The organism is Prosthecobacter dejongeii (assembly GCF_014203045.1).
In the GTDB taxonomy this organism is placed as follows: domain Bacteria; phylum Verrucomicrobiota; class Verrucomicrobiia; order Verrucomicrobiales; family Verrucomicrobiaceae; genus Prosthecobacter; species Prosthecobacter dejongeii.
This window is the reverse complement of sequence record NZ_JACHIF010000005.1, coordinates 1-57,671: the sequence shown is the minus strand read 5'-3', so window position 1 is coordinate 57,671 and position 57,671 is coordinate 1. Positions and strand designations below refer to the sequence as shown.

Genomic DNA, 57,671 nt, shown 5'->3' with positions numbered 1-57,671 from the left:
TCCGCTGGGGTTTGAAGTTTCTCAGCCTCGGCATGCTCCTCTGGCTTTTCGCTCAGGTCTTTTGGGTGGTCAGCTACGCACGCCTTCCGGCTCGTTGAGTCACTTCGCTTTGAGGCAAACTCTCACAATCACTCTTTTTGTTAGGCGATTCATATTAAATTTTCCTCAGCGATACAGCCACTCTTTTCCAGTGGGGCGAATATCTGTGTGCGCAGCCGGCGCCCAAGTAAACCTTGGCCCAGTGAACCCTGCCACCCCACCCCCTAACCAACAGTATTCCCATGAAAATCTTGATTCAATCCCTCGCCTTCGCCTGCCTCAGCCTTTGCGTCGTCAACAGCAGCTTCGGCGCAGACGAAAAAGAAAAAGACGTCAAAAAGGCCGAAAAGATGGCTGAGAAAAAAGCCGAACTGAACCACATCGCCATGAAGGAAGGCAAACTCTGGGTCATGAAAGACGGCAAGACCACCGAACTGACCGAAACCGCCACTCTCATGGACGGCACCAAGGTCATGGCCGACGGTTCCTACCTAGAAAAAGGTGAAGGCGAAAAGAAGATGCTCAAAGAAGGCGAAGCCATCACCTGGAAAGGCAAAGTCACCGACCATGACAAAGTCATGAAGGACATCGAAAAGCACAAAGAAAAGAAGGCTGAGAAAGCCGCCAAGGAAGCCGAAAAAGCTACCGAGAAGAAGTAACCTTCTTTCCTCTTCCCCGCCGCCTGTGAGCCGCGGGTGAAGCCCCCAACTCTCCAAGGGTGAAGATGCAGCCACCTGCCTGGTCCTCCAGTGCAGCACTCACTTCGCCCTTGGTTTTTTTATGGATCGCCACCACTCCCTGGATCACTCCAGCGGATGTTCCGCCGCAGGCCCACCACGTGGAAGTGGGCGTCCGAATCCTGGATGTAGCCCTGCGCATCCACTCGCATCCCTTCCGCCTCCAGCCGCTGCCTTTGCGTCATCGCTAGGCTGGCCTCCATCTTCGGGCTAACGCGTGCGTCCGCACTCACCACCCGGTGCCAGGGCAATGCCACTGACTCCTCCTTCGTCAGCCGACTCATCACGGAGGCCACATGCAGCGCGGCCACATTCATGTGCACGGCGATGGACCCATAGGTCGTGAACTTCCCCTCAGGGATCAGACTCACCAGTCGGATCACTTCCGCACGGATTCGCGTCGCCGCGATGGATTTAGGTTTCGGCATGGCGCAGGTGCACTATTTGCATCCCCTGCGCCCCATCGCCAAACCATTCTCAGGCATGGTCCTCACTTGGCCTGCAAAGTCACTGCCGAGGCCTCGCCGGCTTTGACACTGGCTTCTGCGGAGATGGTCTCTTTGCCCACCTTTGCCTCCAGGTAATACTCCCCAGCCGCGAGGGTGAAAGAGGGCGTCGTCCCCGCCGTGATGCGGGTGCGTTTGCCCTCCAGGTTCGTCTTCGCGCTGTAGATCGTCGTGTAGGCCTTCACCACCTCTCCGGCAGCGTCTTTCAGCATCACATTCAGCACCCCGCCCGGCACCAGCACCTGCGCCTCGGTGGCCTCTCCCGCCTTCACCTCAGCCTCCACCTCGCCGATCGCTTCTCCCCATTTCGCCCGGATGAGATACCGCCCGGCTGGGATCTGGTATTCTCCGCCCGATCCCGATGCGACCTGGCTGCGGCTGCCATCCAGCTTCGCCTTCCCGTCCAGGATGGTGTAATAGACCTTCAAAAGTTCCCCCCCAGCCACCGGAGACGCCGTCAGTTTCAGCACCCCCGCATTGGCCACCAGTTCCCCCTCAGTCACTTCCCCAGGTGTCACTTCAAAGATATCCTCCGCCCGCGACTGCCCCCACTTTGCCTCCACATGATACTCCCCAGCGGGCAGTTGAAATTCCTCTCCCGAGCCCGCCGTCACCCGGGGGCGATTCCCCTTCAGGTCCTTGCCTGCGCGGGAAATGGTGTAGTACGCCTTCACCTTCTCCCCGCCTTGGCTGGCCAGAGCCTGCAGCCGTAAAATACCCCCATTGTACACCAGGGTGAATTTCGACTCCGGCTCCGCAGGCACCGTCACCACCTCCGCAATCACCGCACTGCCCCAGGTCGCCTTCACCTGATACTTACCCGGAGCGAGCTTATAGCTCTCGCTCGAGCCCCGGGCCACGCTCTTGGCCTGTCCTTCGGGCGTGATTTCAAAGTAGCTCTTCACCGCCTCTCCCCCCTCAGCCAGCACCGTGATGAAGGTCACATTCGCGATCTCCACCTCAGCCTTTGGCGCAGGCATCGGGGGCACCGGCGCGGGCATCGGTGCAGGCTTCACTTCCGGCGCAGCCGCCTGCGGATCGGCCGTCTTCACCAGCGCCGTCGCCAGCGCATTCAGCAGCGTTGGCGCATCCCCCGCCGCCAGGAATTCACCCCCGCTCGTCTCAGCGATGCAGCGGATGGCATCCTGCTCATCGCTGCCCAGGTCAAATCCCACCACATGCGCCGTGAAATCGATGCCCAGACTTTCCAGCTCCTTCACCGCCAGGCAGGGGTCCTGCTCACAGGTCTCGATCCCGTCACTCACCAAAATCACCGTGGCCTTCTGCTCCGTATTTTTCAGCACCTGCGCCGCCTGGATCAAAGAACCCGTCAGCGGCGTGCGCCCACGGGGCACCAGGGCATTTACCTTTTTAATAAACGCCGCCTTATCCACCGGACCCGGCGGGATCAGCATCTCGATGTCCGCACAGTCCCCCCGCTTCCGGTGCCCATACACCATCAGGCCTAAATGCAGATTCTTGTCCAGCCCCTCGACGATCTGCGCGATCGCCTCCCTCGCGATCTCAATCTTCGCCTTCCCTTCGATCTTTCCCCACATGCTCCCAGACGCATCCAGGATCAAAATCGCCCGCGCAGGCGCAGCCCCCTCCTGGGCAGAGACAGCAGGCAGCAGAGAAAGCAAAACCAGACAGGCCAAAAAGAATCGGTGTTTCATAGAAAGCGGGATACCCAAAGAGATACCCCATCCCCACACCATCGTTTCAGTTTCCTCGCCTTCCCGGCCACGCCCTCTCTCAGCTCACACCTCCACCCGACGCCGCCGCAGCAGCAGCCCCACCACGCCCAGCCCCAGCAGCAGAGCTCGGCTCGGCTCCGGCGCGGCAAAGATCGCCTGCACATCCGCCTGCGTCATGCCCACATCAAACATCGCCAAGTAGTCCAGACTGCCATCGAAGGACTTCCGCTGATTGCTCGCGCCCAGCCCCGTTGATTCAGAGCCCACCGTCAGCGTCGTGCTCGGCGCCGCCGTCGTCACATCGCTGATGTAGATGCCCGTCACCGTCTGCATCTGCAGGCCCCCAGGACCATGCAGGTAAAAAGTCACCGAATTATCCACCAGCGTCGCCGCATTGCCATCCCCCATGTCCACCACCATCCCGATGTCATACCACACCCCCTTCGTGATCGCCAGAGTCGAGGTCAAACTACGCGTCCCACCAAAGCTCCCACCTGAACTTGTGTAATAAGCCAGCCGCGCCGTCTGCCCATCCGCATTGCCAAGCAGACCAAAGAGAAAGCCGATGCCATTCCCCCCCAGCCCATTGTTCAGCAGCCAGTAGTTCCCCGGCACATCATTGGCCGTCACGCCCGCCTCCCCCAGCACCGGCCCGTCCCACATCGCCCGCGTCAGCACAGAAAAGCTCCCAGACACCGCCCCATTCGCCACCTGGAAAGTCGCCGCCGCCGTCGTATCATCCGTCGTGCCCGCCCCCGCCACCGTCACATACGGGTCAAAGCTCAGCGCCCGCCCCAGCGTATCCTGTGGCGCACCACCCCCCGGGCTCACCGCCGGCACCGCCGTATTCCAGGACAGCCGCGTCGCATTGATCGCCGTGTGATTCCCCGTAAAATCCACGATCTGCGCATTGCTGGCCGCCCCACTCGCGCCCCCATCAAATTTCCAAAACGAATCCGCCTGCTGCAGCGTCACCGAGCCAAAGCCAGCCGTGCAGAAAGAACCCAACAAAAAAAGAAAACGCGCAAACATGGAAAGGGGGGAATCCAAAAAGGGGGGCAATCAGCATCGCCAAAACCTAGGTCATGTCCATATCAATATCGGTCGAACCCCCATGTAAGCCCCACCTTTAGCACCCCCTAAAAAAGAAAACCTCCGCCACCGATTGCTCCCGCCGCAGGTCCCGTGCAGACTACCTTACCTCGATGAAAATCCTCAGGACCCTCCTCCGTTGGCTCTGCTGGATGGCCTTCGCCGCCTGGACCTTCCTCTCATTCGTCAAAGGCATCTTCTGGTTAGCCTACCTCGTCACCGCCCCCTGGGGCCCGGCCATCGTCGTTACCTTCGCGCTGCTTGTCCAGGCTCTACCCTGGTTCCTATTCCTGTGGGTCAACCGCTCTCCTCAGCGACTCCTTCACGCATTCCCCAGCCTAGACCTCGCCCTCCTCGCACTGCTGATTTCAGAAAGCCTCCTCACAATCGCCGTTGGCACCAATTCATGGGATGTCATCCTATTTCAGGCCGCCCTACTCGCCGCCATGTTCACCCCCACCGCCTTCCACCAAAACGAATCCTTCGCCCTCGAATAACCCTCAAAGCAAAAACCCCGGACTCCGCATAACCAAAAGCATGTCAAACCCCCAGGCGTCCTGAAAGGACGCGAGAAAGTTCGCTCCCTCCCTCATCATGGCAGGGGCCACTCGCTCTTCAAACCAGGGCTCGTGCTCACAGGCCACCAGCCCTCCTCCAGCAGCGTCTTCAGGCGCTCCTCATCCGTGCGCTCTTTGGCTAGCTGGATCTTCACCCCCTCCGGCACGCCAATCCGCAACTTCACGTAAACCCCTCCTTCAAAAGAACCCTGCGCCCCGAACGCACACAGATGCAGCGTCTTCCGGCTCACCTTGGCCACCACGCCCATCTTTGGGCGATAGTCTACAATCGAAAAGGGCCGGTCCGTGTGACCCGCCGAGGACAAAATCTTCTTCACCTGCCCCCTGACCTCGCGACCCGGCACACGATAAACCACCGCCTCGGCCGGTAGAGAAACACGCTCCACCCCATCCGGCAGATCAAAGCGAAACTCCTCATAGCACTCCCCGTTGGTGATGTCCGGGTCCACCTTCCAATCGTAAAAGTGGATGCTCCTTTGATACGCCGTCTCCGGATAACTTTGCACCGGCGGTCGCCAAACCTGCGCCCCTTCGCGCGGCTTCGTTTCACAAGAAACCAACGCGCAGCCTAACCAAAAATAAGTCCACGAAAATCTTTTCATCACATCACTTCAGTCCTCGTCATTCACCTCTAACATGACCTCCAGATTCATATCCCACATCAGTTTGAAGAGTATCGAAACGGCAGCCCCATCCAGGTAGCCGCCTGCTGCGCATAATGGGCAGGCCAGGTCGAGATGCTCACCGGCCCCAAGGACACATGCGTGCCATCGTGCAGCTCCGCCACCACCGTGCTCCGGGGCGGTGACCCACCACAGCTCCGGGTCGAAAAACCGCGCACCCGCTCCATCGCCAGCCGCTGCCCTTGATAGCGGATCTCCCCCGCGATGCCGCTCGCGGGCTCGCCACGATCAAAAACCACCATCCACCGTCCCCGCCGCAGCGTCAGCCAGGGGATCCAGGCAAAGAAGCCCGCCACGAAAAGCATCAGCACGCCAAAGGCCTTTTCCCCCAGCGTATTCGGCGTTTCGGGAAAGAAGATCGACCAGCTCAAATAACCCGCCGTCCCCACAATCCCGAGCGTGACCACAGAAGCCGCCAGCATCGACCCACTGCTCTCCCGGATGTACAGACACCGACTGTCCGTCGCCACCTGAAACTCCCAGTCAGATTTCCAGGTCAGGTGGCTCAGGTCTGGGGCGGGCGTCGGGGGATTGTCAGCCATCGCGATCTCCCGGAAACCGGGCCTCCATTGCAACATCGTTGGTTATTCATCATTCCGCACACCCGTGCAGACACGGCACCCGATATGCCACAGAAGGAAAGCTTTTGGCAAGATCAAAGGATGAGCCGCGCTGCCCGTGGCCGCGATTCGGCATGTCCCTGGTAGGGCCGCGCTGCTTGTGGCCGTGATTTCGCCTGGGGTCTTGCAGCTCCATCATCCCTTCGACGACCTTCACCCGCCTGCCCTATCTCCCAAAATAAATCGAAAGAGGCGCAGCCGGACGATCCAGGAGAGGTTTTGAACAGCTTTCCACCACCCTTTGACAAGTCTCCTCTCTTCAGATCGTAAATCCAAAGGGCGTGCAAAACATCAAAAAGAGAAACACCGCAGCGAGAACGACAATAAAGTACCCGAGGGTTTTCATAGGATGGTCTCATTCAGGGTTTCGGGCTTTGCACCGCAATGACTTGATCCTTATCTTCAAAAAGGATCACACGTTCACCAGCGAACTCTACCTGCTTGATTTGTGTGGCCACGTTCTCTGACTCAAGCGGAAAACGCCGAGTAAAATCATAGACATCCTTGCCATCCCGCAGCCCCACAAATCTCCAGGTGATCTCAGAGACCTTGCCCACGATGCCGCAGATCAACTTACCACTCGTTCCCAATCCCATTCGGCAGTGACCGCCGGAGCCAGGCTTACCATTGTGACAAATGACCTGGGCACGGCGCGGTGTCACGTGGACGTCCGCCGTAAAGCCAAGATGAGGCGCAGCAAGCAGCAGGAGCGCAAGGAAGTGCAGTCGGGCAGGCATATCTTCGGGTTATTCTCGCTCACAGAGTAGTGATAGGCGGGAGCGCATTTCACGCATGACTTCATCGGCCCCGTGAAGGTTCATCTCGCCGCGCTCCACTGCATCAATGCGGTCTTCCATCTCCGGGTCCAGGCGTGCCTCCCAGGCAGCATCGCAGGAGCCCACAATGAGGTCGTCCAGCAGCGCCGCCTGCTATGATTCAGGCAACTGAAAAAAGGCTTGGCGAAGGGCAGCAGCGGACATGCCGATGAATGTAATGGCTCCGGCAGGGGAGGGCAAGTCTGGGGTGTGAGTAGTGCCATGCCCTCACGGCTCCACGGATTCACGTTTTGTCGTCTGGGGACACTTCTTGCAACGCCTGCGGCTTCCACCCGGAGCCTTTGCATTGCCTTGGACGATCTCCCAAGGCCCAGGTCACGGCGTCCAAGACCAGCATCAGGTCTAACTGGCAAAGAGTGCGGTAAAACAAGATCTTGGGCCTTTGGGGATGATCCGTCAGGAGGTTCAGGGTGTAGAGCACCCGCACCCTATTTTTCAGCAGACCTAGGGTGGCCCCGGTCACCATCGTCAGGCCTGCGATGGCAGGCACGGAGGGGGCATTCCAGACCACCGCCATCATCACCAGCGACCCTAAACAGCCCACCCACAGAAACGGGCTCAGGGACGTGACCACCAACTGAAAACCCGTGACTTCCCCCGCCTCCACCTCGCCACGCGGCACCGAAAGAGGACTCTCCACCCGGCCGCTTTCAAACCGCAGGTCAATGTTCCTGACAGGGCCATTTTCACCCATGCTTATGATTCGCCCTAGCATGGCTCCAGCCTGCGGGATCTCACCGCAAATGCAAGCCAACTGGCATCGAATCCTTCCACCCATCTCCCGCACATCTCCCGCCCCCAAAGACCGAACCTCCGGCCCGTAGGGCGGGTGTGTTCTGCGCAAACAACACCGAACCCACCCCCAGCCCCACCGCAGAATTACCCGCCTGGTTTTGGAAACCCCGCAAACATCTTCCACCCCCTCCATTTTCTAAGACTCCGCACACCACCGCCCCTCTTAACTCAACCCAACGACACCCCTCTAGCCACCTTCACCGAAAGGCGGGTAATCCGGCGACGACTCCAAAAACACTCCCCCCTCCCTCCGCCGGACACACCCGCCCTACGACTGCACTCTCCAAATCACGTTCACCTTGCCTCAAGGAGCACTCGATCCAAAGATCCCCACATGACTTGGCGTATCCCCGCGCACATTCCCTTGCCGGAAGACTTCCAGGGCTTTGATCCACACAGCCTCACACCCCAAGCCGAATTCCGAAGCTATGAGCGTCACTTGCCTCACTGGCGAAAGCCAGGCGCTTCCTACCTCACCACCTTTCGTCTCAATGACTCCATTCCCGCAGCCATCCTTCAGGAGATGCGAGATGAAATAAAAGGGTGGAAACACAGGCTGCTTGAGACGGCAGCGAAACATCAGGGCCAGTTACCCGCCGAGGAAAACTCAGCTTGGGTCGAGTTCCAACGAGGACATCTGCTCAAGCTCGAGTCATTGCTCGATGACGGTCACGGCGAATGCCTGCTTCGGAATCCAGGCCATCGCCACCTTGTCGAGCTCACCTTGCATCACTTCCACGGTCGGCGTTATGAGATGCTAGCCTTCGTCATCATGCCCAATCATGTGCATGCCCTGTGCCGCCCTTTCACAGGACAGATCGTGGAAAAACTCACCGGCTCCTGGAAACGTCATTCGAGTGAGTCTCTCAATCGCATGACCCGCCGCCGCGGCCGCATCTGGCAGCAAGAAACCTTTGATCGCATCATCCGGGACGCCGACCACTTCCGCCAGGCCGTGCGTTACATCGCCAAAAATCCTGTCCAAGCCAAGCTCCAGCCCGAAGAAGCCACCGTCTGGTTCAACGAGGCCATCATGAAAGCCAATGATTGGACCTCCCACCCGTAGGGCGGGTGTGTTCTGCGCAACCGAGACCGTATCCACCCCCCACCCCACCGCAGAATTACCCGCCTCGGTCTGGAACGCCCCGCATATCTCCTGTCCACTCCACCTCCACCGAAAGGCGGGTAATCCGGCAATCACCTCCAAAAACACTCCCCATCTTTCCGCCGGACACACCCGCCCTACAATCCCGCGCATGCCTTCAATCGTAGGGCGGGTGTGTTCTGCGCAAACGACACCGCACCCACCCCCGACCCCACCGCAGAATTACCCGCCTTGGTTTGGAACGCCCCGCAAACATCTCCTGCCCCCAAAGACCGAACCTCCCACCCGTAGGGCGGGTGTGTTCTGCGCAAACGAGACCGCATCCACCCCCGACCCCACCGCAGAATTACCCGCCTGGTTTGGAACGCCCCACAAACATCTCCTGCCCCCAAAGACCGAACCTCCCACCCGTAGGGCGGGTGTGTTCTGCGCAAACGACACCACATCCACCCTCTGACCCCACCGCAGAATTACCCGCCTGGTTTGGAACGCCCCGCAAACATCTCCTGCCCCCAAAGACCGAACCTCCCACCCGTAGGGCGGGTGTGTTCAGCGCAAACGAGACCGCATCCACCCTCTGACCCCACCGCAGAATGACCCGCCTGGTTTGGAACGCCCCGCATATCTCCTGTCCACACCACCTCCACCGAAAGGCGGGTAATCCGGCAATCACCTCCAAAAGCACTCTCCATCTCTCCGCCGGACACACCCGCCCTACAATCCCTCACATGCCATCAATCGTAGGGCGGGTGTGTTCTGCGGAAACGACACCGCATTCACCCCCAACCCCACCGCAGAATTACCCGCCTTGGTTTGGAACGCCCCGCACATCTCCTGCCCCCAACGATCGAACCTCCGGCCCGTAGGGCGGGTCGAGCCGGCGGAATGGAAAGGCACCATGAGGCCATCCACAGGAGCACGGAGATCTTGATTTCAAGTCGCAGTGGCCTGAGGATAGGCCCGTTGGTGTTCCTCAACCCAGCCAGCCCATCCCGGCCAGATGGCGTCCATGAAATGCGGCTCCCTGAGGCAGAGGTCAAAGGCCGCTGTCGCCACAGGATCGCAGTCCGCTGACGGACGGGGACCAGGGCGACCAGTCATCGCGCGGAACATGCCGCCCAGGGTCCGGTCAATGGCTGTGAGGCTTTGCTTTTCAGAGAGTTGAAAATCGGCAGCCACTTTCCGGACCATGGCATTGAGAGGCGGATCCTTCGCGCCCAGGCTCAGGATGAGACTCGCCAAGCCTTCATAGGTGCATTCAGCGGGAAGAGAGGGGCTGAACTCAAACACCGAATCATCCCCAACCTCCTCACAGGCAGCCGCCACCAGGGACACCCATGCCGAGACACGGCAGGTTCCTTCAGCCGAACCAGCGCCGCCAAAGGTATCACAGAAAGCCCGCTTCAGGGCCTTTGACCAAAAGGCCAGCCACCCTGGCTGCGGATGCGTGCCGTCTTTCGTGTCCAGCTTCATAGGACGAGTCTGGCATGGAGCGCCTGTTCGTCGCAACGCCATTATGTTCCTCCCTGCATTTCGTATCTGACAGCCTCCTCAGCGGGCATCTTATCTGTCATTATTAGCATCTTGTGAGACGAAATATTCAAAAGGAAGAGCCACTGGCGAAAGGAAATAGGAGATGCCATCTTCAAACTGTTTCACATGCCAGACAATGATTCCTTCGGGTTGTACACCTGAGCTGAACGGAAAAACAAAGGGAGGAAGCCACAACAGGGACAGCTTGCCCGTGCCTTCCCATCCGGCATCCTCGCGAAAGCGGCGGAGAACCCCCTCTTCCAGTTGGGTTCGTCGGGCCTCGTCTTCAATCAGCCGAGAGGGAGGCAGCATGAAATGCAGATTATCCACCCACTCCCAGGAGTACAAATGAAAGGCCCCAATGTCCTTGACCGAATAAGTGATCAGTTCGCTGAGGTCTTTGGTATAAGCATCAAATTCGGGGTGTCTCATATTTGGCTTTGTTGTTTCGCCCTTTTAAGGAGTTGTGGAAGGGAGGGCTGGAGATATTCTGCGCCAGAAAGCTTGGAATTTGCCCTTAATGTAGGCGTTGAATGCCAGATGTTTAAGCGGCTTTGTTTCCCATTTGCCTGGTGTCTAATTTTATCTGCATAACATTAATTGAAATGGAAATTTCTTAATTTCATCCAATACTCATATCTATGTCAGACAAGAAGTACAGCGTATTCATTAGCTCCACGTTTGAAGATTTGAAAGAGGAGCGCGAGGCAGTTTTGAGAGCTATCCTACAGCACGGCCATTTTCCATTAGGTATGGAATTGTGGGGAGCTGCGAATGACCAGCAATGGGAGATTATCAAACGTCAAATCGACGTTGCTGATTATTTGTCATAATCATTGCCCATCGGTACGGGACGATGAATAAAGGCCTTTCTTGGACTGAACGTGAGTATGACTACGCTGTAGAAAAGGGAGTTCCAGTTCTAGGATTCGTCTTAAAGGAGGGTTGTGCTTGGAAAGCTACGTATATTGATAAAGGACCAACAGTTAAGCATCTAAATAAATTCAAGAAAAAAATTCAATCGAAGCCTGTGAGCTTTTGGGAAAATTCCAGTAACCTTCAAACCGAAGTCATTTTGGCTCTAAGTAAGCAAATCCAATCAACTCCGCGTGACGGATGGATCCGCAGCTCTGAAGGTTTATCATCTCTAACTGCAAATGAGCTTGCTCGATTAAGTGAAGAGAATCGGGTGTTAAGGACGCAGATAGCTGATTTTGTGCAGCAAGCTGCTCCAGACATAGGAATAGAAGTCCATAAAGGATCTTGCAGCTTATACCCGAGAGAAGATGATCAATTCAATTTGACCTGGAGGATATCCATCGCGCTAGAATTGATTTGCACATTGCGAAGAGGAGTTGCCGTTGGCTTCAAAAATAATAATCTTAAAATAGCAATCCAATTAGGTAATTCCAACCCAATGGTTTTGAAAACTTATTTTTCTATGCCAGGAGGTGTGCAGAAATCCGAATTACGGATTGATGGACCTATGAGTTTTAACATGCATGGAGCACTAGAAAATGTGCCTCACAATTGGGATAACCATCAAGATGGGCTAGTAACTCTTTCCCTTTACCCAATCGGGTATGATGGTTGCTATCAACTCACTATCCCCATCGTGCCCGGAATATCCAAAGGTAATTCTTTAGAATGGGACGTAGTATGTGACAAAGTTACATCGATTGGTTTTGTTCCTAGCTTTAACACTAACGAGCAACCGTCTTAAGGAGCCATGGTTTTATTTAATTTAACCAAGCTTTTATTGAGAGCAATTTCTCCAAGTTTATTCCGCGCGCTCAATCTAAATTAGCCCCACCATGAGTTAATGCTCACAGTGGGGCCAAATAAGCTTTTCTTATTTTCTCTTCCGACGTTTCATTGTCTCAACGACATGAGTTTTTGGTTTACTCCGTGCAGTTTTGACCGTCGTGAATCGACCGGAACCAGCGTGGCGACCAATTTTTTGAGGCATAATCTTCAATCCTTTCTATTCAATTATGAAAGCCCAGGGGTTGACGCCGCGCGGTTATTTGTCCATGTTTCGTCTCGTAAAAGAACGTTACACAGCTCCGCTTAAAACGGTTCTGCTGCTGGGCTACGAGCATGTTCCAACCATCCGGCTCGCCAGTGTTAGCGCACTGGCGAGCCTTTATGTTGAAAAGTGTTTGGGTGGTGTGCATCTGCTGATGCGTGGTGTGCCAATTCAAAGAAGAGGAATCACTGACAAGCCTCACACGTCCCGCCATTCCGCATCGCCTCGATGGAACAAGCTTGGATCTGCTCCTCCGTATAAGCGGCGGCTTTGGAGGTGCCTTGGCCGATGACGCCGCGGAGTTCCTTGTCCACTTGGGCGGTGCTTTTCTCGATGTTCGAGGCGGAGCGGGTGCGCAGGTAGTAGGTGGTCTTGAGACCTTTTTTCCAGGCACCGCGATACATGTGGGAAAGGGTGCGCATGTCGCTCTCACCGCAGAAGAGGTTCACGGACTGGGACTGGTCAATCCACTTCTGGCGACGGGCGGCGGCATCGATGAGCCAGCTCCAGTCAATGCTGAAGGCGGTGGCGTAGCGGCGCTTGAGGTCGGTGGGGATCTCTTCGATGCCTTCGATCTCGCCGTCCATGTACTTGAGCTTTTCCTGAATGTCAGAAGTCCACAGGCCGCGCTTTTTGAGGTCGCGGATGAGGTAGGGGTTCAGCAGCATGAAGTCGCCAGAAAGGTTAGACTTCACCAGCATGTTGCTCATCAGCGGCTCGATACACGGGCTGGAGCCCATGATGTTCGAAATCGTGGCCGTGGGGGCGATGGCGAGGACGTTACTGTTGCGCATGCCGTGCTTGGCAATCTTGGCGCGCAGCGCGCTCCAGTCCATCTTGCCGCCGCGCGGGACGTCAATCTCCACCCCACGCTCCTGGGCCAGGAGGTCCACGGTATCCTGCGGGAGCAGACCGCGATCCCACTTGCTGCCTTTGTAGGTGGAGTAGGTGCCTTTTTCCGCAGCCACGTCACTGCTGGCCTCATAGGCGTAGTAGGCCACGGCTTCCATGAATTCATCGTTGAACTCCACGGCTTCCTTGGAAGCAAAGGGGATGCCTTTGCGGTAGAGGGCATACTGCAGGCCCATGACGCCCAGCCCGATGGGGCGATGCCGCTCGTTCGAGGTCTTGGCAGCGACGGTGGGGTAGAAGTTGATGTCAATGACGTTGTCCAGCATGCGCACGGCCGTGCGGATGGTCTCGCGCAGCTTCGTGTGGTCAATGTTGCCGGCGTCGTCCAGGTGATTGTCAATGAGGACGGAGCCCAGGTTACACACGGCGGTTTCATCCGCGCTGGTGTTCAGGGTGATCTCCGTGCACAGGTTGCTGCTGTGGATGACCCCCACGTGATCCTGCGGGCTGCGCACGTTGCACGGATCTTTAAAAGTGATCCACGGGTGACCAGTTTCAAAGATGGACTTCAGCATCTTCTTCCACAGGTCCAGCGCCTCGACCTCGCGGCCAAAGATCTTGCCGGCTTTGGCCTGGGCTTCGTAGTCGACGTAGCGTTTTTCAAAAGCGCTGCCGTACAGCTCGTGCAGGTCGGGCACCTCATTGGCGCGGAACAGCGTCCAGGTACCACGGGTCTCCATGCGTTTCATGAACAGATCCGGGATCCAGTTGGCCGTGTTCAGGTCATGCGTGCGGCGGCGTTCATCGCCGGTATTCACTCGCAGTTGCAGGAAGTCTTCCACATCATTATGCCACACTTCCAGGTAGGCACAGCCAGAGCCACGGCGCTTGCCGCCCTGGTTCACGGCGATGAGCTGGTCATTGTGCAGCTTCAGGAACGGGATGACGCCCTGGCTTTCACCATTGGTGCCTTTGATGTAACCACCCGTGCCGCGCACGCTCGTCCAGGAACCACCGAGACCGCCGGCCCACTTGGAAAGGAAAGCATTTTCCGCGATGCCGCGAATCATGATGGACTCGATGCTGTCATCCACCTTGTAGAGGTAGCAGGAGCTGAGCTGGCTGTGCAGCGTGCCGCTGTTAAAGAGAGTCGGCGTGCTGGAGCAGAAACGACGGCCTTTGTACAGCTTGTACAGGGCAATGATCTTGTCCTCAGGGTTTTCCTTTTCCTGAATGCAGAGGCCCATGGCCACGCGCATCCAGAAAAGCTGGGGAGCCTCAAGCCGCTTGTTAGGCTTGATCTTCTTATCCACGATGAGGTAGCGATCGTACAGGGTCTGGATGCCGAGGAAGTCGAAGTCCATGTCCGCCGTGGGCTCCAGAGCCTCCGCCAGTTTGTCCAGGTCGAACTCGAGCAGGCGCGGGCTGATGCGGTCAATCTCCACCCCACGGGCCAGATTCCGGCGGAAGGCACGGCGATGGAAGTCGCGCAGGGCCTCGATGCCGTCTTTCACGATGTCCCAGCCCAGGACTTCTTCATAAATGTAGCTCAGGCGGATACGCGCGGCGAACTTGGCAAAGTCCGCGTCCTTTTGCATCAGCGTCTTCGCATTCAGGATGACGGTCTGCTTCAGGTGATCCAGCGTGATGTCGGAATTCAGGGAGCGACGCAGCTCCATCTCGATCTCATTGCGGGTCAGGCAGAGATCCAGACCCAGCATGGCGAAATCAATGCGCTTTTTCAGGTCCTGGCCATCCCAGAAGAAAGTCTCCGTAGGGCTGGCGCGGACGACGATGAGCGCCTGCTGATCCTGATCTTCCTGGCTGGCGGCCACGGAGGCTTCCTCGTCATGCTCACGCATCTTCGAGCGCAGCGCCCGATACTGGATGTAAGCGCGGGCCACTTTGAAAAAGCCCTGCTTCATCAGCTCTTCTTCCACGATGTTCTGCACGTCTTCGATGTGCATGAACTGCTTGCCCTCTTCTGCCACGAAGCGGCTGGCCGCCTCCGCCACCTGCACGGCGGGGGAGGAATCCATCTCCATGGAGAGGAAGGCTTTGCGCACGGCGATCTCGATCTTGTTATGATTCCAAGGGACGAGCTGGCCGCTGCGGCGGATGACTTTGGTGCTCACGATCAGCGGCTGGGGCAGATTGTTATCGGCGAGGCTATCGTACTCTGTACGTTTGCGGCGCTCCGCCAGACTGCGGGCCACGTCATGCGCATTGTGCCGGACCAGGGCACGCTCGATGCAGTGGTAGATGTCCTTCCCGCTCAGGGCTCCCTGACTGTCGGCTCCCTCGACAATCTGGGCCGTGCGCTGGTGCAGCTCATCCGCAACCGCGCGGGCGATGGTCTGCACGAGCTGCTGGTTCTTCTCATTGTAAATGTCGCTCTCCTTCTGGCGGGCCATGAACAGATCCGCCAGGGCACTGCCCACGGTATCGGCGATTTCGCCCATGTCGAAGTCACGTTCATCCCCACCCACCTTCACCTTGATGGCGGAGGCAGATTCTGCCCCACCCACCGTCAGCGCGCTCCATTCGAAGCGCGGTTTCTGGTCTTTCGGGGTATGGGCGACTTTTTTGAGAGCTTTATCTTCGTGGAGAAGGTCCTGGATCATGGTGGGAGCGGGAGATGAGGTTGACGAGGGACGCCAAGGCAATGGGAAGGATAAGAAGTCCGCACGGGAGGACTCCAGCGAAAACTTCCTATCCCTCGGGAGAGTGTGAAGAGATTACAGATCGTCGTCCGAGCAGACGACCAGGGAGGAGGACTTTTGATAGTCCGTGACTTTGCCTTCGAAGAAGTTCTGCTCCTTGCGCACGTCCATCATCTCCGCCAGCCAAGGCAGCGGATTGGTGACGCCCGGATTCAGGGCAGGCAGGCCGCAACCTGCCAGGCGGCGGTCAGCGATGAAGTCGGTGTAAAGCTCAAACTCCGCCGCGCTCAGACCCACCGCATTCACGGGCAGGCAATCGCGGATGAATTCTTTTTCCAGGGCCACGGCTTCGCGCATGGTCTCCACCAGATCCTGGCGGAACTCAGCGGTCCAGATGTCTGGATTTTCCTCAATGAGGTCCATGAACAGGTTGCGGAAGACTTCGATGTGGTTCGACTCATCGCGCAGCGTGTAGCGGAACATCTGGCCGATGCCCGGGAACTTATTCTGGCGATACAGGCTGAGGATCATGCCGAAGAGGCCGTAGAACTGCGTGCCTTCCATGCACTGACCGAAGACAAAGATGTTCTTTGCCAGGAGCTGCTTGTTCTCCAGCTTCGTCAGGTCCAGGTCACGGCGCAGGTTGTTCGAGTGCTTCGTCACGAACTCGTTTTTCTTCACGATCGTGGGAATCTGCTCGAACATGGCCTCGCACTCATGCGGATTGATGCCCAGACTGGAAATCATGTACAGGAGGGAATCCGCGTGGATGTTTTCCTCATGCGCATGGCGGCCCAGCACCAGCTTCAACTCGGGCGCGGTGACCAGTTCACGCACGACGTGCTGCACATTGTCCCCCACGATGCCTTCCGCAGCACTGAAGTAACCGATGCCCATCATGATGATCCAGCGCTCGTTCTGGGAAACTTCATGGGAGCGCCACTGCTCCACATCTTTCTGCATCTGGATGTCTTCCGGCTCCCAGTGGTTGGCCTTCATGATGCGATAAAGATCATAAGCCCACTGATATTTGAGGGGCAGCAAATTGAAGGTCATGGTCTGCCGACCATTGATGACTTTCTTGGCGGCAAAGGCTTCTTCAGCCTTTTCTTCGTCTAGAAAAAACTCACGATTGCCAATTTTGTAGATTTTATCCATGAGATGTCAGAATCGGGTTGAAATGTGCGGAACGGTTGAGTTTAAGGGGCTTGGAACGGGAAAACAGGGAGAGAGGTAACTACCAGATGTTGCGCTGGCCGGGGTGGATTATGCACAACATCTTGTGTTCAGCCAAAGTGTTTTTGGAATAGAACGGGTCGGAGAATGTTTCACAACGCAGCGCCAAGCGTTCCACATCGATTAAATTTTTTGGGCGTTAAAATCGTAAATGAGACACTCATTGATGAGAGTTTTTCCAAATACGAATGAACTCCTTCAAAACCAACGCATTGTGAATAACTGCCTTTCGGGATCGTCACCTGCCGCTTTTTGAAACGATTTTGACGCCCTAATCGGAGACTCTGAGAGCGTCTTAAAAGCCTCCCCACCAGAAGGCGCTTGCCAAAAGACGCACATCCCCCATATTCGCGCCCCCTTATGGTCGACATTTTGATTGGCACCCTTACCGTGGTGGAGGTACTCGTTTGCTTCCTCCTCATTCTCATCGTCCTCATGCAGCGTCCGAAACAGGAAGGCCTGGGCGCTTCCTTTGGTGACGGCATGATGTCCCAGATCGCTGGCGCACAGACCACGAACGTCTTGCAAAAGTTCACCGTCTATCTGGCCGTCGCTTTGTTTGTCCTGACCCTGAGCCTGGCTCTGCTGGTTACCCGCAAGCAGTCCCAGAAAGCCAATGCGCGCATTTTCGATGCCCCACCACCCGCAGCAGCCCCGGCTGAAGCTCCGAAGGTGGAAGTCACCCCCGCTGCCCCTGGCGCCCCGGCTGCCACAACTCCAGCCACCCCAGCCCCAGCGACACCCGCTGCTGAAGCTCCAAAGCCAGCCACACCGGCCCCAGCCGCTGAAGCCCCAAAAGCTCCTGAGCCTGCCAAACCAGCCATGAAGGAGCCCGGTGAAGCCGCAGCCCCTGCGCCCGCCGCAGCCACCACCCCAGCCGTGGAAGCCCCTAAACCAGCCGCACCGGCAGCTCCAGCTCCTGCCGCTCCAGCTCCCGCTGCACCTTCTGCTCCGGCTACCCCAGCCCCAGCAGCCCCCAACCCTTAATCCAGGCTCGTCATTCCCGAGCACAAACCGACCTTTGCCCGCCCCATGATGAACGGCGGCTCAGCATTTTTCAGCAGCCCATCACGCCGTGTTTCATGGTGTGCTGGGCTGTTTGTCGCTCTAGGCTTACTTCTCAGCATTTCTGAACTCCAAGCCAACGGCTTCGTCCGCTGCCAGCTTGCCGATGGCTTCGATTTTCCCGTGGGCAAGCCCAACGGCGACAACTACTACAAATCCCGCGGCTACTGGCCCAACGGCCACCTCGGCGAGGACTGGAACGGCAAAGGCGGCGGCGACAGCGACCTCGGTGCCCCCATTTACGCCACCGCCCGCGGTGTGGTGATCATCTCCGAAAACGTCGGCGTCGGCTGGGGAAATTGCATCATCATCCGCCACGCCTACCGGGATGAAACGGGCAAAATCGCCATGGTGGACAGCCTTTCTGCCCACCTCCAGCAGCGACTGGTCAAAGTAGGACAAGCTGTGGAAAAAGGCCAGCTCGTCGGCACCATGGGCGGCAACAACGGCATGTACCTGGTGCACCTGCACTTTGAGATGCGAAAGAATCTGCGCATCGGCATGAACCGCAGCCAGTTCGCCCGCGACAATACCAACTACTACAGCCCCACAGACTTCATCAACAAGCACCGGGTGCTGCCCACCAGCTTTCAAAAATACCCCGTGCCGCTGGGCCTCTTCGCCCCGTATGGCCGCTCCCTGGCCGATGCCCGCAGCGATGGCGGTGACGAGACCGTCAAGGTTCCCACCCTGCCAACGATGCCCACGACCAGCCCTGCGAACCCAAATTTGCCTGAGTCTGGCCCCTCTGCCGATGACGAAGACTTCTGGTCAAAGCTGCGCACTCGCCTGAAACAAGGCAAGATGACGGAAGGCGTCGAGCCACCGAAGTAGGGTTGACCGGCCTTTAGAAAGCCACCTTCGCCCAGACGCCTTGCTTTTCCTCGCGGGCCTTGCGGGAGAGGCTCATCAGCTCTGCTAGGTAAGTGGGCAGATCTCGTGAATCCCCCGGCAGAGGTGTATCCACCCCATCCAGCCGGGCATAACCTTTGCGCAGCAACAGATCCATGAGGTACACCCGCTGGCCATCCTCCCGTAAAAAACGGATGAGCGCGTAGTAGCGCAGGGTATTCGGCACTCTTTCCCAGCGGGTGATGACCTCAAAAGGCCGGGTTTTTAGAAGCTCCGCCACGTAGGCCGCAGCCTCTGCCCCCGTGGAGGTGATGACTTTCTCATTCGTCCGGCCAAAGTAGCGCGCCTGCTCGGCCACCCGCTGGGGGTGGTTCATGCTGGCCTCCAGGGCATCAATGAAATATAGGACAAAAATGTGCTCCTCATTGCCGATACGGATACGCAAGGTATCCGCCTCATTGGCGCGGCTTTCCACCAAGGTCGCCCGTGGAAAGATGAGGAATTTATCCTCTTTGCCCTTTGGGCTGCCGCCTTCGTCCGGCAGGGTCTCCCCAGGCACACCTGCCACCCTGACAGGCACGGCTGGTGGGGGTGAAGGGCGGCTTTCCTTCAGCAGGATGCCTCCCAGCACGACCATCAGCACCAGCACCGCAGTGATGGCGAGATTGAGCAACGTGTCGCGTAGAGGCATGGGCAGCCGCTATTGTCTGTGCGATCCAGCCGCTTGCCAAGCCCTTAGACGCGTTTCCTCCACTCTCAGGCTGGCTTGCGGATCCAGCGCGTCCCCAGGGCCACGCTCCACTGATACTTGCGGGCGTGTTCCCGGATGAGAAACGGCAGGTCCTTTTCCTGTGCGAGGTCGAAATGCGCGGAAAGCTCCTGCTTCAGCCAGTCGCGGGTGGAGCCCGTAGGCCAATGGCCGCGGGGGGTGAACTCCTCCAGCCAAGTGCAGGGCGTGGTCAGCAAAAGCTGGCCGCCGGGCTTTACCAAGTCTGGCAACCGGGCGATGAGCAGAGCGGGATCCGTAAGGCGGCACAGCAAGTTGGCCGCATGAACGAGATCGAAACTGCCCAAATCAGCCCGCAAATCCATGGCATCGCCCTGCTCAAACCGTACACGGTCGCGTGGGCAATCCGCTGGCACCTGGGCCACTAGGGCCGTAGTGGCGGCAGCTTCATCCACCCGCTGGTAGGGCAGGTCCTGCTGGATCAACTGGGCCGCAGCTTCCACAAAGCTGTGGCTGTAGTCCATGCCCAGCACGGTGGAGGCGCGTTTCGCCAGCTCAAACGATGAACGGCCCACGGCACAGCCCAGGTCCAGGGCCGTTTCCAACGGCCGGGAAAAGTCCGCCAGCTCCGTCACCGTACGCACGGCAAAACCTAGTGCCGACTGCGGCCCGTCCGCCCAGGGCAGCACCTCGTGTGTGGCCCCGTAGTGAAAGAGCAGGTATTCATCGAGCAGGCAGCGGGTTTCGTAAATATTCATGGAGCCTGAGGCTACGCCTGGGCGGCAAGGGGTGGAAGCAACAGCTTCAGAAAAGTGGTCAGCCCACACAGGGCAGCATCATGGCATCCCGCATGCCGTGGAGGATCTTTTTATCTGCCGGGCACACTGTGGCCAGCACCCCACCCAGTCGCGTCTCCTCCGTACCCTGGGGGACAAAATAGTAGGGGCAAAGGCGAACGCGGGACTTCATCATCGCCGTTTCCTGCCGTTCCTCGTTCCAAGCGGGGTGATTCACCAACCGTGCACGATGGAAACGCTGCATCACAAAAGGGTTTGTGGGGAAACTGGCCAGGGCTTCATCCAGAGCGGCGGACCACTGCTCCTGGGATAGATCATGGCCAATGGAGACACTGCGCGAGCCCCAGCCGACCTCGGAAAAACCACTGATCTTCAGCACCAGTTCCCGCTGCTTGCCGCCAAATTTTTTCGCCTCCTGCCAGGATTGGATATTCAGGCCTGGATACACCGCAAAGGGCGGCAGAGGCGCAGGGTCCACCACCCAACCCTGGGGGATGCATTTTTGCAGCAGTTCATAGTCCGCCAGACCCAGGGCCTCGCGCCAGAAGTCCTGGAGCGGTGGCGACCAGAACAGCACAAGCCACAGCTTTTCCTCCAGGAAGGCCTTGAGCGGCGGGGAAAAATTCAGCTCCCCTTCCCGCGCCATCTTCAGCATCTCAGTGGCGAGGTCCACGTTATCGAGATCGAACAACTCAAAGAAACGGTACACGCTGGAGCCAGCGAGCTCGCGCGGCGTCAGGTTCCAGGGATTCATGACACTGCGGGGAAAACCGCTGCCTCGTTCATTGAGCTTGCCCACCAGCCACTCCATCTCCGGTTGGTAATCGCCCGACTCGCGGGAAATGAGGATGTCCTCGCCGGGAAAAGCGGCGGCAAATCCTTCCACCATGCCTGCGCCACCGCCCAGAACGGGCTGGCCCAGGGCGGCGTAGGTTTCATTCAGCCAGCCAGTGAGGCCGATGCCCCCTGGGAGGGAATCCAGCTCCGAAATACAGACACCATCCTCGGTCAGCACCAGGTCTGGCCGCAGCACGCCGGGTAAATCATCCCGCCAGCGGGCCTCCCGCCCCAGAGCGATGACATGGGCTGGCTTGCCCTGGTCTATCAACTCGGCGACCCAGGCGATCTCGGGTTTTTCCAAGCTTTCAAAATACAGCCGATTGCACGCGCGCTGAAAGGCCCGCAGAGCTGGGCCCAGTTTCTCGATCAACTCCACCGTCGCCGAATCCAGCGCGAAGGCTTCGGGGGAAAGCACCCACTCCTTGTCACGGAACATGCCCTCCCCAGGGAAGCTCTGGCGAATGTGGGAGATGCGTTCTGCGGGGGACATAACTGGAGAATCTAACGAGGCTCCCAGATCCATGGGATGATCTAGGGCCATCGAGGGGGAAGATTTTCAAAGGCTCGGCGTGCATACTTGCATCACCCCCAGCCTCGCTCAATGGGAAGCATCGGCAGAAATGCGCGGCCAGTCTGCGCCTACTTCAGCGTCAGCTCTTCCATCACCTCACGCAATTGATCATGCGTGCGGGCCACCATGCCCTGCGTGGGAGGACCGGTATTTTTATCGTTCCAGACTTTTTCCAGCTCTGTCAGCACCCCGATCACTGGCTGCACAAGGGTGGAGCGGCGGGTATTCTCACCGAGCGTTGAAAAATCCTGACGCAAGTCCGCCAGCAAAGCGGGGGAGCCGATGCACAAAGGGCGCTTGTCCACATCGGGGATCTCCACCACCAGCTTGGAGACGATCTCCAGAGAGCGCATCCAGGCCCCGATATCCACCAGCACGGCGAGGTCGTCATCCATCTGCTCGCGCAGAAGGCGGAGGAGTTCCTGGTGACCGTCCACAATCTCCTGGCGGAGGTCTTTCCACTCATCCATTTCCGCCATTTTGGCCTGCGCCATGAGGCGGGGTTTCATCTTTTCACCCAGGCCCAGCATGCGGCAGTAGGTGACGATGTCCTGGTTGTTATTGCGAAACTGCTGGGAATCTCCGGCCTCCCAAATGAGGAATGTTTCCCCGATCAAGCTGCCAAGTGTGAAAGCCGCCTTGTTACGGTCGGCCGTGGGGGAGGGAGGCTGCGGCCGATACATCGTTCGCCAGCGTGCTTTGGTGTGCTGCCCTGCCATCTCCAAAAAGTCCGCCGGCGTCTGGTCCTCCGTCCAAAAAATGACCCTCGCCACAAACTCCCCAGCACTGGCTGCGATGGAGTTTGGCGCCACCGTCTCCTGGCTCCAGACGTGGACCGGAAGCACGACGGCAAGCGCCGTGCTGAGGACAAACACGTTCAAGTTGGGTATCACGGTGGTTTTGGTCGAACTGGTTAAGATGCCTGAAGAGAACGAATTGTTCAAAATCGCGTTCTTTTTCCAACACCGAAATAATCCGCCCCCTCTGCTGTTCGCCAGTTTTCCGCCTTTGTCCACAGCACATCCGGATGTAAACCTGCGACTTCTAGAGAGGGAGATGAACCGACAAATGAGGTCGCTTTAGCCTACATTTCGGCTCATGGAGCGATGAAAGCGCGCCGCTGAGGCTGCGAAACACGCTTCATCCAGCCTTCGCCGTTTTAGGGTGAAACGATCTGGCTGCTGCTGCCATCGGTGAAAATGACGTTCATCAGGATGCGGCCATTGCTGTCCATGACGGGCTGCTCCCAGCGGCGATCCGTCTGCCCAGAGCCTGGGAAGTCGATCGCTTGGACGGTCTTAGCTCCCTGGGTGGTGGTGATGACATCGCCCGAGCGAAGCACCAGGGCCAAACCGCCGCCATTCGCAGCTTCTCTCCAAACGCCTTGGTTATTCGTGGTGGTGACACCCGGACCCGCGATGTTCCCCAGAAAAGCCGTCTGCTCCTGACCGCCGACGAGGGGCAAGTCAAAACCCGTGAAGGTCGCGCCGGCGACCCCTGGAGCTGCATCGCCCACTTTGACGATCAATTCCATGCTGCCTGAAGTGGTGGCGTAGATGCCGTGCACATCGGTCGGCGGGGCGCTGGTGCCATTGCCATCCATGTCCACCCAGCCTTTCCAGGCTCCCCGGTTGCCATTGCCCAGCCAACCGCCCCAGACATTGCCGACTTTCTGTGTCGCTGTGAGGCCCGTTACCGTGGCATTGGTATCCCCACGACGGAGGATGCAGGTGAAGCTGGCTGGATTGGCCGCATCCCCGAACCAGATGCCATCGTTACGCTGGCTGGTGCTGTTGTCGCCATTCGCATTCAACATGGCGCGGAAGGCGATGCGCCCATTGCTGCCGATGGAAGGGCGCTGGATCCTGCTGAAGGTAGCGCCACCAGTACCAGGGGCGGTGTCATCTGCCATCAGGACCTTGGTCAAGCTGCCGCCGACCGGCTGATACCAGAGGCCTTCCTTGTTGCCAGGCTTCGTCAGGGCAGCAAAGACAAGATTCCCCGCCGCATCCATACGGGCGGGGTCTGAGTAGCTGCCAGCGATGTTGCCAAACTGAAGGGCGGTGCCTGGAGCGAGGCTATTTTCACGAGCCACCACCTGAACGGCCACCGTCGCGCCGTTGACGCTAGCACGCAGGATGGCCGTATCCGTGCTGGCTCCTTTGAAGATGACGGAGAAAGCCGTTTCGCCCGTGGTCGCTCCGGTCGTGGCTGTGGCGTAAGCTCCTGAGGCCAGGCGACCCACCTGCACACCCGCTAGGCCAGGAACGGCATCCCCTTCACGAAGGACGAGGCTGAGACCGCCGCCCCCCACTTCACTCCAGATGCCCGTGTCGTCGTTGACAGTCACGGCACCGATGCCGATGCGCAGGCTGGCCAGGATAGTGATCTCTCCCGCATCGGTGATGGCGGGGACGATGGGCAGGTAATCAAACACTGCCCCTGAGATGTCTGGCACAGGGGTGCCCGTGCGGGCGATGAGGCGCAAACCGCTGCCAGTGCCCTTCCAGAGGCCTTGAGAATTGTCCAATGTCACGGCAGGCGACCCACTACCCACTGCCAGAGAACCCGGGAAGACCAGATCACTATTCTCCGCCAGGAAGGCCCCACGACGCAGGATGTCGAAGTTGCCAATGTTGGTCGTTCCATCCGCTCCAGGAGCACCATTACCCGTCACCGTATCTCCAAGCGACGAACTGACTGGCACCGTCACCGGTCCGGAACTCACTTCCGCTGCGATGTCCACTGTGGCAGAAGTCGGCGAACCAAGAGCCACTCCTGGGCTACCAGCAGTGACAGCGGTAAGCGTGACGATCACCGTTTCCAGAACTTCTGAGGCATTCGCATCGTTGAGCACCTCCACCGCGATGTCTGCCGTGAGCTGACCTGCCAAAAGGGTGACGCTGCCAGCGAGAGCGGTGTAATCCGTACCTGGAGTCGCCGTGCCAGCCACACTGTAGCTGAGGACGGTATCGCTAGAGCTGACCGCCGACTGGGTCACACGGAAGAGACCATCTTGCGGCACAGCCAGTTCGGCGCCGTCATTGATCTTCGCGATGCTGACGGTCGCCGTGTCGTCATTGGTGATGGTGGAGGTCGCCGTGCCAGTGGCGATGGTGTAAAGCGCGGCAGGATTGCTGAGGACGACATCAAAGGTTTCGTCGTTTTCCACGAGGGAATCATGGCTGACATTGATCACCGTGACGGGGGCCGAGATCTGCCCATCCGCAATCGTGACTGTTCCGCTGGGGAAAGTGCCGCCAAAGTCAGCCGCATTCGCCGGATTGAGGCCGGAACCGATGACGGTGTAGTCCACTGTGGTCACGCCCGCAGTGCTGCCCGTGCGGCTCACGGTGAAGTTGAACGCCGTGGTCGTGCCGCCCGTGCCCTCATCGGCAGTGACTGTATTCGCAAGGATGTGGAACTCGCGTTGTACTTCCAGGGCACCAATGTCCACAACACCCACAGCACGTAAAAAGCCGCTGCCGCGTTGATCAAAGGCAGGCAGTCCACCTTCCGCGAAGGTTGAAACCGTGACCGTGAGTCCGCCTACGGTGTTGCTAATCAGCTCAGGCTGGTTGGCAGCCGCCAGAATACCGGTGAAAGTGACCACATAACGTGTACCGATTTGTTGCACCACGACGTTGCCAAGGCCCACGGCGGGGAGAGCTTCAAGTGCAGCCTGGACGACCGCTGCTGTGGAGGTGCCAGACAACGAAGAAGTGGTCTGGCCATTAAAAGTCAGCGTGAAGGTGCCCCCTGAGTTGTTGCTCAAAAACACGCTCTGGGTCTCTGATGGGGTCGCGCCGACATTGATCGCTGGGCTACCCTGCAACAAAGCATGAGTCTGTGTGGGACCTCCATTGTCACTGAGCACGCCGACGAGTGGGTCCACAGGAACACCAGCAGTTCCAAGGATGTTCCCATTCGTCCCATTCGCAATGCCTGTGATATCGCTATCTGAGCCAATCAGGTTGTTGGAGCTCGCCCCAAGGATCGGGCCGCTAACATCAGAACGGGTCGTGCTAGGAAAACCACCAATATAGTTATCAGCCACCAAGCAGTTGTTCAGAAGCAAAGGAACACCCGAGGCCACATTGATTCCCCCGCCTGTCCCGGTAACGACCCGGTTATTGGTGATCGTACAATGGTTCAGCACCAGAATATTCCCGATACCCGTTTGAATCCGGATAGCACCACCACCAGCGGTTGCAGCGGTATTGCCTGAGAAGGTGCAGTTCGTGAAAAAACTGGCGACGCCTGCACCGGAATTGCGATAGGCAGCCCCGGATGTATCGGCGAGCTGGCCGCTGAAAGTCGTGTTCGAGATCCTGTTGGTCACGGCGGCTGATTCAATCCCGGCACCGCCAGTCGAGCTACTCGTGGCATTGGCAATGAACGACGATCTATCGATCGTTATTGTCCCTCCACCGCCCTGATGCAAGATCCCACCACCCGTGGCACCACTGACGTTGTTAGAAATCACACACTGGAAAAGGGTGAGATGGCAAGTCGAACCGACCAGTAGGCCCGCTCCACCATTGGCGGAGCCATTGCTCACCGTCGCATCCCGCAGAGTGAAGGAAACTCCTCCACTCACCACCCAAACACGGACTGAATTGTTGCCAGAAATCGTCACCAAGCCAGCACCAGGCCCCTGAACGGTCATGGAAGTGGTGACCGATAAGCTTGTGGCCAAAGTGATGACCTGAGGCGTGGCGAATGCTGCGGCATCAAAGGTGACGGTGGGATTGCCACCCGCAATGTTCGCATCAGCAATCGCCTGACGCAGTGATCCCACGCCACTGTCATTGGTGTTACTAACAACAAACGTGGGCACCTGCGAATGCAGCGAACCGACTGCTAGTAAAAAGACGAAGAGAAACCTGACAAGTTCGGGGGGGAGTAAACGAGACATACCCTCGCTTATAGCCTCAAACCGTCAGCACTGTGACACTCTTAGCAAAACAATCCGATTGGAATGATGTAAGTAAAATACAAGTATTGCGAGCAGCCAAAGAGATTTTAAGACTTCGCTGCCCACCAGGCATTACCAGTCTCAGCAGGACTAACGCTCCACATTCAGTTCTAGCTTATTTTCCCCAGGCTGGATTTCCAGCATCCACTCACCGCTGCCGGGCTTCTGCTCAAGAGTCGTCGCAGTGCCATCGGGGGTATCCAGACCTGGCACATCGGCAGCGCTGTAGCTGACGCGCAGTTTTACCTTGCCCACCACCGGACCGGTTTTTTCATCCAGCTTGAAATTGCCATGCATGACACGCGCACAGGCCACAGGTGCAGATGGATCATCCGAAGTAAAAACGATGCTGCCCCAACTCACCGGAGTGCCGTTCACCTTCAGCTTGCCACTCACGGCCGCCTTCGGTTTTGGGCTGAGGAAACCCTGATTGCGCAGCCAGTCACGCAGGTGGCCACTCCACGTACCCAGCACGGGATCTCCGAGGAAAAGGCCCACCCCATGGGGACCAGGGCGGTAGCTGTGCAGCTCCGCAGGCACGCTGTTTTTCCGGCAAGCCAGGTAAAAGCTCACGGCATTTTCAGCAGGCACCACCGTATCCTCATCCGTCTGAAAAAGGAAGGTAGGCGGGGTCTTCGGTGTCACTTGCAGGTTGGTGCTCACCTTGCGCGCCATTTCATCCGTATTGTTAGGCCCGAGCAGATTTTTTCGCGAACCTGAGTGTGCGAAGTCATCAATCATGGAGATGACTGCATACGTGGGCGCGGCCACATCGGGGCGGGCGCTCACTTGGTCCACGGCGTCATTCGTCATGCCCTCGGGCTTTTCATCAAAGAGGGTCGCAGCCATGGAGCTGAGATGTCCGCCGGCAGAAAAACCGATGATGCCGATGCGGTTCGGGTCAATGCCGTATTCCTTCGCATTCGCCCGCACATGGCGGATGGCGCGCTGCACATCCATGAGTTGGGTGGGGTAATGGTAACCCTGGCTGCCTAACCGATAATGCAACACAAAGGCCGAGACGCCGATGCCATTGAACCACTTGGCCACCTGCTTACCCTCATGATCCGCTGCTAGGCCTCCGTAGCCGCCGCCAGGGCAGACCACGAAGGCTGCGCCATTCGCCTTTTCCTTTGCCGCAGGCCACACATACACAAAGGGCTGGTCTTTATCCTCCTGCCCCTTGGCCCCGGGTGCGCCGTCGGGCCAGAGGCGCACCTTGGCAGGCTCTGCCGCGTGAGCAAAAGCGGTCGCGGCGAGAAGGGCGAGGCTGAGAAAACTGGAAAATCGAGACATGACAGACTTCTACGCAGAAGCTTCCTTGATCTTCACACGTCGTATCATTTTTGTCTTCGTAGATGAAGATAAGCGGAGAGAGGTTGCTGAAGTTTTAACCAATGGACGATACGGCTTAATAAGTGCCAGAGTGCTTTGCATACCCGCCTCAACAATCTGACGATCATACTGAGCTTGAAGATTCAACCAAACCTCGGCGGGCCATTCGAAGTACCGAGACAGCCGGAGTGCTGTGTCCGCTGTTAGCGCGCGTTGGCCCCTGATGATTTCATTTATCCGGCGCGGAGATACCACAATGTCACGTGCCAGGCGATATTCAGACAGGCCCAAAGGTCTGAGAAACTCCTCTTGAAGGATTTCTCCAGGGTGGATGGGGAGATGTGTTTTCATAGCATCAAAAAATTAATGATAATCGACGATTTCAACTTCATGAGGCCCGTCTGTTTCCCAACGAAAACAGATGCGCCATTGATCGTTGATACGGATGGAATGTTGACCTTTTCGGTTACCTTTGAGAGCTTCCAAGCGGTTTCCAGGGGGAACCCGCAAATGAGGCAATTCAGTCACGGCATGCAATAGGACGAGTTTACGAAGAGCAGTGCGTTGGATATCTGGTGGAAATGCCCTCACTTTTTCCAGTTCAAAAAGACGCTTTGTTTTGTCGCAAGCAAAAGAATGAATCATGCATATAGACCTACCTTCATATAATAACGCTTCGCGTTATTATAACAAATCAATTTTTTGGCTTTGAGCCCTCATCATCCTGCCGTTGCTTCCACATATAGGTTAAAAAGTGCCCCAACCCGCTGAACTTGTAGCCTGGGTCCACCCAGTGCTGGATCACATAAAAGGCGAAGTAATAGGCCCGGCAAAAACCCCATATGCACAGCCCTAGCAGCAAGGCCATGCGCCAGCTACCATGCTCGATCAGCAGAATCCCGCCTGACATCAGGCCGATGAGTAGAAACAAAACTCCCTTGAGCCACATGGCCAAAGTGCTTTGAAGGTCTTTCATGAGGAGTGAGAAGATTGAACCTCGAGGGCGCAACGGCGTTCACTCTTCATTCAAAAACCTCAAGAGGGATTCTGGGCCCCTGACTGAGGCACACCCTCACTCCACCCGAAGGTAATCCAGGGCAAACATCAACGCAGGCTTCGCCGCTGCATTTTTCCCATCGATCATCACCTCCAGCGTCTGCTCTCCGGGTTTGAATTCAAATTCACCGATGAGTTGTTCCGCTGTATTGACGACGCCAGGATTGTAGAGATCCACCGGACCGAGGGCGCTGGAGTTGCCATTCACCTTAAAGCTGACGATGGCGTAATCGGGCGCTTGGGTGAAGACGGCATGGACCTTCTTCTTGCCTGCTTCGGCCACCGGAAAGGTGATCTTCAGCGTGCTGCCCACCTTACCGCCCGTCCACCAGAGATGCTTGCCACCGCTCCATTGGCCACCTTTGAATGCACCCATGTTCTGCGCACGAGTGCTGCCGTCTGTGACTTCCACTTTCAGGTTTTCTCCCTCAAGGGCACCGGTAACCAAGGCTGTCTCTGAGCCGCCTTTGCTCGCTGCACTGGCCCCACTTTGCAGGTATTTCACCAGATCCAGCAGCATGTCCGCAGGAAGGGCATCGAAGAGCCCTTCCGGCATGGTGCTCATGGGGGAAAGCGTGCGCTTTTTGACCTCGGCCTTTTTCACGATCTGCTCGATGCCGCCTGGCAGCGTGACCCGGTAAGCGGCCGCTGTTTCTTCCTTGATCACACCGCTGGCAATGCGGCCATCATTGAGCTCAAAGACATTGAGCTGGTAGTCTTTGCCGATGACCGCATTGGGGTCCAGCACATTGTCCAGCAGGTAGTCCAAATCGGCACGATTGGAGCCCGTCAAATCCGGGCCCACGTCCTGTCCTTCGCCTAACAAACGATGGCAAGTGCCACAGGTGGCCGTGAAGATCATCTTGCCCTTGATGGCATCAGCCTTGGCCAAAGCCGCTGGCGACAGCGTGGTGCGGAACTTCACCTTGCGCTGTTCCAGGTCTGCCTTCGGGGCATTCAGATCACCCCAGACTTCTTTGATCAGCGCCTTTACCTGCTCATCCTTCAACGTATCCATCTGCCGGGCTAGGAAGGGCGAAAGCAGAGAGCGCGAGACTTTCCCATCCTTCACTGCGAGCAGCAGTCCCCGCGCCCCGGAGGGGGTGGTGGCCAGGGTGTTGATGGCATCGTTTTGAGCCGTAGCATCGAAGCTGGAAAACTTCGCCAGCAGCAACTCAGGCGTGCCCTCGTGGGGAAGTGTAGCCAGCGCTTGAATGGCCCGGCGTAGAATCGCTTTGTCGCCACTCTGGATCACCTGATGCAGGAGTGCCGCCGTCTGTGAATCCCGCACCTGCATCAAAATGCGCAGCGCTGCTTCCCGTTCCGTCAACGAGGCCTGCGAGGTGAGCTTTTGGCGATACACCGCCACACTCGCCTCCACTCCCATGAAAGCCTCCAGCTCTGCCACCAGAGAGGAATCACCTAACTTACTTTTCATCAACGCCCAGTCATTGGGCAGCATCACCTTGTTTCCAGCCCGTGCTGCTTCTACTACCGTGCGCAGCAGCGCCTCCCGCTGAGCTGAATCTTCCGACTCGGCGGCGATGAGTAGCAAAGTCGTGCGCCCGGCTTCTTCCACTCCTAGACGGCGATAGATGAACTCTGTCACCTTTGGCATTTTGGAAGCTTTCGCCAGTTTCAGCCCGGCCTTCGCATCGCCTCCAACTACGGGTTCGATGCCATACCAGATGAGCAACGGGATGTAGGGATCGTCTTTGTCTTCAGCATGCGTCAGAAGAGAGGTGGCGATCATAGCACGATCTGCTATGGGAAGCCTTTGAAGCAACGACGCCAGTTCTCGCCGGACGATGGGAGACTGATCTTTCTGAGCAAGATCTCTCAAAGCTTCATAATCTGGATCGTTAGCTGCTGCTCGCACCAACCAAACTCGGGTGTTCGGCGATTCATTATTGGGCTTCGGAGGAACAACATGACTAGGATCTAGACGTGTTTCAAAAAGGCTGATAACAAGCCAGGTACCACGCAGGCTTTCAGATTCTGAAGTGGTAGGCGTTGCTTCGAGAAGTCGCATGACCAGTTCAAGGTAATTCATATCTCGAGCGGTTCGTTCCATCAACACCCGCCGCGCTGCCCGCGAAAACCACTCGTTCTCCGTCTGCACGGCGAGCTTCACTAAAACCACGTCGTTTTCTTTGTTGAGGTCGAATGGTGTTTTCGGGAACTGGAACTCGCGTGCTGCGGCACTTAGCGGAGCACGGACAGGAGTGCCCACGCCGCCTTCGCCATAGCTGATTCGATAAATTCGCCCGTTGCTGCGATCCCACATCTCGATGGCGTTGCTGCCGCGATGGCACACCTGCTTGTCGCTCCAGTCGCTCACATACAGGGAACCATCGGGCCCGACTTTTTGTGTTACGGGGATGAAATGCATGTCGTTAGACCGCATGAAGTCGCTGCCGTGTCGGCCGATGTAGGTGGTGCCTTTGGGGTCCAGGTAGTTGTTCACCAGACGGTGCCCATGGAGATTCCCAAACAGGAGCTGATTGCGATAGATGGCAGGGAACTGGCTGCTCTGGTAAATAGCGAGACCACAATGGGCATGGCCACCGCCGGCCTGATTGGTGTCATCCGCCACAATGCCTCCGTCCTTGCGATCACCCCAGTGGGCGTTATCCCGAATACTGCCAGCAAAGTGAGCATGATCGGCGATGGTCTTGATATCCTCATACGTGTGGGGATTAAAATGCTGCCCACCCTGGCGATGGTAACGACCGCCGGGCACGATGTGATACAGGTGGGGAATCACACAGGCCGTGACGAAGAATTCGCCATGCTGGTCATAGTCCAGTCCCCAGGGATTGCTGGTGCCATGCGCAAACACTTCGAACTGATGCCGCACCGGGTGGTAACGCCACACTCCGGCATTCAGGGGCACGCGCTGCCCATCGGGCGTGCCCACCTTGCCTACCTTTGAGTGTGTAAAGACCCCGTGGCAGCCATACAACCAGCCGTCTGGACCCCAAATAAAACTGTTCAGTGTCTCATGCGTGTCCTGACTACCCCAGCCATCCAGCAAGGCGTAGGCGGTGAATTTGAGGCCGGGGACTTTGGGCGTCTGGCTGGCTTCATAGCTGGCATGTGAGGCATCCGGTTTATCATCACGATCCACATCCGGGATGAACATGAAGTAAGGGGCCGCACCTACCCAGACACCGCCGAAACCGATCTCGATGCCACTGGCGAGGCTGATGCCTTCTGCGAAGACGGTGCGCTTTTCAAAACTGCCGTTTCCATCTGCGTCCTCAAAGATCAAGATGCGGTCCTGGCCTGCGCCTAGCTCGCGTGGTTTTGGGTAGCTGTTGCCTTCGATCACCCACAGGCGACCGCGTTCATCCCAGGTCATGGCAATGGGTTGTACAACATCTGGTTCGGCGGCGATGAGTTCGGCTTTGAAGCCGGTGGGGAGTTGCAGATTTTTCAGCGCCTCAGCAGCGGGCTGGCCAGCTTTGTAATCCTTCTGAGGGACGAGGCCGGAGGGGCCATAAAGCTTTTTGGGCTGCATCTGTTGGGCGACTGGTGCGCTGACTTCGCGGCGCTCTTGCAGCAGCACATACACCCCGGCTTTGTTGCCCACCACGATGTCTGGCAGCTTATCTCCATTCACATCTCCCACCTGCACATCCGTGCCCACGCCGCTCTCGGCATCCACCAGATGCGGAATGAATTCCACGCCGCCTTTGCCATCGCGCTTGGTTTGGAACCAATAGACCACACGCGCTCCGTGCTCATCTGGGTCTCCCTTGCCATTGTGCGCCCAGTAGCGTTTGCCCGTGACCAGGTCCTTCACGCCATCACCATCCACATCCACCAGGGCCATGGCATGTGGCTGGCTGAAGACGATGCCGTAATCATTCTCCCAGGGCTGCTCGCCCACCAGCGTGCGCTTGTCCCACTGCGCCCCATCATTACCTGAGCGATTCATAAAAACCGCTACGCCATACCGATGAGCCGACAGGGCGGTGGCCACATCGTTGCGGCCATCACCATCGAAGTCATAGGCAAACATCTGGGCCCCGCCGCCCAAACCGGCGGCAAAATTGTGCTGTTTCCAGTTAGGCCCGTCGCCAGCCTCCCACCAGCGGCGGGCCTCCAGCAGATCCATGCGGCCATCGCCATTCACATCACCCACGCCCAGGCCATGGGTGAACTTGGCCACTTTCACATCTTCCGTCACGGCGACGAAAGACCACTTCTCGGTGGGATTGTCCCAATTTGGTGCGAACCAGCCAAAACGCCCGCTGGTGCTGCATACGATCTCCGGTTTGCCATCGCCCGTGATGTCCGTGAAAACGGGCGACTCATTGTCCACCACATCCGCCACGATGTGCATGGGCCATGGCGTGTCGGTTTTAAATTGGCCAGGGTTCAGATACAGCCGGGCCTCCTTGCCGGGAAAACCCAGGACCAAGATGTCCAACCAGCCGTCGCCATTGAAGTCATGCGGGTAACTGAAGAAGTTGTCAGAATAACCAACAATGTTGAAAACCTTCGGTTCGTAAAAAGCGTGCTTCTTTTTCCAATCTGGTCCTTCATACCAAAACGGGCCGCTGATGATGTCCGTGTGGCCGTCCTTATTGAGGTCCGCATGGCTGGCCCCTTCGGCATAAAATTGATCCGCCAACTGGACGCGCTTCCAGGAGATGAGGGTCTCTGCCTGGAGCAGGGAGGCGCTGGTGAGAGCGATAAGGAGCAGACTTTTCATGGCGGGTGGGGCGACAGTTCACACCAACGCTATCAGGAAGAGGGCTTCTCGGACAAGATTTAGGGCGGATCGGACATGCTTTCGCCCAGTTTGCCGCGCAATACCCGGTGGAAAAGTGGTTGTACATCTTGCACCCCTGGCGCTGCGGTTTAGAAAAGGCACATGCCGACTCCAGAGATCAACATCGCGCACATCGCCAAGCTTTCCCGCCTCGCCCTCACGCCGGAGGAGTCCACTGCTTACGCCGCCCAGCTTTCCCTGATCCTCGGGCACATTGACCAGCTCAGTAACTACCCCCTGGATGCTGAGCCCAGCGCCCATGCGATGCCCGTCTTTGACGTGGTGCGCCCGGATGTGGCCCGGCCTGGCTTTACCCAGGAGGAAGCCCTAGCCAATGCCCCGCAGCGTGCCATGGACCAGTTCCGCATCACCAAAGTGGTGGGTGAGGAATGATCTCCCCTGCCCTGTGCTGCCCGATGACCCTTTGATTCCCCTTTCCCGAATGTCCCTCGCCACCTCCACCATCGCCGCCCTGCGCCAGCGGCTCACCAGCAAAGAAATCAGTCCTCGCGACATCGTCCAAGATGTGGCATCCGCGATCCAAGCGCAAAACCCCAGCATGGGTGCCTACCTGTCCTGGGATTTGGATAAAGCGCTGACCGAAGCGGACAAGGCTGATCTTTCCCAGCCGCTCGGCGGCATCCCCATCGGCATCAAGGACAACATGAACGTCCTGGGCGAGCCCTGCACCTGCGCCTCCAAGATGCTGGCCAACTACCGTGCCCCCTACGATGCCGGGGCCATCCAAAAGCTGCGCGCTGGCGGGGGCATCCCCTTTGGTCGGCTGAACATGGACGAATTTGCCATGGGATCCTCCACCGAAAACTCGGCCCTCGGAACCACGCGCAATCCCCGGGACCTGGAGCGCATTCCTGGTGGCTCCAGTGGCGGCAGCGCCGCCGCTGTGGCTGGAAATCTGGCCATTGCTACCCTGGGCTCTGACACGGGCGGCTCCATCCGCCAGCCAGCGGCTCTTTGCGGCTGCGTGGGCATCAAACCAACCTATGGACGCATCTCGCGTTTTGGCTTGGTGGCTTTCGCTTCCTCTCTGGACCAGATCGGCCCCATCACCAAGACGGTGGAAGATGCCGCCCTGCTGCTGAACCACCTCTGCGGCAAGGACAGCCGCGACTCCACCTCCCTGGACGTGGAGGTGCCTGACTTCACTGCTGCCATCGGGCGCGACATCAAGGGCCTGCGGATCGGCCTGCCCAAGGAATACTTCATCAGCGGCATCCACGCCGGAGTTTCCGCCAGCGTGAACGCTGCCGTGAAGAAGCTGGAGTCTCTGGGAGCCATCCCGGTGGAGATCAGCCTGCCCCACACGGATGTGGGTGTGAGCACCTACTACATCATCGCCCCCGCAGAGGCCTCCACCAATCTGGCCCGCTTCGACGGCGTGCGTTACGGCCACCGTGCCGCCGACCCGAAGAACCTTCTGGAGCACTACATGCTGAGCCGGGAGCAGGGCTTTGGCCCCGAGGTAAAGCGCCGTATCCTGCTAGGCACCTACGTCCTCAGCAGCGGTTATTACGATGCCTACTACATCAAGGCCCAGCGCGCCCGCACGCTGATCCGCCAGGATTTTGAAAAAGCCTTTGAGCAGGTGGATGTCATCATCAGCCCCACCAGCCCCACCCCGGCCCACAAGCTGGGCGAACTGAAGGACAATCCTCTGGCCGCCTACCTGGAAGACATCTTCACCATCCCCGTGAACCTCGCCGGCCTGCCCGCCATCAGCGTGCCGTGCGGCACGGCGGAAGAAGGCGGCAAGCAGCTCCCCGTGGGCCTGCAGATCATCGGCAAACCGCTGGATGAACTGACGGTGCTGCGCGTGGCCGATGCATTTGAAAAGGCGTAAAGTTCTAGAGCTCGAGAACTCCCCATGATGCTGTCGCCCATCCGGGGACCGCATCGTGAGGAGAGCGGGCACTCTTATCCATCGGCTTCAAATAACGGCGAAACCGCGAAGAAAAAGGTGCGGGCAGGGGTGCCACGCTCCTCTCATGCCACTCTTGGCAGGGAGTGTAGCCCCAAGATCGCCCGAACTGCCTGAGAAGGGGTGGGACTCTCGCAAGGGAGAGGCAAGAAGAAACGAGGCACACCTCGCCAAGCATCCCCAATCTACGCCCAAACCCATCGCCCTTCCCGGCATCCCGTTTATCATTCGGCCACTGCCATCAAGGCCCCTCAAAAAATAAAAAAGCCCGGTCGCAGGGAGCGACCGGGCTTTTGAATTTATCCTTAACGATCTCAGTCAGCCTGGATGCTGACGTCGTCGAAGTTCAGGGTCGGCTGGGCACTGCCAGAGGTAGCAGGGTACCAGATGACGGAGACGTCGCCAAAACCCGAGTTTGCAGGCAGCGGCTGTGGCTCGCCCAGGGCGACACCGTCCATGCGGGCCTGCCAAGTGCGGCTGCCCAGGTCGGTCGTGATCCCGAAGCGGTGATTGGAACCTGGCACCAGCACAGGCTCAGCGGCATTGCGCGTGCCATCTGCCTGCACCACGTAAATGGCACCGTCTGCCACGGAGAACTGGATCTGCCCGAGAGGAGCTCCATTTTCACCGGTCACCTGCCAGGCGAAGTGGCCTTTCGTGCCAGCACCCGCCTGATCAATGGACATGTTCCATTCGGTTTGGATCACGCTGTCCGCCGCGTATTCGAGATCCGAAGCGTCCTGCCAGAGCACCGTCGGTGCTGCGCCTTCCGAACTGTTGCCCGTGAAGGAGGTGGAGGAATGATTGTCAGCATTCGTCACTTTTTTCACCGTGCCAGTGGAGCCTTCGATATTCCAGTCGGCCTCTATAGAACTCACCTGTTGAGCAGATGCAACGGGACTTGGGAGCGTATCCACGCCAGCATAAGCCACTGTCACAGCATAATTACCAAAATCTGGAAGTGTCCCTCCAATACTTGCGCTTCTCCCTTGAACGCCAAAAACCACTATGGAAATTGGAGTATTGTCTTCTTCAGCGACTGTAGAAAACAATTGAAAGGATCCTCCTTCATCATTGTCAACAGCACTGAAAAGGGTTGGGCCTGCGAAAACTTGAAAAGTAGTGGTAAAGCTGATCACATAACGGCCTTTTTTAGGGAGTACCCAAGTGTAGAAAGCTTCGGCCAGATCATTAGGTCCTGCGGTTGCGGGAACATTAAGGGTGCCTGGTTCAAGTGCGATCGTCGTTCTTCCCAAAGTTAGCGGGAAAGTTTTACCTACAATGATGGTCGGGTTATTACGGTCATTAGCCTGGACCGTGCTGCGGCGGAAGAGATCTGGATCTTCGGTGGCCTGCCCACCTGGGGGCTTGGTATAAATGGTGATCTCGCTCGGAGTCAGTGGTGCAGAAGGTGGCACCGTAAGCAGGAGAGAGGTATCTGACTCCTTCACAAACGTGGCTTTCACACCGGTCGCATCGGAACCGAATTTCACGCTCGTCACAAAGTTCATGTCTGTCCCGGTGACGCGCACTTTTTCACCTGCACGAGCCACGCGAGGCGTGATGCTATCAATGGTCACGTTCGGGATCGGATTCACAATCAACTCGGCTTCGCGAGAGTAAGCTGGGATGCCGGTGGCATTGCTCACTTCGCAGCGATAAAGACCGTCATCACTGTTGCTGGCAGACACACCCACGCGTGCCTTAGCAATGGTTAGAATCGAGCTTGTCGCCTTGCTGACGTTGTTCCAAGCGGACGCGTCGGCATTCCATTTCTGCCATTGATATTTCAAGGTTGGAGATCCAGCAGCCACGACTTTGAAAGTGACTTTGGTGTCTTCAAAGACTTCCTGATCTTCAGGCTCCGTCACAATCGAAGGAGCGGTCAACACGGTGACTTTGGCCGACTTGCTGGTGACCTTCACCGTGTCGTTCACATTGCTGACGATGCAGCGATAGGAGCCTGCATCGCTTAATTCGACGTCGGAGATGCTCAGAGAAACGGCATCCTGAAGCCCCAGAGGCCCTGTGACGGTCACTTGAGCACCCGTCACGCGGGGACTATTCTCAAGGTTAACATTATTCCGCTGCCACTGATAATTGATGGGGCCATCTCCTTGGCTGGTCTGGATGGTGAGGGTCAAAGTCGTACCGACTGTTGGTGTGGTGACTTCTGGATGACGGGTGATGACCACAGGCGTATCTACCTGGAGGGCAAATGGGCCTGCGGTAATACTCCCGTAAGCATTGGTGACTTCGCAAAAATAGTTGTCCTCTTTAGCATCACCCAACTGAGCGACGGTTAGCTTAGCCGCTTTGCCCAGCACGGTGCCTGCGACAATGTCGTCTTCACGATACCATTTGTAAGTGAGCGCTGGGGTGCCGCCTGCTACGAGGCTGAAGGTGACGGATTTGTCTTTCACACCATAAACCAAAGACTCTGGCTGGCTGACAATGATGGGCTTGGAATTGACCTTCAAAGCATAAGTCTTCGAGGTGTAAGTCCCAACCTTGTTTTTGATCACGCAGCGATAGACACCGCGATGAGTAAAGCTCAGTGGATTAAAGACAATCGCTGCGGTTTGTGCTCCGCTGACGCCATCGCCGTTGAGGATGTTTTTGCCGTCTTTCTGCCACTGGAATTCCAGATCGCCCGTTCCGGTCAAATTGGGGGTCACGGTGAGTGTGACCTGGGTCGCACCGCCCTCTTCATTGGCTTCAAATTCGCCCTTCGCATTCGGCTGAGCCGGTGACTTATTGGAGGTGGCAGTAATGGTGCCCACTTCAGTCGGTTTGTTGAGGAAAACCACATCGGCATAGTTACTGTAGGTTCCAGGCTGACCGCTAGGGGTGAGGAAATTGCTCACAAGGACGCGATAACGGCCTTCTGTGGTGACGGTCTGGGAAGCAGCAGCCGAAGGTTTGAAGGTCTCATCCACGCCTTCTTTTTCCCAAAGGTAATTCAGCTTCGGGTTACCACCCGCTACGACGCTCAACTTGCCTGTGGTTTTGGTCGCCACAAACAAGGTTCCACCTGTGGCTGCTGCTGGCTGAGTGATGATGATGGGCTGTGAGTCCACCTTCACGACCGCAGGCTTGCTCAAGAGGATCAAGCTCTTCAGGGGAGTAGGCCCTGTGAGGCTGCTTTCGATGCGGACGCGGTAGGTTGCTCCATCCGTCCACTGGGCACCTTCGGTCGTCTCATTCCCTGCCGTTGCGGCTGGGATAACAAAGGTCGCTTGGCTCGCGGTAACATTGACTGCATCTGGAATATCCACGTTGTTTTTCTGCCAGCGGAAAGTTAAACCCGTAGTCGTGGTATCTGGAGCCAGATCTACGCTGAGTTGAAGTCGATCGCCCTGGTTGACCGTGGTTGCAGAAGGCTGGCTGATGATGGTGGGCCGCACGTTCACCGTGAGGGTGAACTCCGGAGACGAAGCTTCTGGGTAAGGACGCGTGCCGAAGATTTCATAGACCTTTGCATAGTAGGTCCCTGCATGGATGGACTTGGCCCCAGTGATTTTCAGAGTCCGGCTGGTGGTGCCAGAAATGCCATTACCATCGACCAAAGCACTCGCAGAGCCTTGTTTAAACCATTCATAGTTCAGGACTTTATTTTCCGAACTTACGCCCTGAACCGTGAAGGTAGTGCTCAATCCATCCCGAAGAGTCACGGCAACTGGTGCAGGCGGCAGGGTAAAGGAAGGGACCGCGAAGGCGCTTATCGCGGTAAAGAAAATGCCCCCTAAAATGGAGGCTAAAAGTTTTTTGGGCGGGGTTTTCATTGAGACGTACAATTTCCAGGGGGTAGCAGAAACGCCGGATAATGGCGAGTTTCGCATACAATGACAATACAAAAAATCGTGCGTATTGCTCGTAGTGCCCTCCGAAGCTTTCTGATCGTAAAGGTTACAATGTATTCTCAACCCACCCTGCAATGCTCTTGGATTGATTTCCAAGAACGGAAGCCGCATCGCGGCCCTGACGTCCTTTTTTGTGAAGGTAGGCATGAAAAAAAATCGATGGCGTCAAACTCGTTTTAAAAAATGTCTTCTCCAGACTCCTCCCTCATCATCCGTCTCGCCTGGGAAGACCGGACGACTTTCGAAGAAATCGAAGAACGGACAGGCCTTACTGAGCCGCAAGTCATCGCCATCATGCGGCGTGAGCTCAAACCTTCCAGCTTCCGCCTGTGGCGAAAGCGCGTGTCAGGCCGAGTTACCAAGCACCGCAAGCTGTTTGAAAATCGGCAATCTGTGGAAAAGACGGACTTCGAGGCGTGACAAATTCGTTCTTTTGAATACTGTTCGATTGAATTATGGAACTGGACCGCAAACTCGAAATCCTGGCTGATGCGGCGAAGTATGACGCCTCCTGCGCGAGCAGTGGCGCGGCCAAAAAGGACTCGCGCGGCAGTTCGGGCGTGGGCTCCACGGGTGGGGCAGGCATCTGCCATAGCTACACACCTGACGGGCGCTGTGTGTCACTTTTGAAGGTTTTGCTCACGAATGTCTGCCTTTACGATTGTCATTACTGCATCAATCGCCGCAGCAGCAATGTGAACCGCGCACGCTTCACCCCTGAGGAGGTGGTGAAGCTGACGCTGGATTTTTACAAACGAAACTACATCGAAGGGCTCTTCCTCAGCTCTGGCATCGTGCGCAGCGCGGACTACACCATGGAGATGGTGATCGAAGTCGCGCGGCAATTGCGTGAGGTGCACCACTTTCGCGGCTACATCCATCTCAAGACCATTCCTGAGGCCTCGCCAGAACTCATTGAGAAGGCAGGGCGCTATGCCGACCGCATCAGCATCAACATCGAGTTGCCCACTCAAAGTAGCCTAGATACCCTGGCCCCCGAGAAAAATTTAAAGCGCACGCAGCACGCCATGGGCGGCATTCGCCAGCGCATCGATGAATCTCTAGCCGCGAAAAAGGAAGCCCGCCAGATCAAAGCCACTCCACGGGCGAAACCGCCCGCCTTTGCCACAGGGCAGAGCACGCAGATGCTGGTGGGCGCAGATGCCTCCGATGATGCCATCGTTTTGGGGAGAGCTGATGAGCTGTATCGCGACTACCGCCTGCGCCGGGTTTATTACAGCGGCTTCAGCCCTATCCCTGAGCCCAGTGTGCTACTCCCCATCAAACCACCACCACTGGTGCGGGAACATCGTCTTTACCAAGCAGACTGGCTACTGCGCTTTTACGGCTTCAACGTAAAGGAGCTGCTGCCAGTGGAAAACCCTCACCTGGATCTGGAGATCGACCCCAAGCTGGCCTGGGCCCTGCGCAATCGGCACCTCTTTCCTGTGGATATCAACCGTGCCCCGCAGGAGCTGCTGTGGCGCATCCCAGGCCTGGGCGTCACGAATGTGGCACGCATCCTCGCAGCGAGGCGATACGCTCGTTTGAGTTTGGTGGATCTCCAACGCATGCGCGTGGGCTTAAAAAAAGTACTACCGTTCATCATCGCTGCGGATCATGCGCCCAAGATCGCTCTGCTGGAAAGTGACCAACTACGCTCCCATTTCCTACCCGCCCCGAAGCAGTTAGAACTGAACTTCGCGCATCCTGCCACAACCCTAGCAGATGCCTTAATGGCACGGAGCGGCGAGCTTTAGCGGACTTTTGGTTAGGAACTCACGGGATCAGCTTCCGTATCTGGATAAAGGCGATGTGCCGCACATCGCGATCCATACCAGGCGGCTGGCGCAGGCCCAGGCAGTGCACGCGGTCAGGGATGATTTTCAATCCCTCTTCTCCCCAGGTTTCCAGAAGGTGCTTGGCTCCCGGGTAGTCCTCCTTGGAACTTGCCGCGATGGCCAGTGTCTCTTTCAATCCGGGTTCCACCGGTCGTGCAGTGCTATGCGAAAAAGTGTGAGTCAATCGCAAGTGTGGATCTTGGACCGCAGAGATATTTTCATCGTCCAAACCCACCTCCCAACGACTGCCTACAGGTAAAGTCTCCAACGCCGTGGGGCGCATGCGGGTAGGGCTTTCAGGCTCAGGTGGATCAAACTCGGTCGCGGTGGGGTAGTCTTCTGTCATCGCCAGTTTACCCACGGTGCGCCCTGGGAGATGCAGCATCGCCTGCGCCACCAGAGGCACTTGCCCAGACTGGACACGCTCCATCAAAGTTTGAAAACGTTTCGTTTCTTGGGCATCGGCCACGGGCTGCCACTGAGCCTCTTCACTCGCCGGAATTTCTACGACGAGGAGGTTGGCCTCATAGCCAGCTTGTGGTGCAGGAGCCTCAGGCCAAGCACTGCCTTCGCGCTGGCAAAAGACCAGCAGAGTTTCATCCTTCAACAGACCGTCTCCACGCATGATGTTAGGCACCTGTAGCACACTCAATAGTCGCGTTCCCGGCGATAAACGGTCGAGCGTTTGGAGTTGAAAATCACGAAACCGAGGCTGCCACATGATGGCCTCCGGCACATCTCCCGCCAGCTTCCACTCGCTGCGTGCCGGGACGGCGACCGCTTGTGTGAGGGACAAGGCATGATCATCCATCTCCAAGTGGGTGCCCACCGCCCGCGATTCCCAGGCTGAAGGGATGCTGGGCATCTCCGTAGGATATTCATGCCAGCGTGCGCTGAGCACATCCTGGCGCTGACCATGAGCCTGGATGGAGCCCGCACACAGAATCATTCGCGCAGCACCCTCCTCTACCCGAGCGAGCAATGTTTGCAGAAGCGCGGCATCCTCTTTCGGCTGCCGCGCCTGAAGCAGTGCCAAAGTTTCTTGAGAACTCAAAGCGATGCCATAAAGCCAAGCGCGAGGAGACACCAGGCGCTCCTTTTTTTCAACGGTTGTTGTTGCCTGAAGCTGACCGAGTGGCCGTGCTTCCACGATAAAAACATCCAGCCAGCGGCCCTTTCGGTCTCCGGGCCAGATTTGATCTCCTGGCGGCATGATCGCCAAGATTTTGGGCTCTCCATTTTCCAGCAGCAATGAGGTGATGACGCGTTGCTCAAACGTATCCCGCCAGTCTAACCAACCATGGATAACCTTGCCGGTGGGTTTATGAGTTTCGTGATCATAGGTATTCAGCCAAGAGGTGGGCCAGATGACCGTCTCGGGCCCACGGGGTGAATAGTGCGCATTCCAGTCGGCAGAGATTTTCCATGTCTTCGTGGGTTCTGTCCATACCTGAGTTCGACCTTCCAAAGAGGTGCCGATGAAACGTTCCTGAAAAGAGGTAGGCACCATGTAAAGGCGATCCATCTCTTGATCCAACTCGCTCGGCATCCAAGCCCACTCGCCATTTTTTACGTTCACTCTTCCAGCTTCGTCCGCAGCAATGCTGATGTCAGACACGACACTGGCCCGGCCTTCACTCACCACTTTTTGCAAGGTCGCCAGCCGTTCAGCATCCGTTTTCTGGGGATCTATCAGGAGCCGAATGACCTCCATCTCAGGAGCGCGGATCACCCTTTGACGGATGTCCATAGTCTGCGGTTCCGCCCCACCTGGCCCTGCCCACAAACCCAGAACTGAGGCTAGTATAACCAAAAATGTTTTCATGTTCAAAGACGTTTGATAAAGACGAGATAACGCATGGCAAGATCGCTCTCCGTTCCCGCAGGACGCAAGACCTGCGTCACCAATCGCCACTGTTGCGACACCGCCAGCCTTCCTTCCCACTCGATGACATCAAACCGTGGATACTCCACCGAATGCTTATCTCTCTCCGCTCCTTGTGCGGCGTTGGCATAACTGATGCGCTGCATTTTTGGAGATGCGAGGTGATGGATCAGCTTCAAAATGACCTGAAACTTTCCCTGTTCTGTCGCGTGTTCCTGCTGCCATTCCACCGTGGTGCCGACAAACCGTTTCAGCAGGCGAGTCGGCACGGCAGGGTCTTGATGACGCGTTTCCCAGCCTTCGGCAAATTCTCGTTCCGCTCCCTTCCGCCAAACAAAAGGTGTGTCAAAAGCCAGGATCCCCTTCACAGAAAAAAGCGGCTTAATACCTTCCGTCTGCAGGCGCTTCTTCAGCTCGGGGTGATCCTGCAACGGCCCTTCGAATTTCGCCTGCCAGATAGTCTCAGGCACCGCATGCATCACCAACTCCACCTGTGGAGCTGCCGTCTGTGCTTGGAGTGCCCCCAGAGTCATCAGCGTTAACGCAACCGCCACCAGGGAATGCTGAATCCAAATCATAGGCACTTTTCTAAGACCTTTCGGGTCCTGCTGGCAAGGTTAAAAGGAGAGCGGTATTCACAGAACAAGTTGTGAAAAGCATTCAACGAAAGAGCTAACGAAAGTATTTGTGAAGCCAATGTTGTCTCGATCAATGGAGTCCAAAAGACATCATTCTTCCTCAATCTTTGTGGGCCGACATGAAGAACTGTTGAAGGGTCGTCTCTGGAATATCCAGAGATGTCGTTTTACGAAAAGGGCACTCCCTGCGAAAGGAATTTTGCGTGCTCCCATCGGCCCCTCACCTTGGCCTTTCGCTTCGCGGCTTCGCAACCCCACGCAAGCGCGGGGAGAGGGAACGCGCTTTTCGAAGCTCACGATGGCAGAGTGAACAAGGCCGAATCAGAACGGACGAGGGGGAGCCGTCGTTAGCCGAGCGCTCTCTTGCGATGTCCACAAAAATTTTTTTAAATCATCGGTTAGGCCGATGTCCACAAAAAAAGCCAGCCACGGCAGTACCGTGGCTGGCGTAGGCGATCGCTTGAAGACCTACTTCATCGGATGCTGCTTCAGCAGCTCTTCCGTCGTGTAGAACTGCACGCGGCCCACGTTGGCATCGCGGATGGCTTTGACCTGGGTGGGCTGGATAGGATCGGCTTTGTTGCCAAAACTGTTGCGCACAAAGGTGAGCACGGCAGCCATTTCATCATCCTTCAGCATGCCAGCAAAGGGGGTCATGGGCACCTGGCCATCATACTTTTTGCCATTGATTTCGAGCGGTCCCATGAGGCCATACATGGCCAGTTTGATGAGGCGATCCGAGTCGCCTGTGACCCAGGGGCTTTTCTCCAAGGATGGGAATGCGGGGTCCAGTCCTTTGCCGCTCGGCTGGTGGCAAGTCACGCAGTGACCTTCACGGAAGTACACCTTTTGGCCAGCGAGGAATTGGGCTTTGCCCTCGGCATTGAGGTGCGCTGGTGCGGCCAGTTCAGGATGATCGGCCACTTCTTTTTCCGCCACGCCAGCAAGGCGATCCGTCGCAGTTTTAGCGGCGTTTTGGCTCCACACATCCAGGGGCTTGGCCGCGCCGATGGCGACGATCTTTTTAGCTGCTGCGATATCTGGCAGCCAAGAGGCAGCCACGATGGCCTCCAGACGCACACGGCCATGCTCATCTGCCGCTGCCTTTTCAAGCAAAGCGGCGTGATCTGCGATGCGGTGATGATTGTACCGAAGCACGCGCACCGCTGCGGCACGGGCATGGAAATCTTTGGCATTCAGAAGCTGGCGCAGCAGGCTTTCATCCGCCTCGTTCATGCCCCAGGTGGTCCACAGGGCCTCCAGCACATGGTGCTCATACTGGGCATCGTTTTTATCCAGAGCCGCCACCCAGGCTTTCACGGCAGGCAGCACTTCACTGGTCGGGTGGTTGCGTAGCTCACGACGGGTGCGGTAGCGGGTGCGCAACTCAGGCTCCTTCAGGTTATTGAGCAGGGCGGTGACACTGGCACCTTCCACCGGCACGGGCTTCACCAGCGGTCGGCTAGGATAAGTGATGCGGTAGATACGGCCGTGCACGTGGTCGCGCAGGGGATCACGTGCATTGTGCTGCATGTGACCGACGAGAACATTGTGCCAATCAATGACATACAAGGAACCATCTGGCGCGAACTCCAGATCCACCGGGCGGAAGTTGCCGTCCGTGCTTTTTAAGAGGTCCTGGCGGAAGGTGGTCTTCCAACCGGTGCTGTCATCCACGATCTGGTGCTGCTTGATGCCCAGGAAACCGATGGCGTTGCACAGGATGAGATCGCCCTGCACTTCATCGGGGAAATGGCGGGAGGAGACCACTTCCAGGCCAGAGGTGGGGCGCACTTTCTGCCCTTCAGGCACCAGGTCCGGTGTGGAGGGAGTTTTACTGCCAAAGGTGGGTTTCACCGAGACGGGCAGCATCCAGTTCATGCTGGTGCCGGAGGTGTGGAGGAAGAAGTCCTGGCCCCAGGCATCAAATACGGCACCCCAGGGATTTGGAATGCTGAGCTGAGCGGTGCGCTCCAAATGGCCACGCTGAGGGCTGTAGCGGAAGAAACCGCCGTCCACACAGCGGACAGGACCATAGGGAGTCTCCACATTGGAATGCAGGAAGACACCTTCGCACAGGATGAAAGCACCGCTGGGATCTGCCGTGTAGGCGCTGATGGCATGGTGCGTGTCATGCGTGTCAAAGCCACCCAGAATGATCTCCGTGCTGTCGGCCTTGTCATCGCCATTCGTGTCGCGGATCAATACCAAGTTAGGCTCCTGCGAGACATAGACGCCTTCGGGCGCAAATTCAAAACCGATGGGCAGGTGCAGCTTATCGGCGAACACGGTTTCCTTGTCGGCTTTGCCATCGCCATCCGTGTCTTCATAGATGAGGATCTTGTCATCCGGCAGGGCATCACCAGGGCGATAGTGCGGATAGGTGGGCATGGTGGCCACCCACAGACGACCTTTGTCATCGAAGGAAAGCTGCATCGGGTTCGCCAGATTTGGGAACTCTTTCTCACTGGCAAACAGCTCCACCTTGTAGCCTTCCGGCACGGTGAGAGATTTCACTGCTTCTTCACCGTACAGGTACTTCGTGCTGCCGTTTTTGACGCTCGGCTGATAGTTCGTCGGCACATCAGGCAGCTTGTGAGTCTTGCTGTCATCCACGACTAGATCGGTCTTTTTCGCAGTCGCCACCTGATGAATCAAAGCGTCCCGCAGGGCTGCCATCTCACGGGTCTTTTTCACTTCATCCGGGTAGTTCTGCGGGCCGAAGGGATTGTAACGCTGGCCGTGTGTATGCACGCCATTGACCAGATTGTAGTCGTTGTTCCAGAACCAATCTTTTTGCTTCACCGCCTCATGCAGCAAAGCTGGGTCGGCTTTGGAAACACGAGACTGCTGCCCATAAAGGCCCGTGGCCAGAATCTCAGCGATCTGCTGGTAACCGGCATCGGTGGGTACAAAACCCCCCGTGGTGAAGGGGACTTTGGCCTTCGCGTAGAGTTCTTTGGTGGGGGAGAAGAGATCAATGAAGGTGAGGCCGTTCTTCTTTGCCACAGTCTCTACCGCTGCTGAATAGAGAATCAGATTCGCATTTTCTTTTTCACCATTCGGCAGATCGCGGGTGGCGGACTGATTTTCAAAAGCGATGGGCGAGACCAGCACCACGCGCGGGGCGGCCTTGCCATTGTAGGCCTTGCTCAGGGTGTGCTTCACCCAGGCATCCAGTTCAGCCTCGAAGTTGCCCACCTTGCTCGGGCCATCGAAGGATTCATTGTAACCAAAGAAAGCCACGATGGTATCTGCCTGCAAATGGGTCAGCCACTGGTCTGGTGTGGAGAAGAAGCCCTTGCCATGGTGCACTTGCTTGTCGGGGTGGAATTTCTCGGCACCCGGGAAAGCCCACTGCGAAATGCGAGAAGGATGCGGGCGGAAACCGGGGGTGTCTCCCACGTGACCCATGTTGCGGAAAAACAGCTCCTCGCTGGGGTAGCGCAGATGCAACTCTGTCTCGATGCGGCTGTAATAGACGTCGCGCTCGGCGAGACCATTGCCAATGAGCACGATGCGCTCGCCCTGGGACGGCGGAGCCACCTTTTGCGCACGGGCAGCGGTGGCTGCGGCTGGCTCTGCCGAAGGCGCATGAGGAGGGATTTCCGCCGTGGCGGCTGGCTTTTTCTCTTCTTTCTTCGGCTGGGGTTTGGCCAAGCCCGTGGCAGGGCTTTTGCCCAATGCATAGTCCGCAGGCTTGCGGTTCAGCTTCTTGTAATGGTCACCACTGTTGTTGCCATAAAAGGTCGGCTCAAAGGCGTCCACATAGGCCACATCCGCCTTTTCAGGCACTTTGGCACCCACCAGGTGGTAGGCCGCATTCACCACCAGACGGCGCAGATCTTCATCGGCAAAATCCACGGAGGCTCCCAGCGTGGTGCAGAAAGCCTGCCCCTTCGCAGTGCCATTCGGGGCTGTGTACTCGCGCAGCCAGGCCAGCGGCATCATGGGGCTGTTTTTCGGCCCCGAGATGGCCTTCGAGCTCGGCTCCATGGTCTCCGTCACGGCACCACGAAGCAGAATCTTTGCGGTCTTTTCATCCAGATTGGCGATGCCATAGACATCCGTCGTCGCAAAAATCTCCCCCACGCCGCGCAGCACATCATTCGCGCTGTTGGCCGCCTCCACGATGCCGCGCGTGCCTTCGGCTTTGTGTTTGCCGTGATGGTTCACCCATTTTTCACCGAGGATCTTCAGGCCGAACTCACCCCATTTAAAATCACCCGTCTTGGCATTGCCCGTGAAGGCATGCGTCGCGGTACGGAAACCGATCACCGGCTTGCCCGCATTCAGAAAAGCCGCAAAAGGCGCGAGTTGGTCATCTGGCAACTGGCGAAAACGCGTGCCGATGATGAGCAAGTCCGCCGAAGCTAGAGCTTCTGTACCGGGAATATTCTTCTGGAAGTTCGGGTCAATGTAGCCCCCGTCCGGGTTGATCGAGAACAGCACCGTGCAGTCAAACCCATGCTTCTGGCTGAGGATCTTCGCCAGCATCGGGCAAGTTTCCTCCGTCCGATACTCTTCATCCCCGGCAACCAGGACAATCTTTTTGCCGTTCGCGGTTCCCGGCTTGGCCGGCAGATGCAGCCAGTCCGCGCCGAGCGCGGCGGAGGCGATGAATACAAAGGTGAGGAGGATGGACTTCATGGTCGGAATTCAGGCAGGGACGGATATACCGCACCAGCCCGGAAAACCGGACAAAGTTTTTTACAAACCGGTGATTTTGTTGCCTGGCAGCTTTCCTAGTGGGAGCCGAAAAGCCTCTTCAACACCCGAGAATTTCCCGAGAAAACCTCAACCAAGGCAAGAGCGTAGCATCCAGGCCATCTTTTCGTGTTCCTCCAGAAGGCCGACCAGAAAATCATTGCTGCCGTCATCGCCCAGTTCTTCACAGCGCGGGGCGTCTTCACGGATCTGGCGGATGATCTGCTCGTGATCCTGTAATAGCAGCTTGAGGAATTCGGCCGAGCTTTTCAGTTCGCCTTTCTCCTCTTTCAGCCGAGTCGCTGCCAAGAGTTCCTTCATGGAACCCAAAGCGGGGTTGGCCAGAGAACGGATGCGTTCGGCGATGTCATCAATGAACCCCTCGAGCTTGCCATACTGGTCCTCAAAGAACAGATGCATGGCATGGAAGTCAGGACCCACGACATTCCAGTGGGCATTGCGAGTCTTGGTATAGAGCACAAACTCATCTGCGAGGAGTTTGCCCAAAAGGGTGGAGACTTCTTTGCGATTCTTGTCTGAAATACCGATGTTCGTTTTCATAAGACGGGAGTGCCAAAGGATAAATTCCTGTCATAGGAATCATCTGCCGAACATACGATTGAGCCGCAAAAAATGGACGTATCCACCCGGCTGGTAGAAATCTACACCCCTGCCCCAGCAAGCCGTGGCGAGCTTTTTCATCGGATCATAGCAACCGGCTACTGCACGTCATTTCGCATGGTGATGCACTTCAGATTGCCGTCTTCACCAGCATAGAAAACCACGAACTGATCCGCGCGAAATTGGAAGTTGAGGCCACAAACGATTTTGCCTTGGTAGAACACATCTGGGAAAGATCCCATGGCGTTGGTGATCGGAACGCGGGTCGGCTTTTCGGCCCCAGTGGAGACGGGGGTATTCACCACCTTAAAATCCAATGACTCGGAAGGTGTGAATTGCATCAAGCTCAGGACCGATTCCTTCACATCGGGAGGACTTGCGGGAGATTGGTCCACGTACCAGCCGAGACGAGGGCCTTTTTTCTCAGCCTCTTTTTTGGCAGTCGCTTTGGCTTTTTCGCCTTTTTCAGGCTTCTCAGTCATGTAGGCAATCACAGTGGTGATCTGGCCCGTCTGGAGGGGCACCTGGACGCTGCCTTTGCCTAGAGATTCATGCTCCAGCTCGACCTGATAGTTTTTTGGGCTTAGGCCGATGCCATTTGTAGCAAAGCCTGCTTTGAAGCCGGCGGGGTCTGCTTCGATGCCGTCCACAGTGACCTTCAGCCTACCAGACATACCCACCGCATTGACCAAACGAATGAACCCAAGATCTGTGGGAATCTCCAGGCCCACGGGTGCGTCTTTGGGCGCCGCCTCTTGAGACACCAATGGAAGCGGCAACAGGCTGGCTGCTACCCACGTAAAATGAATAAGAGCACGGCGGCGACCGTGGAAAAGGGCCTTTTTCAGAGAGTCACTCATAACAAATCAAAAAGGGGATGAAGCAGAGGTAAAAGCACCCATCAAAGTGAAAGCGAAGGCAGGCGCAGACGCATGGAAAAGGTGCGCACCTCGGCATCATCTTCGTAAACATCGGGGGTGCCATTCGAGATGGCTGTGGAGCGGACGCCCTCTCCGCGCCAGTCTTCCGCCGTCTTCAAAAGACGCCCGGTTTGCCGGTTCGTCACTCGCAGTGTCACCTCCACCCACTTGGGCATCTGGTCAGACGGCCATTCCTGTGCCACGGGTGGGTTTGGCATCATGTTTTCCAAAGGCTTGCACTCAAACCGGATCACATCATGAGCCAGGACGGCATTACGCACACCCGTGGTGGCAGCTTGGTTGTCTGCCTCAGCGAGGTTTTCGAGTTGCTGCCAATCCTCTTCAAAAATCAGGGGCTGCCCTCCCACGCGATGCCCTTCCAGCCTGCGGAAGGTTTCAGCAGCAGAGTACTCCCTGCGAAGTAGCTTCTGGCTGTTCGCGTCGGTCTCCGCCCCACTGGCTCCACCATCGGGTGTGAGAGCGATGCCATAAAGCACCAGTTGTAGATCTCCCCGGCCACTGTCTGTGCCTTTTGTGGCACGTTTGACGCTGCGCAGGAAAGCGAGGCGAGTGGTCGTGGGAGATGTGGGTGGACCTTTTTGCACCAGGAAGCGTAGCGGTTTACGCCCCGTCATCGCCTGAGGGTCCTCGGCCAATGGACCATCGCCAGGCATGATCACAATGGAGGCTAGATCATCCGCCAAGACTCGCAAGGCGGCGCGACCTTCACGCTGGCTGGAAAACACCTTTTCCTGGTTCGTCCAAGAATCCAAGGACGAGACCATGCTCTGCATGAGAGCTGCCACCAAGATGAAAGCCACGGCAACACTGACGAGCAGCTCGATCAGAGAGAAGCCCTGTCTGTTTTTTGCAGCATGGGGCAGGCGGGATGCGGGGGTCATGATCTTATCAAAGGTCCTGGCCTAACCAATCATTTAGGGCACAAAGCCGCGTACTTCCGCACCTGCCGATTTTCTGCGGGTGCAGAGGCTGGTGACTCCACACGAATGACAATACGGTCCATGAGGGTGTTTTCAGGATCTGGCACACGGTCAATGCGGGCAAAGGATGCTGCCGAAGCGAGCTGGCTGCCCGTATTGTAAGACTCTTTCACATTGCTGTTATTGAAACGGCTGTGTTCCAGGATCTTCATCGTTTCATCCACCAGCACAATGAGCGGCTCAGGCTCGTCTTCGGGCTTCGCCGGTGGAGTCATGTCTTTGATCTCACCAGCGAGCTGACGAATCAGCACGCCCGTGGTGGTTTCCTGCTTGGAGTCACTGGCCACCCCCAGCGTGCCCATGAGCATGCCGATGACGGTGAGCAGACTGGTAACTGTGATGGCGACGGAAAGGATACATTCCACCAAGCTGAAGCCCATGGAGGATTTCTGCAGGCTGACGGTAAGATTTTGGAGGGGAGGAGTCATCATGGCAAGATCATCGGGGATCCAGAGTTTCTGCGAACCGCGATCCAGCGGCATTCTTCAGGGACATGCGTCCCGCCTTTGCGGGTCAAAGGGCCATCCACATCGGCCTGGCCTTCCGCGATGGCGATCAACATGGATTCTAGAGTGTTGGTATCCGGCTCAGGAATGACCACCTCACCCAGCGAGCCAAAGCCAATGCACGGCAATTCCACCAGATCCATCGTCCCTGGCAGCTTGATCTTACGACTCGCATTCGTAAGCTTGAAGACGTTTCCACCGGCACTCTCAGAAGCGGCTTCAATGTTCGTGAAAACGTAACCGGCCGGCAAGTGATACCACTCCGAAATAGCCACGTAGTCCTCAGGGTCCTCCGTCGTAGCATCTTCCGCACAGAGTATAGCCGAACGATAGGGCTGGCCCGTCGTACCGGAATTTTTCGCGGCAAAGGCTAAAAGGATGGTGCCTTCGCCGCGAAGGGAGCGGGACCGGGCGAGGTCGCACATGGCGGTGACTTGGTGCATGGCAGTCATGCCCTGTGTACCATTGATGGCCCCGGTGCTACCGAGCACAAGGCCAACCATAAAGGTCATGACGCCGATGACGACGAGGATCTCCAGCATGGAGAAACCGTTTTGTCGCATTTTCAGCCTACGGAAATGCGTTTGTCGGCGCGTGAATGAAGGGGGGATCAACATAGTGTTAAAGCAACTTTCCTGCGCCCGGTTAGTTCGCTCAAAAATGCGAACGAACAACCGATGCAATGTGTCAATTTTGTTAGACACTGCTTTTGGTTATGCTGCCTTGTTGTTACAGAGGCCTGGAATAGGTGATTTCGACCTCTTGCTTCTGCAAAGTGCCATCGGCGTTCCGCACAGGCCTAACAAACAGATGGAAAAGGCGGGAACGAGTGGCCACCACACGGGTATTTCCTTCACGTCCGATCTTCACCGTTTGGCCAGTCACGACGACTTGAAAATGACGACTGCGAACCGTGCTATTGTTGTAAAGCCGTGAGAAAAGCTCCTCCGCCGCGGCATCGCTCCATTCAGGAATCACACGCCGATCATCGTTGGGATCTCGCTTGGTATAACCAAACACAGGCCAGTTGGCTTTCAGCGGTGGCAACTCATCATCCTTCTTCAAATTCTCCTCATCCTTGGCAGACAAGATGGCTTTTTCGGCCACTTCCGCCGGCGTGATGTAGGGGCGATTTTCGATGATGGCTGTGGCAATGATGTCTGCCTGAGCCTCCGTGCGATTTCTGGATGGAGCCAGCAAGACGGTCGGTTTTTTGCTATCCGGATCGGGATCCATGCTGTCTTTCTTCAAAAGCGGATCCGCCGCCAATCGACCTGCCACCACGGCCCGCAAAGTTTCACGGCTAGCGGTATTGACATTCACATGGCCATCAATGCGCGTGAGCGGGCCCGTGTAGCGTTGCGTGTCAGTTTCCAGTGCATTGGGATCTCCACAGTGAAAAAGATCCAGGAGGGATGTGGCAGCCATGCCACGGTTCAGAGGACGGCCTTTGTCAGGCTTGTCACGGTAGTCTGGGCGGAATAAGCTGTGCTCCACACGGCCGATGCGTAAAGAATTGCCGCCACAGAAACGTTTGTGCGCATCCAGTTCATTGCTCTTGGGATCCGTACTAAGAATCTCAGGATTCAGATCCGCATGTTCATCATACCGGAGTAAGTCACCCGGGAGCATATCCGAGTCACTCCAGATGGTGTTTCGCGGACTCCACATGATGGGATCGAAAATATGTCCCAGTTCACTCATGCTGTAAAAGCGCCCGACGTTGGAAATGCGCTGCACAAATTTTTGTCGCTCAGCCACATTGTTGTTGGCGTTCACTTCATTGCGCATGGTGATGTCATCAGGATTTCTCAAAACCGATCCGATACGCGTCGGGCAAGGCAAACTGTTGTGTCCACCATCCGGCCAGAGATAAGTGCGGGCCTCACCAGCTAGGTTATCAAAACGACGGAAGTTACGTCCCCATGGGCTGGAGCCATCATCGTAATCAATCACTTCCTGATGGTAATCAATGTAATAAGCCGCACGAGTATCGCCCACGTTAAAAGCCCATTTTTTATCACGAACACGATATGCCAAACCAGGTTGATTGACATTGAAACGCTGACGATTGCTCAGGCTGGTGGTCATTTCATAACGCTCCAAGGGGGCAAACGGAAGATCCACAACCGTGAAGTCTGCCGAACCCTCTGGGCAGAAGGCTAAGCGATAGCGACTGGTGCGCTCATCGTTAAAACCATCCGTGACATTGTCACCTTTGTAACGCACCCCTGCGACGTTACCCAAAGCACCGCCATCCAGTTTGAAGACCACCGGATCAAAGGCCAAAACGATGATCTCATTCGGCTGTAGATCGATCACTTTTTCTCCAAACCACATTCCCGAAAGACCAGGTGTTGTCGAAGGAGGCCGACCACGCACAACATTCGCCATGGATGACATCACTGGGTAGGTGCGTGAATTGACTGAAAATTCACCCCGATACTCAAAACAGCACGTGATACGGCCCTTGATTGGATGATTCGTGGGATTCCACAATTCGACATAATCGGTTAGGGAAACCTCCACTTCACGGCCAAGGTAAGTCTCAAAGCGGTGGCGCTGCCAGTATTCATTCACCAGCGGGAAGGAATCCATGCCGCGATACTCAATGTTAGCCTCATCGTTCTCATTTCCCGCTCCCCCCTTGGCCACATTGATGGAAGGGTAAGAGTCTTTGTCTGCGTAATCCAGCATGCCCGCCGCCAGGTTTTTCAGGTAGGCCATCTGGTGTTTGTCACGCTGAGTGATCACTTGACTCCGGGGCAGTGGATAACCTCCTGCCCTTTTGCTAAAGTCAGGCAAATGACGGTCAATGTGCGCCGCAATTTCATCCACGGCGTCCGTCATTTTCTGATGATCTGTCTGGGACGTATTCGCGCCGATCTTGATCAAATACTCGTTGAGATTCTTCTTCCGTTCACCGCCGTTGGCAAAGCCAGGGCCATGGGGTACGAGCGCCAATTCATCATAGGGCTTGAGGTAACCTGTGGTGTTCTCCTCCAAAGCCCGCAACTGCGGATCTGCGAGGGATCCGTTAGCCAACCGTGCTTCGGGGCCATTTAGGCGCACGATATCCAGCCCTGGCCAGTTCGTCAGTGGATCTGGCGTGATGAGCAATTCACGCCACATTTCGGGGCTAAAAGCGAGGCGTTTGGAATTAATCGCCGTGAGGCGGCGATGCATGGCATTGACTGTTTTAGGCAAGGCGTCAGCATTGATAGGTTCCAGATCCGGGCGCAGCAGGGTCCAGACGGAAGTAGGCTGCCGCCGCCAACGACCACCGGGATCAACTTTTATGCCCGGTAAATTCGGGATCAGAGGAGTCAGGGTATCCACCAAATCGGGTTGGAAATGAGGGAGGTCCCTATCGCTGTCATGAATCCCTGAATTGGCGAGGCTCAGTTTGCTTTGCAGGTCTTCCACATAAAATGAATACCTGGCCACCAGCTTTTCCGCATTGGGATCTTCTTCTTGTTCCCCTTCTTCACCTTGTGGAGTTTTCTCCTCAGAAGGCAGGGTCATTTGCATCCAGTAACGAGGCACGCGGGCCATCCACGGTTCAGGAGCAGGCAGCCTTCTCGCTTCCAGTTCATTCACCTCCACGGAGGGGCCGACGGTGGGATCTTTGGCAGGTAGTTTCTCAAACTGCGCGGGCGGCATTTTAAGCTTGTCCCCATCCACCGGGCGGGCAACCCCTGAAGCTAGAGGCTGGTATTTCCACAGCTTGGAAGACACGTCGTAATTAGCAGCGACGAGCATCTCACGCGGCCTCTGTTTTTCATCCACCGCTGGCGTCAGCGGCACTGAAAAAACCACGCCCAACTCATCAGCCAGGGAGCCTTTGAGTAAGGCACCCACATGTTCCAAGCCTGACTGCATGGCTAAATCTGCCTGGTCCACGGCATCGTAACTCGCTGAGGTCTGACTTTCCCGCGAGACGATGCCATATAAACCTACGACCAGAATCGTCACCGCAGCCAGGATGACGAGCGTCACCACCAGGGTGAATCCGGCTCTCGGCAACCGACTCCCCACCCCCTTCCCATGCTTGAACGTTAGACTCGATGAGCACCGTAAGGCGGCGGGCTCTGAACAATCACTGGGGGGGGCGTGATGGTGGGAGGTAAGCATTGGGGGGTATTATTTCTCTATCAAAAGCGAGGAAGTCTGGAACTGCCCTTTCTTACCGGGCACTGTCACGCGGATCAGACCTGCGCCGATGGTATTGCCGGATGGGAGACCTGGGAGCAACACGCCAGTGACCGGAGCTTTGCTGGCGAGGTTACTCGAAGTCACGGGTAGGGTCAGTGTGCCGGTGAGGCTGCCATCGGCCTTATTGATCTTACCCGTCCAAGCCGCAGGGGAACCACTTACAGGCGCAGAAGTGGTGAGTGAGAAATTCGTCGCAAGGTTAAAGGCCGTTGGCAGTAAGACAGGCACACCTGTGGTGCTGCTCAAGCCTGAACCTTCGATTTCCACATTCAGAGTAGAAGCAGTCAAACCGAGCGCTGTGCTCAATTCGTCGGAAGTTTTAATCGTGTCAAAAGCCGCAGCGACCGCATTGACGGGCAAAGGTTCTGCGAAGCCTGCGAAGTAGCTAAGTTCCTTCTCATCCGCAGCTTTGAACCACCAAGTTCCCGGCGTCAGTTGTTCCACCGTCGCCTCAGGCTGGCCCACGTTCGGCAACGGCACGATACCACCGAAGTAAGAGTCCACCTTGTTCCGATAAGGCTGCGTCCAGACCAAGGCCTGACCAGTCACGCCCAAGTTAGCGGTCAAAGTAATGGCCTGGGTGTCGCCCAGTTGACCTTTGAATGAAACAGCTCCTTTGGTGGTGACGGAGCCTTTGGCCCAGCCAAAACCTGCGGGATAAGTCACGCCATCTTGCACACCTGCATCCAGAACGAGGTTCAGCTTACGAATGGCCGGTGGGCTACCCCCTAGAGAGGCCAGACGGAAGCCTCGAAGTTCACCAGTCACAGTGCCAGAAGTAAAGGTGCCGGATACCAGGGCCGACTCTGCATTGATGGTCACGGTGACATTGGCCTGAGGCACTGTAGCTGTGCCTTTGAAGACCATTTGTATTTCCGAGCTTTGACGTCCCGGCACCAGCACGAAGCTGCCCGTCCCAGAACGGCGGCCCTGGCCGATCACTTCCAAGGAACCTGTCCACAGGCTAGGCCGGGTCACGCTCAAGCGCAGGATGCCTTTAGGGAGGTCATCAATACCGACAAGGAGTGCCTCATAACCAGCCAAGAGACGTGCAGGGAAGGCTTCTACCGTCAACTGTAGATTGTAGGCTCTGAGGGGGATGGTTCCCTGCATGACCAGCAATTGCAGGTCATAAAGGGCGGCTGTACCACTCAAGACACCACTGAGGCGACCTGTGGTTGCATTGAATGTTAGTCCAGCAGGTAGGCGGCCCACGATCTTCAAGGTCTGGCCCCCGGTGGCGAATGCGCCCAGGTTCAGGTCTACAAAATCACCCACACGCAGGACGGTATCGCGGCTAGCTCCCAGAAGGACTTCCTCCAGGTCAGACAAGCCATCGCCATCGCTGTCACGGCCTGCCACTGGGGGCACTGTATCCCCTCGCTCATTCACGTTCTGGATCCGTGTATCCAATGCCTCTCCCACTTCACTCATTCGATACGCCTGCGCCAAACTTCCATGCCGACTCTGCACCAGCTCTGCCAGCGCTGCTTGCTCTCCCTTCCCATTCACCGGCATCTGCGGGCTCAC

At 57.0% G+C, this 57,671-nt stretch carries 45 protein-coding genes (1 of these 45 running past the window's edge); 12 read left to right on the top strand and 33 right to left on the bottom strand.

Features of this window, described 5'->3' with window-relative positions; all coding sequences use genetic code 11:
* Both HNQ64_RS12855 and HNQ64_RS12850 read left to right on the top strand, forming a co-directional pair.
* Nucleotides 1-98: the 3' portion of a hypothetical protein gene (locus HNQ64_RS12855; RefSeq protein WP_184209184.1), read on the top strand. 100 nt of this gene lie to the left of the window's left edge; 98 of the gene's 198 nt are visible here — the last part of the coding sequence; the start codon falls outside the window, past its left edge; the stop codon is at nucleotides 96-98.
* 183 nt (nucleotides 99-281) lie between these two features.
* Nucleotides 282-698, top strand: coding sequence for a DUF6799 domain-containing protein (locus tag HNQ64_RS12850; RefSeq protein ID WP_184209182.1), 417 nt, complete (start codon nucleotides 282-284; stop codon nucleotides 696-698).
* 119 nt (nucleotides 699-817) lie between these two features.
* On the opposite strand, the gene HNQ64_RS12845 is transcribed toward HNQ64_RS12850, so the two are convergent.
* The 3 genes from HNQ64_RS12845 to HNQ64_RS12835 all read right to left on the bottom strand — a co-directional run bounded on the left by HNQ64_RS12845 (nucleotide 818) and on the right by HNQ64_RS12835 (nucleotide 4,011).
* Complete coding sequence (locus HNQ64_RS12845) at nucleotides 818-1,204, bottom strand: MGMT family protein (protein WP_184209180.1); 387 nt, start codon at nucleotides 1,202-1,204, stop codon at nucleotides 818-820.
* A gap of 62 nt (nucleotides 1,205-1,266) precedes the next feature.
* Nucleotides 1,267-2,958 (bottom strand): VWA domain-containing protein, encoded by a 1,692-nt coding sequence (locus HNQ64_RS12840; RefSeq protein WP_184209178.1) that lies wholly within the window; start codon nucleotides 2,956-2,958, stop codon nucleotides 1,267-1,269.
* Nucleotides 2,959-3,042: 84 nt separating this feature from the next.
* Complete coding sequence (locus HNQ64_RS12835) at nucleotides 3,043-4,011, bottom strand: PEP-CTERM sorting domain-containing protein (RefSeq protein ID WP_184209176.1); 969 nt, start codon at nucleotides 4,009-4,011, stop codon at nucleotides 3,043-3,045.
* A 173-nt stretch (nucleotides 4,012-4,184) separates the two neighbouring features.
* Here HNQ64_RS12835 and HNQ64_RS12830 point away from each other — a divergent pair, with 173 nt between their 5' ends.
* Nucleotides 4,185-4,568: a hypothetical protein gene (locus HNQ64_RS12830; protein WP_184209174.1), complete on the top strand. Its 384-nt coding sequence runs from the start codon at nucleotides 4,185-4,187 to the stop codon at nucleotides 4,566-4,568.
* Nucleotides 4,569-4,663: 95 nt separating this feature from the next.
* Here the strand turns inward: HNQ64_RS12830 and HNQ64_RS12825 are convergent, their stop codons facing one another.
* From HNQ64_RS12825 to HNQ64_RS12805, 5 genes are all read right to left on the bottom strand, one after another.
* Nucleotides 4,664-5,251, bottom strand: coding sequence for a hypothetical protein (locus HNQ64_RS12825; RefSeq protein WP_184209172.1), 588 nt, complete (start codon nucleotides 5,249-5,251; stop codon nucleotides 4,664-4,666).
* Between the two features lie 59 nt (nucleotides 5,252-5,310).
* Nucleotides 5,311-5,874, bottom strand: coding sequence for a hypothetical protein (locus HNQ64_RS12820; protein ID WP_184209170.1), 564 nt, complete (start codon nucleotides 5,872-5,874; stop codon nucleotides 5,311-5,313).
* 437 nt (nucleotides 5,875-6,311) lie between these two features.
* Complete coding sequence (locus HNQ64_RS12815; protein WP_184209168.1) at nucleotides 6,312-6,689, bottom strand: hypothetical protein; 378 nt, start codon at nucleotides 6,687-6,689, stop codon at nucleotides 6,312-6,314.
* Nucleotides 6,690-6,698: 9 nt separating this feature from the next.
* A complete protein-coding gene (locus HNQ64_RS12810) occupies nucleotides 6,699-6,854 on the bottom strand; it encodes a hypothetical protein (protein WP_184209166.1) in 156 nt (51 codons plus the stop codon).
* Between the two features lie 157 nt (nucleotides 6,855-7,011).
* Complete coding sequence (locus HNQ64_RS12805) at nucleotides 7,012-7,503, bottom strand: hypothetical protein (RefSeq protein ID WP_184209164.1); 492 nt, start codon at nucleotides 7,501-7,503, stop codon at nucleotides 7,012-7,014.
* Between the two features lie 414 nt (nucleotides 7,504-7,917).
* Here HNQ64_RS12805 and HNQ64_RS12800 point away from each other — a divergent pair, with 414 nt between their 5' ends.
* On the top strand, nucleotides 7,918-8,649 hold the full coding sequence (locus HNQ64_RS12800) for a transposase (RefSeq protein WP_184209162.1): 732 nt from the start codon (nucleotides 7,918-7,920) through the stop codon (nucleotides 8,647-8,649).
* Between the two features lie 972 nt (nucleotides 8,650-9,621).
* Here HNQ64_RS12800 and HNQ64_RS12795 read toward each other — a convergent pair.
* Together HNQ64_RS12795 and HNQ64_RS12790 are read right to left on the bottom strand one after the other, a co-directional pair.
* Nucleotides 9,622-10,161 carry a hypothetical protein gene (locus HNQ64_RS12795; protein WP_184209160.1) on the bottom strand — a complete coding sequence of 180 codons (540 nt, stop codon included), beginning with the start codon at nucleotides 10,159-10,161 and terminating at the stop codon, nucleotides 9,622-9,624.
* A 90-nt stretch (nucleotides 10,162-10,251) separates the two neighbouring features.
* The gene (locus HNQ64_RS12790; RefSeq protein WP_184209158.1) at nucleotides 10,252-10,653 is read right to left on the bottom strand and encodes a hypothetical protein; all 402 of its coding nucleotides are present in this window, start codon (nucleotides 10,651-10,653) and stop codon (nucleotides 10,252-10,254) included.
* A 209-nt stretch (nucleotides 10,654-10,862) separates the two neighbouring features.
* Between HNQ64_RS12790 and HNQ64_RS12785 the strand changes: the two genes are divergently transcribed.
* A complete protein-coding gene (locus tag HNQ64_RS12785) occupies nucleotides 10,863-11,054 on the top strand; it encodes a DUF4062 domain-containing protein (RefSeq protein ID WP_184209156.1) in 192 nt (63 codons plus the stop codon).
* Between the two features lie 23 nt (nucleotides 11,055-11,077).
* Entirely contained in the window at nucleotides 11,078-11,944 is an 867-nt protein-coding gene (locus HNQ64_RS12780; RefSeq protein ID WP_184209154.1) for a hypothetical protein, read from the top strand.
* Between the two features lie 491 nt (nucleotides 11,945-12,435).
* On the opposite strand, the gene HNQ64_RS12775 is transcribed toward HNQ64_RS12780, so the two are convergent.
* On the bottom strand, nucleotides 12,436-15,726 hold the full coding sequence (locus HNQ64_RS12775; RefSeq protein ID WP_184209152.1) for a ribonucleoside-diphosphate reductase subunit alpha: 3,291 nt from the start codon (nucleotides 15,724-15,726) through the stop codon (nucleotides 12,436-12,438).
* A 114-nt stretch (nucleotides 15,727-15,840) separates the two neighbouring features.
* Nucleotides 15,841-16,923, bottom strand: a complete 1,083-nt coding sequence (locus HNQ64_RS12770) for a ribonucleotide-diphosphate reductase subunit beta (RefSeq protein WP_184209150.1) — start codon at nucleotides 16,921-16,923, stop codon at nucleotides 15,841-15,843.
* Nucleotides 16,924-17,361: 438 nt separating this feature from the next.
* On the opposite strand from HNQ64_RS12770, the gene secG reads away from it, so the two are divergent.
* Together secG and HNQ64_RS12760 are read left to right on the top strand one after the other, a co-directional pair.
* On the top strand, nucleotides 17,362-17,988 hold the full coding sequence (gene secG, locus HNQ64_RS12765) for a preprotein translocase subunit SecG (RefSeq protein WP_184209148.1): 627 nt from the start codon (nucleotides 17,362-17,364) through the stop codon (nucleotides 17,986-17,988).
* A gap of 45 nt (nucleotides 17,989-18,033) precedes the next feature.
* Nucleotides 18,034-18,900, top strand: a complete 867-nt coding sequence (locus tag HNQ64_RS12760; RefSeq protein WP_184209146.1) for a M23 family metallopeptidase — start codon at nucleotides 18,034-18,036, stop codon at nucleotides 18,898-18,900.
* Nucleotides 18,901-18,913: 13 nt separating this feature from the next.
* Here the strand turns inward: HNQ64_RS12760 and HNQ64_RS12755 are convergent, their stop codons facing one another.
* The 10 genes from HNQ64_RS12755 to HNQ64_RS12710 form a co-directional block, all read right to left on the bottom strand.
* Nucleotides 18,914-19,609 (bottom strand): thermonuclease family protein, encoded by a 696-nt coding sequence (locus tag HNQ64_RS12755; RefSeq protein ID WP_184209144.1) that lies wholly within the window; start codon nucleotides 19,607-19,609, stop codon nucleotides 18,914-18,916.
* A gap of 65 nt (nucleotides 19,610-19,674) precedes the next feature.
* Nucleotides 19,675-20,403, bottom strand: a complete 729-nt coding sequence (locus HNQ64_RS12750) for a methyltransferase domain-containing protein (protein ID WP_184209142.1) — start codon at nucleotides 20,401-20,403, stop codon at nucleotides 19,675-19,677.
* 58 nt (nucleotides 20,404-20,461) lie between these two features.
* The gene (locus HNQ64_RS12745; RefSeq protein ID WP_184209140.1) at nucleotides 20,462-21,772 is read right to left on the bottom strand and encodes a hypothetical protein; all 1,311 of its coding nucleotides are present in this window, start codon (nucleotides 21,770-21,772) and stop codon (nucleotides 20,462-20,464) included.
* A gap of 149 nt (nucleotides 21,773-21,921) precedes the next feature.
* Nucleotides 21,922-22,746, bottom strand: a complete 825-nt coding sequence (locus tag HNQ64_RS12740) for a hypothetical protein (RefSeq protein WP_184209138.1) — start codon at nucleotides 22,744-22,746, stop codon at nucleotides 21,922-21,924.
* A gap of 266 nt (nucleotides 22,747-23,012) precedes the next feature.
* Nucleotides 23,013-26,771: a beta strand repeat-containing protein gene (locus tag HNQ64_RS12735; protein ID WP_184209136.1), complete on the bottom strand. Its 3,759-nt coding sequence runs from the start codon at nucleotides 26,769-26,771 to the stop codon at nucleotides 23,013-23,015.
* 150 nt (nucleotides 26,772-26,921) lie between these two features.
* On the bottom strand, nucleotides 26,922-28,127 hold the full coding sequence (locus HNQ64_RS12730; protein ID WP_184209134.1) for an alpha/beta hydrolase: 1,206 nt from the start codon (nucleotides 28,125-28,127) through the stop codon (nucleotides 26,922-26,924).
* A gap of 9 nt (nucleotides 28,128-28,136) precedes the next feature.
* Nucleotides 28,137-28,517: a HigA family addiction module antitoxin gene (locus tag HNQ64_RS12725; RefSeq protein ID WP_184209132.1), complete on the bottom strand. Its 381-nt coding sequence runs from the start codon at nucleotides 28,515-28,517 to the stop codon at nucleotides 28,137-28,139.
* A gap of 12 nt (nucleotides 28,518-28,529) precedes the next feature.
* Nucleotides 28,530-28,811: a type II toxin-antitoxin system RelE/ParE family toxin gene (locus tag HNQ64_RS12720; RefSeq protein WP_184209130.1), complete on the bottom strand. Its 282-nt coding sequence runs from the start codon at nucleotides 28,809-28,811 to the stop codon at nucleotides 28,530-28,532.
* Between the two features lie 49 nt (nucleotides 28,812-28,860).
* The gene (locus tag HNQ64_RS12715; protein WP_184209128.1) at nucleotides 28,861-29,142 is read right to left on the bottom strand and encodes a hypothetical protein; all 282 of its coding nucleotides are present in this window, start codon (nucleotides 29,140-29,142) and stop codon (nucleotides 28,861-28,863) included.
* A 96-nt stretch (nucleotides 29,143-29,238) separates the two neighbouring features.
* The gene (locus HNQ64_RS12710) at nucleotides 29,239-33,945 is read right to left on the bottom strand and encodes a PVC-type heme-binding CxxCH protein (protein ID WP_184209125.1); all 4,707 of its coding nucleotides are present in this window, start codon (nucleotides 33,943-33,945) and stop codon (nucleotides 29,239-29,241) included.
* 162 nt (nucleotides 33,946-34,107) lie between these two features.
* Here HNQ64_RS12710 and gatC point away from each other — a divergent pair, with 162 nt between their 5' ends.
* Nucleotides 34,108-34,398: an Asp-tRNA(Asn)/Glu-tRNA(Gln) amidotransferase subunit GatC gene (gene gatC / locus HNQ64_RS12705; protein ID WP_184209123.1), complete on the top strand. Its 291-nt coding sequence runs from the start codon at nucleotides 34,108-34,110 to the stop codon at nucleotides 34,396-34,398.
* A 49-nt stretch (nucleotides 34,399-34,447) separates the two neighbouring features.
* Nucleotides 34,448-35,866 carry an Asp-tRNA(Asn)/Glu-tRNA(Gln) amidotransferase subunit GatA gene (gene gatA, locus HNQ64_RS12700; protein WP_184209121.1) on the top strand — a complete coding sequence of 473 codons (1,419 nt, stop codon included), beginning with the start codon at nucleotides 34,448-34,450 and terminating at the stop codon, nucleotides 35,864-35,866.
* A gap of 392 nt (nucleotides 35,867-36,258) precedes the next feature.
* Here gatA and HNQ64_RS12695 read toward each other — a convergent pair whose 3' ends face one another.
* A complete protein-coding gene (locus HNQ64_RS12695) occupies nucleotides 36,259-39,729 on the bottom strand; it encodes an immunoglobulin domain-containing protein (protein WP_184209119.1) in 3,471 nt (1,156 codons plus the stop codon).
* Between the two features lie 261 nt (nucleotides 39,730-39,990).
* On the opposite strand from HNQ64_RS12695, the gene HNQ64_RS12690 reads away from it, so the two are divergent.
* On the top strand, nucleotides 39,991-40,227 hold the full coding sequence (locus tag HNQ64_RS12690) for a TIGR03643 family protein (protein ID WP_184209117.1): 237 nt from the start codon (nucleotides 39,991-39,993) through the stop codon (nucleotides 40,225-40,227).
* A gap of 35 nt (nucleotides 40,228-40,262) precedes the next feature.
* On the top strand, nucleotides 40,263-41,567 hold the full coding sequence (locus HNQ64_RS12685; protein WP_184209115.1) for a putative DNA modification/repair radical SAM protein: 1,305 nt from the start codon (nucleotides 40,263-40,265) through the stop codon (nucleotides 41,565-41,567).
* Nucleotides 41,568-41,586: 19 nt separating this feature from the next.
* Here the strand turns inward: HNQ64_RS12685 and HNQ64_RS12680 are convergent, their stop codons facing one another.
* From HNQ64_RS12680 to HNQ64_RS12635, 10 genes are all read right to left on the bottom strand, one after another.
* Nucleotides 41,587-43,473: a hypothetical protein gene (locus HNQ64_RS12680; protein WP_184209113.1), complete on the bottom strand. Its 1,887-nt coding sequence runs from the start codon at nucleotides 43,471-43,473 to the stop codon at nucleotides 41,587-41,589.
* A gap of 2 nt (nucleotides 43,474-43,475) precedes the next feature.
* Nucleotides 43,476-44,111: a hypothetical protein gene (locus HNQ64_RS12675; RefSeq protein ID WP_184209111.1), complete on the bottom strand. Its 636-nt coding sequence runs from the start codon at nucleotides 44,109-44,111 to the stop codon at nucleotides 43,476-43,478.
* Between the two features lie 528 nt (nucleotides 44,112-44,639).
* On the bottom strand, nucleotides 44,640-48,821 hold the full coding sequence (locus HNQ64_RS12670) for a PVC-type heme-binding CxxCH protein (RefSeq protein WP_184209109.1): 4,182 nt from the start codon (nucleotides 48,819-48,821) through the stop codon (nucleotides 44,640-44,642).
* A 147-nt stretch (nucleotides 48,822-48,968) separates the two neighbouring features.
* On the bottom strand, nucleotides 48,969-49,439 hold the full coding sequence (locus tag HNQ64_RS12665) for a Dps family protein (protein ID WP_184209107.1): 471 nt from the start codon (nucleotides 49,437-49,439) through the stop codon (nucleotides 48,969-48,971).
* 158 nt (nucleotides 49,440-49,597) lie between these two features.
* Complete coding sequence (locus HNQ64_RS12660; RefSeq protein WP_184209105.1) at nucleotides 49,598-50,359, bottom strand: hypothetical protein; 762 nt, start codon at nucleotides 50,357-50,359, stop codon at nucleotides 49,598-49,600.
* A 41-nt stretch (nucleotides 50,360-50,400) separates the two neighbouring features.
* Complete coding sequence (locus tag HNQ64_RS12655) at nucleotides 50,401-51,321, bottom strand: PilW family protein (protein WP_184209103.1); 921 nt, start codon at nucleotides 51,319-51,321, stop codon at nucleotides 50,401-50,403.
* 29 nt (nucleotides 51,322-51,350) lie between these two features.
* Nucleotides 51,351-51,851 (bottom strand): hypothetical protein, encoded by a 501-nt coding sequence (locus HNQ64_RS12650; protein WP_184209101.1) that lies wholly within the window; start codon nucleotides 51,849-51,851, stop codon nucleotides 51,351-51,353.
* The gene (locus HNQ64_RS12645; protein WP_221305441.1) at nucleotides 51,848-52,468 is read right to left on the bottom strand and encodes a hypothetical protein; all 621 of its coding nucleotides are present in this window, start codon (nucleotides 52,466-52,468) and stop codon (nucleotides 51,848-51,850) included. Before HNQ64_RS12645 ends, HNQ64_RS12650 begins: the two co-directional genes overlap by 4 nt.
* A gap of 187 nt (nucleotides 52,469-52,655) precedes the next feature.
* Nucleotides 52,656-55,925, bottom strand: a complete 3,270-nt coding sequence (locus tag HNQ64_RS12640; protein WP_184209097.1) for a hypothetical protein — start codon at nucleotides 55,923-55,925, stop codon at nucleotides 52,656-52,658.
* Nucleotides 55,926-56,069: 144 nt separating this feature from the next.
* Nucleotides 56,070-57,671: putative Ig domain-containing protein (locus HNQ64_RS12635; protein ID WP_184209095.1), on the bottom strand; the 1,602-nt coding region annotated here is incomplete at its 5' end.

What these genes read in the sequence shown, in the direction of transcription:
- HNQ64_RS12850 (WP_184209182.1), top strand. Translation starts at nt 282, where the DNA reads ATGAAAATCTTGATTCAATCCCTCGCCTTCGCCTGCCTCAGCCTTTGC.
- HNQ64_RS12845 (WP_184209180.1), bottom strand. Translation starts at nt 1,204, where the DNA reads ATGCCGAAACCTAAATCCATCGCGGCGACGCGAATCCGTGCGGAAGTG.
- HNQ64_RS12840 (WP_184209178.1), bottom strand. Translation starts at nt 2,958, where the DNA reads ATGAAACACCGATTCTTTTTGGCCTGTCTGGTTTTGCTTTCTCTGCTG.
- HNQ64_RS12835 (WP_184209176.1), bottom strand. Translation starts at nt 4,011, where the DNA reads ATGTTTGCGCGTTTTCTTTTTTTGTTGGGTTCTTTCTGCACGGCTGGC.
- HNQ64_RS12830 (WP_184209174.1), top strand. Translation starts at nt 4,185, where the DNA reads ATGAAAATCCTCAGGACCCTCCTCCGTTGGCTCTGCTGGATGGCCTTC.
- HNQ64_RS12825 (WP_184209172.1), bottom strand. Translation starts at nt 5,251, where the DNA reads ATGAAAAGATTTTCGTGGACTTATTTTTGGTTAGGCTGCGCGTTGGTT.
- HNQ64_RS12820 (WP_184209170.1), bottom strand. Translation starts at nt 5,874, where the DNA reads ATGGCTGACAATCCCCCGACGCCCGCCCCAGACCTGAGCCACCTGACC.
- HNQ64_RS12815 (WP_184209168.1), bottom strand. Translation starts at nt 6,689, where the DNA reads ATGCCTGCCCGACTGCACTTCCTTGCGCTCCTGCTGCTTGCTGCGCCT.
- HNQ64_RS12805 (WP_184209164.1), bottom strand. Translation starts at nt 7,503, where the DNA reads ATGCTAGGGCGAATCATAAGCATGGGTGAAAATGGCCCTGTCAGGAAC.
- HNQ64_RS12800 (WP_184209162.1), top strand. Translation starts at nt 7,918, where the DNA reads ATGACTTGGCGTATCCCCGCGCACATTCCCTTGCCGGAAGACTTCCAG.
- HNQ64_RS12795 (WP_184209160.1), bottom strand. Translation starts at nt 10,161, where the DNA reads ATGAAGCTGGACACGAAAGACGGCACGCATCCGCAGCCAGGGTGGCTG.
- HNQ64_RS12790 (WP_184209158.1), bottom strand. Translation starts at nt 10,653, where the DNA reads ATGAGACACCCCGAATTTGATGCTTATACCAAAGACCTCAGCGAACTG.
- HNQ64_RS12785 (WP_184209156.1), top strand. Translation starts at nt 10,863, where the DNA reads ATGTCAGACAAGAAGTACAGCGTATTCATTAGCTCCACGTTTGAAGAT.
- HNQ64_RS12780 (WP_184209154.1), top strand. Translation starts at nt 11,078, where the DNA reads ATGAATAAAGGCCTTTCTTGGACTGAACGTGAGTATGACTACGCTGTA.
- HNQ64_RS12775 (WP_184209152.1), bottom strand. Translation starts at nt 15,726, where the DNA reads ATGATCCAGGACCTTCTCCACGAAGATAAAGCTCTCAAAAAAGTCGCC.
- HNQ64_RS12770 (WP_184209150.1), bottom strand. Translation starts at nt 16,923, where the DNA reads ATGGATAAAATCTACAAAATTGGCAATCGTGAGTTTTTTCTAGACGAA.
- secG (WP_184209148.1), top strand. Translation starts at nt 17,362, where the DNA reads ATGGTCGACATTTTGATTGGCACCCTTACCGTGGTGGAGGTACTCGTT.
- HNQ64_RS12760 (WP_184209146.1), top strand. Translation starts at nt 18,034, where the DNA reads ATGATGAACGGCGGCTCAGCATTTTTCAGCAGCCCATCACGCCGTGTT.
- HNQ64_RS12755 (WP_184209144.1), bottom strand. Translation starts at nt 19,609, where the DNA reads ATGCCTCTACGCGACACGTTGCTCAATCTCGCCATCACTGCGGTGCTG.
- HNQ64_RS12750 (WP_184209142.1), bottom strand. Translation starts at nt 20,403, where the DNA reads ATGAATATTTACGAAACCCGCTGCCTGCTCGATGAATACCTGCTCTTT.
- HNQ64_RS12745 (WP_184209140.1), bottom strand. Translation starts at nt 21,772, where the DNA reads ATGTCCCCCGCAGAACGCATCTCCCACATTCGCCAGAGCTTCCCTGGG.
- HNQ64_RS12735 (WP_184209136.1), bottom strand. Translation starts at nt 26,771, where the DNA reads ATGTCTCGTTTACTCCCCCCCGAACTTGTCAGGTTTCTCTTCGTCTTT.
- HNQ64_RS12730 (WP_184209134.1), bottom strand. Translation starts at nt 28,127, where the DNA reads ATGTCTCGATTTTCCAGTTTTCTCAGCCTCGCCCTTCTCGCCGCGACC.
- HNQ64_RS12725 (WP_184209132.1), bottom strand. Translation starts at nt 28,517, where the DNA reads ATGAAAACACATCTCCCCATCCACCCTGGAGAAATCCTTCAAGAGGAG.
- HNQ64_RS12720 (WP_184209130.1), bottom strand. Translation starts at nt 28,811, where the DNA reads ATGATTCATTCTTTTGCTTGCGACAAAACAAAGCGTCTTTTTGAACTG.
- HNQ64_RS12715 (WP_184209128.1), bottom strand. Translation starts at nt 29,142, where the DNA reads ATGAAAGACCTTCAAAGCACTTTGGCCATGTGGCTCAAGGGAGTTTTG.
- HNQ64_RS12710 (WP_184209125.1), bottom strand. Translation starts at nt 33,945, where the DNA reads ATGAAAAGTCTGCTCCTTATCGCTCTCACCAGCGCCTCCCTGCTCCAG.
- gatC (WP_184209123.1), top strand. Translation starts at nt 34,108, where the DNA reads ATGCCGACTCCAGAGATCAACATCGCGCACATCGCCAAGCTTTCCCGC.
- gatA (WP_184209121.1), top strand. Translation starts at nt 34,448, where the DNA reads ATGTCCCTCGCCACCTCCACCATCGCCGCCCTGCGCCAGCGGCTCACC.
- HNQ64_RS12695 (WP_184209119.1), bottom strand. Translation starts at nt 39,729, where the DNA reads ATGAAAACCCCGCCCAAAAAACTTTTAGCCTCCATTTTAGGGGGCATT.
- HNQ64_RS12690 (WP_184209117.1), top strand. Translation starts at nt 39,991, where the DNA reads ATGTCTTCTCCAGACTCCTCCCTCATCATCCGTCTCGCCTGGGAAGAC.
- HNQ64_RS12685 (WP_184209115.1), top strand. Translation starts at nt 40,263, where the DNA reads ATGGAACTGGACCGCAAACTCGAAATCCTGGCTGATGCGGCGAAGTAT.
- HNQ64_RS12680 (WP_184209113.1), bottom strand. Translation starts at nt 43,473, where the DNA reads ATGAAAACATTTTTGGTTATACTAGCCTCAGTTCTGGGTTTGTGGGCA.
- HNQ64_RS12675 (WP_184209111.1), bottom strand. Translation starts at nt 44,111, where the DNA reads ATGATTTGGATTCAGCATTCCCTGGTGGCGGTTGCGTTAACGCTGATG.
- HNQ64_RS12670 (WP_184209109.1), bottom strand. Translation starts at nt 48,821, where the DNA reads ATGAAGTCCATCCTCCTCACCTTTGTATTCATCGCCTCCGCCGCGCTC.
- HNQ64_RS12665 (WP_184209107.1), bottom strand. Translation starts at nt 49,439, where the DNA reads ATGAAAACGAACATCGGTATTTCAGACAAGAATCGCAAAGAAGTCTCC.
- HNQ64_RS12660 (WP_184209105.1), bottom strand. Translation starts at nt 50,359, where the DNA reads ATGAGTGACTCTCTGAAAAAGGCCCTTTTCCACGGTCGCCGCCGTGCT.
- HNQ64_RS12655 (WP_184209103.1), bottom strand. Translation starts at nt 51,321, where the DNA reads ATGACCCCCGCATCCCGCCTGCCCCATGCTGCAAAAAACAGACAGGGC.
- HNQ64_RS12650 (WP_184209101.1), bottom strand. Translation starts at nt 51,851, where the DNA reads ATGATGACTCCTCCCCTCCAAAATCTTACCGTCAGCCTGCAGAAATCC.
- HNQ64_RS12645 (WP_221305441.1), bottom strand. Translation starts at nt 52,468, where the DNA reads ATGCTGGAGATCCTCGTCGTCATCGGCGTCATGACCTTTATGGTTGGC.